At 65.2% G+C, this 57,671-nt stretch carries 47 protein-coding genes and 2 pseudogenes (1 of these 49 running past the window's edge); 19 read left to right on the forward strand and 30 right to left on the reverse strand.

What is annotated here, in order from left to right; genetic code table 11:
- The first annotated feature begins 71 nt into the window (after positions 1-71).
- Both istA and istB read left to right on the forward strand, forming a co-directional pair.
- On the forward strand, positions 72-1,313 hold the full coding sequence (istA, locus tag ACHQ4I_RS16885) for an IS21 family transposase (protein WP_420771243.1): 1,242 nt from the start codon (positions 72-74) through the stop codon (positions 1,311-1,313).
- Positions 1,313-2,107 carry an IS21-like element helper ATPase IstB gene (gene istB / locus ACHQ4I_RS16890; protein WP_420771240.1) on the forward strand — a complete coding sequence of 265 codons (795 nt, stop codon included), beginning with the start codon at positions 1,313-1,315 and terminating at the stop codon, positions 2,105-2,107. The genes istA and istB overlap by 1 nt, the downstream gene beginning before the upstream one ends.
- Here the strand turns inward: istB and ACHQ4I_RS16895 are convergent.
- From ACHQ4I_RS16895 to ACHQ4I_RS16925, 7 genes are all read right to left on the reverse strand, one after another.
- The gene (locus ACHQ4I_RS16895) at positions 2,058-2,822 is read right to left on the reverse strand and encodes a hypothetical protein (RefSeq protein ID WP_420772731.1); all 765 of its coding nucleotides are present in this window, start codon (positions 2,820-2,822) and stop codon (positions 2,058-2,060) included. The genes istB and ACHQ4I_RS16895 overlap by 50 nt on opposite strands.
- Positions 2,819-3,766 (reverse strand): hypothetical protein, encoded by a 948-nt coding sequence (locus ACHQ4I_RS16900; protein WP_420772732.1) that lies wholly within the window; start codon positions 3,764-3,766, stop codon positions 2,819-2,821. The genes ACHQ4I_RS16895 and ACHQ4I_RS16900 overlap by 4 nt, the downstream gene beginning before the upstream one ends.
- A 55-nt stretch (positions 3,767-3,821) precedes the next feature.
- Positions 3,822-4,967: a hypothetical protein gene (locus ACHQ4I_RS16905; RefSeq protein ID WP_420772733.1), complete on the reverse strand. Its 1,146-nt coding sequence runs from the start codon at positions 4,965-4,967 to the stop codon at positions 3,822-3,824.
- The gene (locus ACHQ4I_RS16910) at positions 4,964-5,506 is read right to left on the reverse strand and encodes a hypothetical protein (protein ID WP_420772734.1); all 543 of its coding nucleotides are present in this window, start codon (positions 5,504-5,506) and stop codon (positions 4,964-4,966) included. Before ACHQ4I_RS16910 ends, ACHQ4I_RS16905 begins: the two co-directional genes overlap by 4 nt.
- Positions 5,503-6,177, reverse strand: a complete 675-nt coding sequence (locus tag ACHQ4I_RS16915; protein ID WP_420772735.1) for a hypothetical protein — start codon at positions 6,175-6,177, stop codon at positions 5,503-5,505. The genes ACHQ4I_RS16910 and ACHQ4I_RS16915 overlap by 4 nt, the downstream gene beginning before the upstream one ends.
- A 71-nt stretch (positions 6,178-6,248) precedes the next feature.
- On the reverse strand, positions 6,249-7,130 hold the full coding sequence (locus tag ACHQ4I_RS16920; protein WP_420772736.1) for a hypothetical protein: 882 nt from the start codon (positions 7,128-7,130) through the stop codon (positions 6,249-6,251).
- 253 nt (positions 7,131-7,383) lie between these two features.
- Positions 7,384-7,965 (reverse strand): hypothetical protein, encoded by a 582-nt coding sequence (locus ACHQ4I_RS16925; RefSeq protein WP_420772737.1) that lies wholly within the window; start codon positions 7,963-7,965, stop codon positions 7,384-7,386.
- Positions 7,966-8,298: 333 nt separating this feature from the next.
- Between ACHQ4I_RS16925 and ACHQ4I_RS16930 the strand changes: the two genes are divergently transcribed.
- Positions 8,299-9,198: a GNAT family N-acetyltransferase gene (locus tag ACHQ4I_RS16930; protein ID WP_420772738.1), complete on the forward strand. Its 900-nt coding sequence runs from the start codon at positions 8,299-8,301 to the stop codon at positions 9,196-9,198.
- Between the two features lie 58 nt (positions 9,199-9,256).
- On the opposite strand, the gene ACHQ4I_RS16935 is transcribed toward ACHQ4I_RS16930, so the two are convergent.
- From ACHQ4I_RS16935 to ACHQ4I_RS17005, 15 genes are all read right to left on the reverse strand, one after another.
- Positions 9,257-10,372 carry a C40 family peptidase gene (locus tag ACHQ4I_RS16935; protein WP_420772739.1) on the reverse strand — a complete coding sequence of 372 codons (1,116 nt, stop codon included), beginning with the start codon at positions 10,370-10,372 and terminating at the stop codon, positions 9,257-9,259.
- Positions 10,373-10,379: 7 nt separating this feature from the next.
- Entirely contained in the window at positions 10,380-12,107 is a 1,728-nt protein-coding gene (locus ACHQ4I_RS16940) for a hypothetical protein (RefSeq protein WP_420772740.1), read from the reverse strand.
- On the reverse strand, positions 12,104-13,570 hold the full coding sequence (locus tag ACHQ4I_RS16945) for an SCO6880 family protein (RefSeq protein ID WP_420772741.1): 1,467 nt from the start codon (positions 13,568-13,570) through the stop codon (positions 12,104-12,106). Before ACHQ4I_RS16945 ends, ACHQ4I_RS16940 begins: the two co-directional genes overlap by 4 nt.
- Positions 13,567-15,030 carry a hypothetical protein gene (locus ACHQ4I_RS16950; protein ID WP_420772742.1) on the reverse strand — a complete coding sequence of 488 codons (1,464 nt, stop codon included), beginning with the start codon at positions 15,028-15,030 and terminating at the stop codon, positions 13,567-13,569. Before ACHQ4I_RS16950 ends, ACHQ4I_RS16945 begins: the two co-directional genes overlap by 4 nt.
- Complete coding sequence (locus ACHQ4I_RS16955; RefSeq protein WP_420772743.1) at positions 15,027-15,833, reverse strand: DUF8175 domain-containg protein; 807 nt, start codon at positions 15,831-15,833, stop codon at positions 15,027-15,029. Before ACHQ4I_RS16955 ends, ACHQ4I_RS16950 begins: the two co-directional genes overlap by 4 nt.
- Before the next feature lie 15 nt (positions 15,834-15,848).
- Entirely contained in the window at positions 15,849-16,493 is a 645-nt protein-coding gene (locus tag ACHQ4I_RS16960) for a DUF8175 domain-containg protein (protein ID WP_420772744.1), read from the reverse strand.
- Between the two features lie 19 nt (positions 16,494-16,512).
- Entirely contained in the window at positions 16,513-16,746 is a 234-nt protein-coding gene (locus ACHQ4I_RS16965; protein WP_420772745.1) for a hypothetical protein, read from the reverse strand.
- The gene (locus ACHQ4I_RS16970; protein WP_420772746.1) at positions 16,743-17,651 is read right to left on the reverse strand and encodes an alpha/beta fold hydrolase; all 909 of its coding nucleotides are present in this window, start codon (positions 17,649-17,651) and stop codon (positions 16,743-16,745) included. Before ACHQ4I_RS16970 ends, ACHQ4I_RS16965 begins: the two co-directional genes overlap by 4 nt.
- 142 nt (positions 17,652-17,793) lie before the next feature.
- Positions 17,794-18,093, reverse strand: a complete 300-nt coding sequence (locus ACHQ4I_RS16975; RefSeq protein WP_420772747.1) for a hypothetical protein — start codon at positions 18,091-18,093, stop codon at positions 17,794-17,796.
- The gene (locus ACHQ4I_RS16980) at positions 18,090-18,755 is read right to left on the reverse strand and encodes a CpaE/TadZ family protein (RefSeq protein ID WP_420772748.1); all 666 of its coding nucleotides are present in this window, start codon (positions 18,753-18,755) and stop codon (positions 18,090-18,092) included. The genes ACHQ4I_RS16975 and ACHQ4I_RS16980 overlap by 4 nt, the downstream gene beginning before the upstream one ends.
- On the reverse strand, positions 18,755-19,492 hold the full coding sequence (locus tag ACHQ4I_RS16985) for a DUF8176 domain-containing protein (protein WP_420772749.1): 738 nt from the start codon (positions 19,490-19,492) through the stop codon (positions 18,755-18,757). Before ACHQ4I_RS16985 ends, ACHQ4I_RS16980 begins: the two co-directional genes overlap by 1 nt.
- Before the next feature lie 126 nt (positions 19,493-19,618).
- Positions 19,619-21,187: a cutinase family protein gene (locus ACHQ4I_RS16990; RefSeq protein ID WP_420772750.1), complete on the reverse strand. Its 1,569-nt coding sequence runs from the start codon at positions 21,185-21,187 to the stop codon at positions 19,619-19,621.
- A 77-nt stretch (positions 21,188-21,264) separates the two neighbouring features.
- Positions 21,265-22,425, reverse strand: coding sequence for a lipase family protein (locus tag ACHQ4I_RS16995; protein ID WP_420772751.1), 1,161 nt, complete (start codon positions 22,423-22,425; stop codon positions 21,265-21,267).
- A complete protein-coding gene (locus ACHQ4I_RS17000) occupies positions 22,425-23,669 on the reverse strand; it encodes a cutinase family protein (protein WP_420772752.1) in 1,245 nt (414 codons plus the stop codon). Before ACHQ4I_RS17000 ends, ACHQ4I_RS16995 begins: the two co-directional genes overlap by 1 nt.
- Positions 23,666-24,481 (reverse strand): hypothetical protein, encoded by an 816-nt coding sequence (locus ACHQ4I_RS17005; protein ID WP_420772753.1) that lies wholly within the window; start codon positions 24,479-24,481, stop codon positions 23,666-23,668. Before ACHQ4I_RS17005 ends, ACHQ4I_RS17000 begins: the two co-directional genes overlap by 4 nt.
- A 786-nt stretch (positions 24,482-25,267) precedes the next feature.
- Between ACHQ4I_RS17005 and ACHQ4I_RS17010 the strand changes: the two genes are divergently transcribed.
- Together ACHQ4I_RS17010 and ACHQ4I_RS17015 are read left to right on the forward strand one after the other, a co-directional pair.
- Positions 25,268-26,017 carry an MmyB family transcriptional regulator gene (locus ACHQ4I_RS17010; protein ID WP_420772754.1) on the forward strand — a complete coding sequence of 250 codons (750 nt, stop codon included), beginning with the start codon at positions 25,268-25,270 and terminating at the stop codon, positions 26,015-26,017.
- A 577-nt stretch (positions 26,018-26,594) separates the two neighbouring features.
- Positions 26,595-26,747 carry a hypothetical protein gene (locus tag ACHQ4I_RS17015; protein WP_420772755.1) on the forward strand — a complete coding sequence of 51 codons (153 nt, stop codon included), beginning with the start codon at positions 26,595-26,597 and terminating at the stop codon, positions 26,745-26,747.
- A gap of 110 nt (positions 26,748-26,857) precedes the next feature.
- Here ACHQ4I_RS17015 and ACHQ4I_RS17020 read toward each other — a convergent pair whose 3' ends face one another.
- From ACHQ4I_RS17020 to ACHQ4I_RS17035, 4 genes and pseudogenes are all read right to left on the reverse strand, one after another.
- Complete coding sequence (locus ACHQ4I_RS17020; RefSeq protein ID WP_420772756.1) at positions 26,858-27,760, reverse strand: helix-turn-helix transcriptional regulator; 903 nt, start codon at positions 27,758-27,760, stop codon at positions 26,858-26,860.
- A 111-nt stretch (positions 27,761-27,871) separates the two neighbouring features.
- A complete protein-coding gene (locus ACHQ4I_RS17025; protein WP_420772757.1) occupies positions 27,872-29,443 on the reverse strand; it encodes a recombinase family protein in 1,572 nt (523 codons plus the stop codon).
- Between the two features lie 44 nt (positions 29,444-29,487).
- Positions 29,488-29,679, reverse strand: a pseudogene (locus tag ACHQ4I_RS17030) (transcriptional regulator); the annotation flags it as partial.
- Positions 29,680-29,774: 95 nt separating this feature from the next.
- Positions 29,775-30,338, reverse strand: a complete 564-nt coding sequence (locus ACHQ4I_RS17035; RefSeq protein WP_420772758.1) for a hemerythrin domain-containing protein — start codon at positions 30,336-30,338, stop codon at positions 29,775-29,777.
- Between the two features lie 159 nt (positions 30,339-30,497).
- Here ACHQ4I_RS17035 and ACHQ4I_RS17040 point away from each other — a divergent pair, with 159 nt between their 5' ends.
- The gene (locus ACHQ4I_RS17040; RefSeq protein ID WP_420772759.1) at positions 30,498-31,958 is read left to right on the forward strand and encodes an aminotransferase class I/II-fold pyridoxal phosphate-dependent enzyme; all 1,461 of its coding nucleotides are present in this window, start codon (positions 30,498-30,500) and stop codon (positions 31,956-31,958) included.
- Between the two features lie 18 nt (positions 31,959-31,976).
- On the opposite strand, the gene ACHQ4I_RS17045 is transcribed toward ACHQ4I_RS17040, so the two are convergent.
- Complete coding sequence (locus ACHQ4I_RS17045) at positions 31,977-33,458, reverse strand: bifunctional phosphatase PAP2/diacylglycerol kinase family protein (protein WP_420772760.1); 1,482 nt, start codon at positions 33,456-33,458, stop codon at positions 31,977-31,979.
- Between the two features lie 250 nt (positions 33,459-33,708).
- On the opposite strand from ACHQ4I_RS17045, the gene ACHQ4I_RS17050 reads away from it, so the two are divergent.
- Genes ACHQ4I_RS17050 through ACHQ4I_RS17060 form a run of 3 tightly spaced genes read left to right on the forward strand, consistent with a single transcriptional unit; the run spans position 33,709 to position 36,723 of the window.
- Entirely contained in the window at positions 33,709-35,193 is a 1,485-nt protein-coding gene (locus ACHQ4I_RS17050) for a flavin-containing monooxygenase (protein ID WP_420772761.1), read from the forward strand.
- Complete coding sequence (locus ACHQ4I_RS17055) at positions 35,190-36,086, forward strand: SDR family oxidoreductase (RefSeq protein WP_420772762.1); 897 nt, start codon at positions 35,190-35,192, stop codon at positions 36,084-36,086. Before ACHQ4I_RS17050 ends, ACHQ4I_RS17055 begins: the two co-directional genes overlap by 4 nt.
- A 13-nt stretch (positions 36,087-36,099) precedes the next feature.
- Positions 36,100-36,723, forward strand: coding sequence for a TetR/AcrR family transcriptional regulator (locus ACHQ4I_RS17060; protein WP_420772763.1), 624 nt, complete (start codon positions 36,100-36,102; stop codon positions 36,721-36,723).
- Between the two features lie 3 nt (positions 36,724-36,726).
- Here the strand turns inward: ACHQ4I_RS17060 and car are convergent, their stop codons facing one another.
- Entirely contained in the window at positions 36,727-40,206 is a 3,480-nt protein-coding gene (gene car, locus ACHQ4I_RS17065; RefSeq protein WP_420772764.1) for a carboxylic acid reductase, read from the reverse strand.
- 232 nt (positions 40,207-40,438) lie between these two features.
- Here car and ACHQ4I_RS17070 point away from each other — a divergent pair.
- Positions 40,439-40,597 (forward strand): annotated as a pseudogene (locus tag ACHQ4I_RS17070) (peptide deformylase); the annotation flags it as partial.
- Positions 40,598-40,686: 89 nt separating this feature from the next.
- Here ACHQ4I_RS17070 and ACHQ4I_RS17075 read toward each other — a convergent pair.
- Positions 40,687-41,973 carry a hypothetical protein gene (locus ACHQ4I_RS17075; protein WP_420772765.1) on the reverse strand — a complete coding sequence of 429 codons (1,287 nt, stop codon included), beginning with the start codon at positions 41,971-41,973 and terminating at the stop codon, positions 40,687-40,689.
- Positions 41,974-42,175: 202 nt separating this feature from the next.
- Between ACHQ4I_RS17075 and ACHQ4I_RS17080 the strand changes: the two genes are divergently transcribed.
- From ACHQ4I_RS17080 to ACHQ4I_RS17120, 9 genes are all read left to right on the forward strand, one after another.
- Positions 42,176-45,205, forward strand: a complete 3,030-nt coding sequence (locus tag ACHQ4I_RS17080; protein ID WP_420772766.1) for a CHAT domain-containing protein — start codon at positions 42,176-42,178, stop codon at positions 45,203-45,205.
- Positions 45,206-45,305: 100 nt separating this feature from the next.
- On the forward strand, positions 45,306-45,893 hold the full coding sequence (locus tag ACHQ4I_RS17085) for an RNA polymerase sigma factor (protein ID WP_420772767.1): 588 nt from the start codon (positions 45,306-45,308) through the stop codon (positions 45,891-45,893).
- 15 nt (positions 45,894-45,908) lie between these two features.
- Complete coding sequence (locus tag ACHQ4I_RS17090; protein WP_420772768.1) at positions 45,909-46,469, forward strand: hypothetical protein; 561 nt, start codon at positions 45,909-45,911, stop codon at positions 46,467-46,469.
- 258 nt (positions 46,470-46,727) lie between these two features.
- Positions 46,728-50,234 carry an NACHT domain-containing protein gene (locus ACHQ4I_RS17095; RefSeq protein ID WP_420772769.1) on the forward strand — a complete coding sequence of 1,169 codons (3,507 nt, stop codon included), beginning with the start codon at positions 46,728-46,730 and terminating at the stop codon, positions 50,232-50,234.
- A 43-nt stretch (positions 50,235-50,277) separates the two neighbouring features.
- Positions 50,278-51,156, forward strand: a complete 879-nt coding sequence (locus tag ACHQ4I_RS17100; protein ID WP_420772770.1) for a hypothetical protein — start codon at positions 50,278-50,280, stop codon at positions 51,154-51,156.
- Positions 51,157-51,380: 224 nt separating this feature from the next.
- A complete protein-coding gene (locus ACHQ4I_RS17105) occupies positions 51,381-52,832 on the forward strand; it encodes an MFS transporter (RefSeq protein WP_420772771.1) in 1,452 nt (483 codons plus the stop codon).
- Positions 52,833-52,987: 155 nt separating this feature from the next.
- Entirely contained in the window at positions 52,988-54,076 is a 1,089-nt protein-coding gene (locus tag ACHQ4I_RS17110) for an LLM class flavin-dependent oxidoreductase (RefSeq protein ID WP_420772772.1), read from the forward strand.
- Complete coding sequence (locus ACHQ4I_RS17115; protein WP_420772773.1) at positions 54,073-55,488, forward strand: NtaA/DmoA family FMN-dependent monooxygenase; 1,416 nt, start codon at positions 54,073-54,075, stop codon at positions 55,486-55,488. Before ACHQ4I_RS17110 ends, ACHQ4I_RS17115 begins: the two co-directional genes overlap by 4 nt.
- 155 nt (positions 55,489-55,643) lie before the next feature.
- Positions 55,644-57,239: a GMC family oxidoreductase gene (locus ACHQ4I_RS17120; RefSeq protein WP_420772774.1), complete on the forward strand. Its 1,596-nt coding sequence runs from the start codon at positions 55,644-55,646 to the stop codon at positions 57,237-57,239.
- 220 nt (positions 57,240-57,459) lie between these two features.
- On the opposite strand, the gene ACHQ4I_RS17125 is transcribed toward ACHQ4I_RS17120, so the two are convergent.
- Positions 57,460-57,671, reverse strand: partial view of a DoxX family protein gene (locus tag ACHQ4I_RS17125; RefSeq protein WP_420772775.1) — the 3' portion only. It continues 136 nt past the right edge of the window; only the last 212 of its 348 coding nucleotides appear in the window; the start codon falls outside the window, past its right edge; it ends in the stop codon at positions 57,460-57,462.

A 57,671-nucleotide genomic window follows, 5' to 3' on the forward strand; every position in this document is an offset into this window, starting at 1 on the left:
TGTCGCTTCCGCCTGAAGACTGACCCTCTGATTCCGGGTGAATGCTGACCCACCCTGTGAACGATCATGAGGTGCTGAACGTGGAGGACTGGGCGGAGATCCGACGGTTGCATCGCGCTGAGGGGATGGCGATTCGCGCGATCGCTCGTCGGATGAAGGTTTCGAAGAACACGGTGAAGAAGGCGCTCGGTTCCCATGAGCCGCCGCGGTATCAGCGCAAGCCGAAGGGGTCGGCGGTCGATGAGTTCGAGCCGCAGATTCGGGCGGTGCTCGCCGAGTTCCCGGATATGCCGACGACGGTGATCATGGAACGTGTTGGCTGGCAACGCGGCAAGACGGTGTTCTTCGAGCGAGTGCAGCAGCTGCGGCCGTTGTTCAAGCCGGTGGACCCGGCCTCGCGCACTGAGTATCAGCCCGGCGAGCTTGCTCAGTGCGATTTGTGGTTTCCGCCGGTCGATGTTCCGTTGGGGTTCGGCCATGTCGGTCGTCCGCCGGTGTTGGTGATGGTCAGCGGCTATTCGCGGGTCATGGCGGCGACGATGATCCCGACCCGGCAAAGCCCTGATCTGCTGGCCGGGCATTGGGCGTTGATCTCGGATTGGGGGCGTGTTCCGCGAGCTCTGGTCTGGGACAACGAGTCCGCGGTCGGGCAATGGCGCGGCGGCAAACCGCAGCTGACCGAGACGATGAACGCGTTCCGGGGAACGTTGGGCATCAAGGTGATTCAGTGCCGGCCAGGCGATCCGGAGGCCAAGGGGCTGGTCGAGCGAGCGAACGGATATCTGGAGACCTCGTTCCTGCCCGGCCGTGTGTTCACCAGCCCGGCTGATTTCAACACCCAGCTGGGTGAATGGTTGGTCAAGGCCAACCACCGTCACCATCGGCGGTTGGAGTGTCGCCCGGTTGATCGCTGGGATGCCGACCGGCGCTCGATGCTCGAGCTGCCGCCGGTGGATCCGGTGGTCGGATGGAGGCTCACGACCAGGCTGCCTCGCGATCATTACGTCCGGTTGGACTCCAACGACTACTCCGTTCATCCGGTCGCGATCGGCCGGCGAGTGGAAGTCCGCGCCGACCTGACCGAGGTGGTGATCACCCTGGCCGGCGCCGAACTTGCTCGCCATCAACGGTGTTGGGCCGATCACCAATCCATCACCGATCCCGATCATGCGGCCGCAGCCGCAGATCTGCGCCGATCCCGGCGCCTGGTCGCGGTTCCCGCGATCGACACCGATGTCGAGCATCGAAACCTGTCCGACTATGACCGCATGTTCGACCTCGACGAGGCGAGCAGCAGCGAGGAAATCGCCTGATGGCCACCAAGACCGCCAATGGTTCACGCAACGTAACCTCCGAAATCGCTTATCTCGCAAGAGCACTCAAGGCACCGACACTCGGCAGCGCGGTTGAGCGACTGGCCGAACGCGCCCGCTCGGAAAACTGGAGCCACGAAGAGTTCCTGGCCGCCTGCCTGCAACGAGAAGTTTCCGCCCGCGAATCCCACGGCGGTGAAGGACGCATCCGCAGTGCTCGATTTCCGTCGCGAAAATCGTTGGAGGAGTTCGATTTCGACCATCAGCGTTCGCTCAAACGCGACACCATCACCCACCTCGGGACCTTGGATTTCATTACCGCCAAGGAGAATGTCGTCTTCCTCGGTCCACCTGGCACCGGCAAAACGCATCTGTCGATCGGGCTCGGGATCCGCGCCTGCCAAGCAGGTCACCGCGTCGCGTTCGCCACCGCTGCCGAGTGGGTCTCCCGGCTGGCCGAGTCTCATCACGCCGGAAAACTGCAGGCAGAGCTGATCAAGCTCGGCCGGATTCCGCTGATCATCGTTGACGAAGTGGGCTATATCCCGTTCGAATCCGAGGCCGCGAACCTGTTCTTCCAGCTCGTCTCGTCCCGTTACGAACGAGCTTCGCTGATCGTCACCAGCAACAAACCCTTCGGCCGCTGGGGCGAGGTCTTCGGCGACGACGTCGTCGCCGCCGCAATGATCGACCGCCTCGTCCACCACGCCGAAGTCATCTCAATGAAGGGAGACAGCTACCGACTCAAAGACCGAGACCTCGGCCGCGTCCCAGCGGCCAAGACCAACGACTAACCAAACCAGCAGGGGTGGGTCCGGATTCAACCGGAACGACCGGGTCACGATTCAACCGGAGTTGACAGTCGTCGAGCAACTGCGGCAGTGAGGCGTACTCCAGCCATCGCGTTGTCAGGGAGTCGTCAGTGTCATAGCCGCGCATCCGCGCTCGAACGCGCTGTTGCAGGCTCGTATGGTCACTGGACCACAGCTGGTCGCGTTCGCTGCTGGTGATCTCGAGGGCGTGAGCAAGGGCACCTATGTGGTTGCGCAGCACGGTCATTCGCGCGTCGAAGAACGACTGTTGGTCGGGGTCGGCGGCACCGTGGGTGTAGGCGGCTCGGACCGCAGCCATATCCTCGAGCTGGCCCATCTGCCACGCCAACCGAGCGAGCAGGTGCGCGCGGTCGGGCGCGGTGGCTTCGGGGATCACCTGGTTGCTGCGCCATCGCAGCCCGTTGGCGCCGCGGGCCTGGACGTGATCGATCGCGTGTGGGGGTATCCCGATCGCCGAGGCCTGTTCACGCATCAACTGCCGCGACCGAGTCAGATGCCACAACTGCTTGCGCCACGCCGCCGCGATGGCCGGATCCAACCGGTTCGCGCCGTGGCGGGTGCGGTCCTCGGCGTTCTTGATCTCCACGGTGTAGTTCTGGATCGCTTGCAGCATCCGCACCCGAACCGCTGGGATCGCCAGGCTCGCAACCGAACTCGACCACGGTCGGTCACTCACAACGACCACCCACTCAGGTCGATGCCGTGCTCACCCGTCACCGACGCCGGCTCCGGCGGCGCATCGCTCGCCTCGCCCGGCTCCTCAGTGAGCGTGTCGGTGCCCAGGCCCGCGTTCTCGATCGCCGCCTCGATCACGGTGCCATCGCCTGCCTGCGTGACGGCCGCATCAGCGGCCCGGCTAGGGCCTGCGGTGGTCGTGGTGTCGAGTGTGGTCTCGGCGAGCGCGATCAGCTCTTGCGGGCCCGGTGGCAGCTGCCCTGCCGCTGCGGTGTCGGTGCTGGTGATACCCGCTGCCTGCAGGACATCGATCGGCAGGGATTCGGCGATCAGATTCGACAGGCTCGCCCGGCTGCGCCATTGCTCGGTCAATGCCTCGTCATCGAGGACGTGGGCTCGTGCGGTGGCCGCACCGATACGGGCAGCGTCAGGCCACAAGTGTTCGCGTTCGGCCGCGGTGAGCTCCAGGGCGTGCGCGAGCGCGCCGATGTGCTCGTGGAGGGCCTTCATGCTCAGTTGGAACCACGTCTGTGGTTCCCCGGTGGGGTCGCTGTATCGGTGGGTGTAGGCGGCGTGGACTGCGGCCATCTCCTCGAGACGGCCGACCTGGATTGATAGTCCGGCCAGCAGTTGCGCGCGGTCGACGACCTCGGCGGTGGGCATCGTCTGATCGGGGTGCCACCGGAGACCGTTGGTGCCGCGCTCGCGAACGTGCTCGATCAGCTGCGGCGGCACCCCGACCGCAGAGGCTTCACCAGCCACGATCTCGCGGGCCTCGGTGAGATGCGCCAGCTGGTGCTGCCATCCCTGCGCCAGGCCCAGATCCAGACGGTCCCAACCGAATCGGCCGCGATCAGCGGTGTTGCGGATATCGACACTCAGGTTCTGGATCGCGCTCAGCAACCCTTGCTGGACGACGGGAAGCGCCCGGGCTGGTTCTGCCATCACGACCACCCACCCCGATCTGCGAGATAGCGGCAACTCCTCGACCATGCGGCGCTCATCGCTCGAGCCCCACGTCCACACCGAGCACCAACCCTGTCGGCTCTGGTCCCAGGTCGGCGTCGATCCCGATACCGACTTCGCCGGTCAGTCCGGCGTCCCCGATCGCGGTGCCGATGCCGATCCCGACATCGAGACCAGCCCCGTCGTCGGGGTCGACCACACCGCCGAGGAAGTGTTCGGCGTAGACACCGGCGGTCAGTTCCTCGGTCAGCCCGGCGACCGCATCCAGCATCGGCTCCGCATACCGGGTGCGGGTCTCGACCTGGATCTCATCGATGTCCACGGTCTCGACGTCGATGTAGGCCACGGCATCATCGATGCTGGTGTCGTAGGGAACCAACGTCGCCCCCGGCTGCCCGGTGTGCGGGTCGACGTCAACGATTTCGGCTTCAACGTCGGTGTAGACCTGCGGATCCAGGCCGGTGTCGTCGGTGAACCGCTCGGCATACGCGGCAGCGTGCGCGCTGTGCTCCTCGGACAGATCCGCGGTGTGATGGGTGGCGGCGAACCCGGCCGCGGCGTGCATCGCTGCGGCGACGTCGTCGCCGCTCGTGGTGGACAATGTCTCGCTGAAACCAGCAGCGCGGCGGCGGATGTCGATCAGCAGCCTCTTGTACTTCACGTCCAGGTCGTACAAGTCCTTCGCGTATTTCGACCGGTCCCGGTACCCGTCTATTTGCAGCTGGTGGATCTCGCCTTTGCGTGTCTGCTCGGCCGCGCTCTCGCTGTCGCGGCGTGCCAGGTCGGCGTCGCCACGCCGGATGTGCTCACTCTTGACCTCGATTTCGGCCTCGTTCAAGGCTTCGCCCCATCGCGCACGGTCGTCGTAGCCGTCCAGTTGACGCTGGTGCACGGCTTGTTTGCGGGTCTGATCGTTGAGCTTGGCTTGTTCGTCGAGTTCGAACAGCCGCTGTCCTTGTGTGTGGCGGTCGGCGTAGCCCTGTATTTTCGCCCAGTGCAGTTGCCGGTCGCGCAACTCACGCGCGCCGGCGTCCTCCATTCGCTGCAGATGCTCGTCCACCGAGCGGGACTCGGCGCCGCGGCGTTGCATGGCGTTGCCGACCATCGCGCCGGTCTGGAACGCCTGGATGAACCCCTGCCGAACCGCTTGACCGCCCTCTTCGACGGGATCCCCACTCATCCGATCACCTCCACGGCCGAGACCAGCCACGGACTCGACAGGCCCGAGCGGGTGGCGTGCGCGTAGACCGCGAACCCCATCGCGGGGCTGGCGTCACTGGCGTGCAGATCGACCGCGAGGACGCGACTCATCGAGGTCGCGGTGTCGGGCGGATGGTCATCACGGGTGGTTCGCGCGGTGGCCGTCACGGTCACTAGCTGGGTGCGCCATTGCTGCCAGCGCGCCGCCGTGATCGGCGTGAGCACCGTCGCCGCCGATTCGGCGACGGCGGCGAACTCCGGTTCCAGCAACGGTTTCGCGCTGTGGAACGCGACGCGTTGATCGACCTGGATCTCGGGCCGATAGGTGAAAACCGCCGAGATGGTGGCGCTCAGCACAGCCGCGCCCGAGCACGGATCGACCGTGGTGTAGGGCGCGGCGAATGTGGTTGCGGTGCACGCTGTCTCGGTGTCGATGGCTGGTTCGTGGGCGCATCCGGCACCCAGCAGGGTGCTCGTTGCCGCTGCCACGACCAGCGCGCAGAGTCGCATGGCGCTCATGTCGGGATCCGGTGCTGGATCAGGGTGCCCAGATCGATGTGACGCCAGTCCACGGGGCTGGTGCCGGTGGACTGTTCATGGGCGGGGTTGTGGTCCGGGTCGGTGATCAGGTCCAGCACGAGTCCGGCGGTGAACGCCGCCTGCCGCAGGTTCTCGAAGAGATCGATACGGCTGCGCGCCAGGATCAGGTGCAGTGTCGCGACCGGGGCGCCCCAGTCGTGGCGGGCTTGCCAAATCGCCTGGCGCGCAGCGGATTCGATCGCGTCTGCTTCGGATTCGATCACCGTGGGTGGTGTGAGGGCGTCGAAGCGTTGCCGCCAGATCACTCCCCCGTCGGCGCGACACAGCGTGAACTGCTCGCTCGTCGCGGCCGACCACAACAACAGGTGTGGTCCGCGTGTCCCGCGTTCGGCCAATCTGGTGTGGGCTTCCTCTCGTGCCGGTTCGTTCTCGCGCAACCGCGTGTAATCGATCCCCGCTTTGGTTCGCAGCGCGGCAGTGAATTCAGCGAACAGTTCCGGACTGTTGAATCGGTGTTCGACTGCGGCACGGTCGAGCTGTCGGTAACTGGTGTAACCGCGCAGCTCACGCGCCAAGACCCGTACCACCGACCGCGGGATCAGGGTGAGTGTGTGTGCGTCGGTGGGGGTCACAGTCGGTGTGACTGTCATTGGTGACTGCCTTTCTCGTTGGCTCAAGGTGTCCGGTTCGATTGCGGCGCAGGGGTATCCACCCCCGGCGGTCATGGGTCCGGGTCCGCAATGGGCGACGCCTGCGTCGCTGTGTCGTGTGCGGTGTCCCAGGAGAGGTCCTCGCCCTGCCAGGTACAGTTCGAGGTGCCCAGGAGCGCGGCATCAATGGCTTCACTGATCCCGGTGTCGCGGTCTCGCCCCGGACCGGAGGCGCTGCCCGTGGCATCGGTCGCGGCGCCATTGCGCCAGGCTTTTTCGGCGGCAACGATCAGCTGACGGGGGCTCGGTGGCAGTTGGTGTGTGGCGGCGTCGCCGAAGCTGATCCCCGCCATATCCAGCGCTTCAACACGCACGTGGGCGTCGCTCAACGCGGCTGTCTTCGTGTGCGTTCTCCACCGTTTGAGCAGTTGCGATGCCCCCAGTTCGCGGGTTGACCCCAGCACCGATCCCCATGCATCAGTGTCGGTGAACCACCATCCCGTGACCTCGGTCTCAGTCACATCAAGGGCAATAGCGACCATCGCGACCCTGGTCCACTGCAACCGCAGGTGCTCGCGGAATCGGTCCGCCAGGTCGTCGGGGACAGCACCGAAACGATCCACGCACACCATGTGAGTGGCGATCATGTCGTAGAGCACCTCGACCTGCTCACGCAGGCCCGCCAACAACTGCTCGCGATCCACCGCCGCGGCCGAAGGCAACGACTCACCGCCGCTCCAACGTGTTCCCGTATTCCCGGCGTTCTTGGCGAGCGTGATCCAGGTATCGGGCACCCCGAGCGCGTGAGCTTGTTCCTCGACCAGCTGTGATGCCACCGACAGCCCACGTAAGTTGTTGCGCCACATCCGCAGCTCACCACCGCTGGGCCCCTCCGCGAGCTGAGCCAGATCGGCGGTGACGTTCTGGATTATTTTCAGCATCCCCAGCTGCACCGCGTCAGTCGCGCCGCCATCCGATACTGGGCCAGTCATAGTCGCGGACCCGAATTGGCTGGCAGACGCCATGTTCCAGAGGCGCTATCGGCGATCTGGCTGTGCCGCGATCTCTGGCGCGGATGCGCGTCGACGTCGTACCGGGCTTGTTCGATAGATCCCTGGGCGACTGTAGCTTTCGCGTCCCACCCCGCCGATCGATCGGCCAGTTCGCCGCATCCGGCGGATTGTCGGGCCCGCCCCTTGGGCGGGTTCACAGATCCACTCCCGCATCGGGCGCCTGGATGGATGGTTGCGCGGATTCTGTTGGGGCAGTGCCGATGTCAGATTCTGGTTCCACGTCCGGATCGGTGATCAGCGCGGCGTCGACGATGTCTGCGATCGATGTTGCGGTGCGGGTTTCGGTATCCTGCGCCGCTGCGAGCACTTCGTTCACCGTCTCGCGGACCTCAGACCCCGGCGGCGCAATATGGCCCGTCACGTCTTCTTCCATCGTCACCGCGACCGGGCCGTACCACCCGCTCGGGTGGTCATAGCCCAACCGCGCGAGCACCTGGTCGGCCAGCGGGTTCGGATGCAGGTCTGAGCTGGTGAAGTCGTCGGCGAACCAGGCCCGCACCCGCCCCATGCCCTGAGTGGCCAGGTCGGGCACATGCGCGCCAATAGCCGCCCGCAACCCCTGATCGCGCTCACGCGAGCCGTAGATGGCCGCGCCGCCCGGCTGTAGCACCACGAAATCGGCATGCCAGCTCATCGACACACCTTCTCCACGCTGAAGGGATTGCTCTTCGAGACCCGCGGCGCTGTCACCGGCGGGCGGTTGTGGTGTTGTCATCCGACTACTCCCGTCTCTTCCTTCGTTGTCAGGCAGAGCTGCTGCGCGGCATGGCCGCTGGTCTTTGTCGTCATCCATGGCGTTGTCCCGCGTCGTTGTTCACCGAGAACTCGTCGGCAGTGGTGGTGGTTGTAGGTTCTCGTTTTTGTTTGCGGCTCGGCCCTGGTGAACTGGGCGGAGCATGGTGCTTCTCAACGTTTTTGCCTCGCTGAATTCGCACGGAATTTGCGTCTTCCTTCGTGGTGGTCGACTTTCGCGCGCTCGACAAGATGGCGCTGGGTCGTTAATTGTCGAGGCAGTCTTGGGTTTGGTCCGCAGTGGAAGGATGGGGCGGTGGGCGTAGCCATGCGGGGATATGTGGGCGGGTCGGATCTGCGGGCGATGCAGGAGCTGACACAGCGGACGTGGACACCTGCCAGTGCTCAACACATCGGAGATCTGGCTTGGGGCCGATTCATGTGCACCGCTGACCGTGCAGACTGGCCGATCGTGCTGTGGGAGGACGGCACCCGAGTTGTGGCGTGGGGCTGGGCCGAGTTCCCGGACGATCTGAGGCTGCAAGTCGATCCGGCGTACCCCGAACTGGTCGACGAGGTCCTCACGTGGTTCGACGCGGTAGCCGACGGATCTCCACGTGAGCTCAAGGTCCTGGACAACCAGGTGGACCTGCATCAAGCGCTGGTGAGCCACGGGTACCGACTCCGGAATGACCCAGCCTTTTTCACCTACCACGCCCGGTCTCTGCTGGACCTTCCCCCGCCGGAACTGCCGAGGGGTTTCGTTGCACGTGCTGTGCGGGGACTGGAGGATCTCGGCAATCGCGTTGCCGTACATCGGAATGCGTGGGACTCCACCCGCGTGACCGAGCAGTCCTATCGCAATCTGATGAACGCGTGGCCCTACCGGTCTGAACTGGACTGGGTCATCGAGGCACCGAATGGTGAGTTCGTCGCCAACTGCCACATCTGGTACGACGATGGCAACCGGGTAGGTCTGATCGAACCCGTTGGTACGGCACCGATGTTCCGCCGCCAGGGTCTTTCTCGCGCAGTATGCCTGGCCGCACTGGAGGCTCTGCGTGAGGCCGGTGCCGTCATGGCTGTGGTCTCGCCGAGAGGTGATGAGGCGTATCCGATTCCGCAGAAACTCTACCGCAGCATGGGATTTCAACCGTATGCTCGCACCCGCACTTATGCGAAGACCGAACCCGTGCGGAGGGTAGATTCTCCGTAGGATTTTCACCGATCTTGCGTAAACGCAAGATCGACGCAAGATGACTGATAAGACGCAATCAGTCATGAGAACCTACAGCGGGCGGAGCCTTGTAACGGCGCACGTCCATGCGTTCGCCGCCCCAGACAGCGAGTGGGGTGAGAGTGACGGATTGCCCGGTCTGCGGGCTGTGCAGCAGCAGATCTTGACCTTTTTCGTTGCGGCCCGCATAGATACCGACATGATGGGAATCCGTGGTGCCGGGTTCGGTGAAGAACACCAGATCTCCCGGTTCCTTTCTGTCGAACGGCACCGGCTGCGCCGAGGGATGATCCTGCTGGGCCTGGGTGTAGTGCGGTAGCCGGATCTGTCCGCCGGAGGCTTGATAGATCGCGTACAAGGTCAGCCCCGAGCAGTCGAATCCGCCACCAGTCGGCCCGTCCTGATCGCCGCCACCCCACACATACGGAGTACCGATCCAGCGCATCGCCGCAGCGATGACGGCTTGCCCGAAAGGCCCTGCCGAACTCAGCGGTGCACCCGAACCGCCCGCGCCGCACCCCATCGGCAGCTGCCCTGCCTGCGGGGCGGGCATCGAGTCCGGGTCGATGTCGGCGAACATCGCATACAGCTGGCGGGCGAGGTCGAGTTGCCCGGCGTAGGCAGCCGGCGCGGATTGCTCGATCGCTTGGGCCAGCTGTTGCGGGCTCATCTGGGCGGCGCCAGCGACTTTCGTGGATTGGTCGTAGAACCAGTTGATCTGGTAGGTCGGGTTCATCAGTTGCGCGATACCGACTGATCCCCAGATGCTGACGCGCATCTGGTGCGGGCCGACCGAGTCGTGATCGTGGCCGACGCCGTCGTTGCTGTATCGAAGTGATTCCGGCACCGAGGAATTCGCCAGATTCCGGAACGTGCTTTCGGTCGCCGCGGCGGCCAACTCGGCGAGGATCACCGATTCGGGCATCTGCCGCTGTTTGCCGATCGCCACACCAGTGCGGGCCAGCTGCAACTGGGCCTCGTTCAGCCCGGCCACCCTCGCCCCCGTCGACCCACTCACCCCACCCGCGGTGTTGGGTGCCAGCGTCGCCGCACACGATGTGCCGGGGTCGGAGCCGACGAAGATCAGTAGCATCAAGATCAGGGCGACCGGTAGCGACAACACCGTCGCTACCAGGGTTTTCGAGGTATCCACGGTTCACCTATCCCGCCTCCTTTGTGATGGTTCCGAGGTCGTCGAAGCGACGGTTGGTGTTGTGCACTCCCTTTTCACGCTCGGTGGGGGTGAACACCATCCGGAACGGGATGCCCGGTTCTCCCGATTCACCGGTTTTCAGTAAGAAGCAGCCCGTGCCCGGTGGGGTTTCGCGGACAGTGCTGTCGAGGCCGTCGTCGCTGGGTGGCCGTGGTGCCGCCCAGGAGGTGACCAAGAGTTTCTCGGTTTCGGTGATGCCGACCGCGGACCGGATGCGGTTGATCTCCTCCGGCCCGACCGGGCCGATGATTTTCGCGCGTGCTCGTTCGAAGAAGCCGAGCGCTTTGGCCTGCGCGGCAACCGAATCGAAGGCGGTGAGGTCTTTGATGGTGTGGCTGCACAGGATCAATCCCGCACCCAATGGCCTGTTGAGCCGGGTCAGGGCGTCGACGCGGTCGACCATGAATTCCCCAACTCCGAGGACACGCCAGATTTCGTCCATGACGACCTCGTAGGTGCGTTTACGGGCCAACCCGGCATCAGCGAGGGCGTGAGCGGCGGCGACTGCGCCGAAACCTTGTGACCAGCACACCATCAGCACCGCGGCCAGTAGCTTGGTGTCGCCTTCGGGGATCCGGGAGACATCCACGCAGATCGCGGGGCTGTCGAGGTCCAAGGCTGTGCTGGTGTGGCCATCGAAAATCGATCCGACCGGGCCTTCGACCAGCGCCCGCAGCGAGCGGCGCAACGTTTTCGTGTTGGCCCGGTAGCTCGCGGCGTCGTCTTCCTCGGCGAAGTGCCGTAACTGCTCCCCGCCGCCGGAGATCACTTCCAGCAGGTTCGAAAGCAGCGGTGGGTGTTCGGGCGTGAATCCGCCAGTGTCGCTATAGAGTTCGCGTAATCCGGCCGCGATGAGGGTTTCCTCGTAGTCGGCGACACGCGCGCCGCGCACGAGTTCGATCAGCCCGGCGACGATGTTGACCTGACCGGCCTCTACCCGCGCGGCGACTTGACGACGCTGGTCCGGGTCGGGCAATAGGTCGATGACCGCGCCGAGTGCGCCGACGTCGAGGGGATTGAGGTGTCCATATCCGTAGCCGACGTCGATGACCTGCCCGCCCAGGCGTTCCACCAGGTCGCGGTAGTCGGGTTTGGTGTCACCCATACACAGCACGGTTTCTCCGGCGGCGACCGCGCCGGTCACCATTCGCCGGATCAACGACGATTTCCCGAAACCGTTGAGCGCCAGCACGAATGCGATCGGCGCGGTGATGTAGCCCTTCAGAAACCACGACATGACGTCGAAATGGACCGGCCCGCCGGTGATGTAGTGGCTGCCGACCGGTGTGCCGACCGTGGGGGCGCTGGCACCGATCGCGAATGGCCACAACCCGGCGACCTGCACGGTGGTCGAACGCCATTCCGGCATCGATGGCACCACCGAGGCGCGTCCACCGCCAACACCGACGTAACCGCGGTCGGTCAGCCGGGCCAACGATCGTTGGAAGCCACCATCACGGTCGAGGTCCTCGACACGGCGGCCCGCGTTGGCCCGGCGGTGATCATCGCTCGATATCGCCAACCGCGCACGTGCTCCGCGCCACCCCGCCTGCGCCGCAGCCGCTTCGACCTGGGCGCGCGCTTGCGGTGTCAGGACCTGGATTCCTGCCACCCTCATCGTCTTCGGAACCCGACGACGCTTCGCGGTGCTCTTGGCGTTCTCGACCGCGCTCATGCCACGCGCTTGGAGATCGAGGTGTGCTCGGGCAGGATCAGTCCGATCCCCAACGAGGCGGCGAACGTCGCGGCTTGGGAGCCGTAGCAGCGGCGCACCCCGAGCCGGGACGCATCCGACATGCCCTGGACCGAGGCCTCGATACCGGGCAGGTCCGCGTCGAGGTGGTCGCTGACCGTGATGAGCACGCCAAACCTCGTCAGGCCCGCACCGCGGGCTTGTTCTTGGCGCGCGGCGTTGGTGTTGCCGACCCGCAATGACGCCGACGCCGAAGCCATTCCGCGTTCGGTCTGCTCCGCGGCGAGCGCGTCACGGAAATCGGAGTCGACCAACTTGGTGGCCTCGGCGGCCGAGTGCAGCCTGTATACGATCGCGACGCGTTTACGCGGCACGTCCGCGCGAGGACGCAGCAGCTCTTCCAACCCGGACTCGAGGACCGCGCCGCGTGGGGCGACGTCCATTTCCCAGGTGACCGACCGGCCACCGTCGTGTAGGTAGTGGTCCCAGCGGTCGGTGTGTGCGACCGGGCCTGCGGTGTCCCACGATTGGGTGGTCGCGATCGCCGCGCCCGCGGATTCGACGTCGCGCTGCGCCGCCAGGTCGTAGCGGGTACGCACAAGGCCGATCACTTCCCACGCCTGCAACGGCGTCGCGGGCAACCCGGCGCGAGCCAGATGCGACAAGACCCCTTGTAGGCGTTGCCCGATCTCGCGGGCTTGTTCGGCGTCGTCACGACGAATGCGGCCCTTGCCGATCGCACGGTAGGTCAGCGCGATGCGTGCCTCGATCCGCACCCCCACACCGCCGATATCGGCGGCCTCCCGCATCACCGCTTTCGCGAACTCCGGTGCGTCCGAACGCACTAGCCGCGCAATCTCGCGGCGCTGCCGAAGGCGAGTCTCGATCACGTTCTCCAGGACCGCGGTCACGGCGACTACTTCCCCGCCCCGGCTCTGTGTGGCCAGGAACTGCCCGTAGCCCTCGACCCAGGTATCGATTTGGGCTTGGTCGACCAGTTCTTTTCCTCGTGGGATCACCCGCAGGACGACGGTGTAGTGGTCGGTGCGGCGGATGTGGATCATCGCGAACCGTTTCCCACCGGAGGTCTCGTACTCGCTCAATCGCGAATCTGCCAGCAGCCCAGGCAATCTCGCTGTACCCGGGATCCTCGAGAACCGCCCGGCCCGATACACCAGCTCGCCGCGGGCACGTGCCATCGCGAACTGGGTCCGCAGCACCATCAGTTCCCACCCGGTGCGTCCGTTGCGGGTCACCACCAGCGGGACGAACACCACGGCTGAACCGGCGATCAACAGCCCCGCCGAGGCCAGTGAGCGGGTGAGCATGAACCCCACCATCACGGTGATCACCAGGGCGAGCCCGAACATCGAAACACCCCAGGTGAGCCCAAAGAATCCAGCGCTTCGGGGGCGTTCCCACCGCCCGTACATCCGCGTCGTCACCGCCGCACCTCCCCCGGCACCGGCGCATCCGGATCGACCCCGCCGCCGCTGGCGTCGCTCACCGCGGAATCGACCGCCGAAATCCCCTGCTGCGCTGCCTGTTTCACGGCCTGCGCCGCCAAGATCGCCGCACCAGCCGGACCCGCGGCCGCCGCCGCACCGCCACCACCTGCACCTGCCGCGCCGCCGCCGGCTTGCTGCGCTCCGGCCACCTTCGCACCCGATGATTTCGTGGGCGCGCTCGCACCACCGGCACTGGCACGCGAACCCGTCCCCGGCGAGGCTCCGCCCCCGCCCGAGCTTCCGCCCCCGCCAACACCACCTGCTCCGCCACCGGGCATGGGGCGTCCGCCGCCACCACCACCGGGTGGCGATGGCTGCGCTCCGCCACCCGGCGCGGAATCGTTCTCACTGACCTTGCGGGCTCCGCCCCGACTACCACCGCTCGAGGCCATCGCCGCGCCGAGCCCGGCACCAGCCAACGCCGCCGCGGCACCTCCACCGCCACCCAGCGTCGCCACCGCTGGCGCGATCAACCGCATCAGCGCGGGCAGCACGATCGGCACCATCAACAGCAGAAGCAACCCCAACAGGACAAGTTGCGAATCCTGTTGTTGCCCAACGCTTTTTGTTCCGGCTGCGGTGAACGCGATCGCGTATACTAGTGCGCCGACCGGTTTCCACAACACGAACGCCAGCGCCCAGGTGAGCATCTTCTTGTATGCCTGCGAACCCGGCCCGGTACCTGCGGCAGCGGCCGCGATGGGGATCGCCGCGACAACCAGGATCAGCAACGCCTGCCGCACGACGAGCATGACCAGTTGCGCGAGCATGCTGATGATCCCGAAGATGCCGAGGATCAGCAGTAGACCCGAGCCCAGAAACGAATTGTGTCGCAGGTCGAACCCCGCCAACCGGGACACCACACCCGCCGCGTCGGCACCAGCAGCGTCGTTGACCACCCAGGTCGAGAACCTGTCGCCCGCACGAGTCCCGGTGGTGATGACGACGGCGAACATCATGCTCGCGAAGACTGCTTTGCCGAAGACCATGAACGATTCCTGCGCTTCGCCTGCGACGCCGCCGCGTTTGGCCAATGCCAGCCGGGCAGCCGCGAACATGATCCCGGCGGTCATCAACAGCACTTGCAGGCCGCTGGTGTAGTCGCGGATCGACCCGAGTAGCGGCCCCGGCTCACCAGTACTCGTCGCCAGTTGGGGTGAGGGCAGATCGAGCCACCACGTCATCGCCATCCGCAATCCGGCGCCGAAGCTTTCTATCAATTTGTCGACGATGTCATCGAAGACTGATTTCGCCGTGTCGCTGGCCGCCTGTGCCCCGAGCTGACATGCCTCTTTAGGGCCACCGGGGATATCGCACAGCCCCGGTAGCTGCGGCTGAGCACGCCAGACGTTTCCGCTGTTCAATGAAGCGCCCATATAGGTCGTCGCGGCGGTCATCGCATCGCCTTCCAGAACCCGAAATCGGCGAGCGATGCGGTGGGAACACCTGGTGCCCACAGTGTTTCGATGTCATCGGGTACGCGGACACGCCAGTCGCCGTCGGTCCATGTCATCGGCCAAGTCGAGTACGCCGACCCTCCAATGGCTTTGACCGCAACCTGAACGACTGCAAAGTCCGGCCGATATCCCGACAGGATCCGGAAACCCTCCGGGACAACGACGTAGCCAGCCACGTCAGGCGTGTTTGTGCGGGACCGCGCGAACCGGTCGATCAATGCTCGGCCGCCACCGAAAAAGCGCTCGGTGACCACCTGCTGCCACACGCCGTCGGGGGCGGCCAGTGCTCGGGCGAGTGCGTCGTATGCGGCAAGTCCGGCGCCTTGGGGTGTGTTGGCGAATCCGAAGGCCACACCGGCGGTGATTCCGGTCGGGCCGTCGCTGCCGGAGAACGGCAGTGCTGCACCGCCCCATCCGCGTTGCCACTGCATCCGTGCTGGCGGTGCGGTCAGATAGTCGAGGCGACCAGGGTCTGGTCGTGTCGTCGGGTCTTGTTCCAGTGCAATGCCTTCGTCACGGTCGGGTACCTCGAGGCGGTTGCCGAACATGTCGATCGTCGGCGGACGCGACGCCCCGGAAGGAGCCGGTGCGGCCTGTTTCGGCGATGTCGGTCCGAGTGGGCTGCCGCTCGGTTGCGGTGGGTTCGGGGTGTTGTCGGGGCCGGTGACGGCCAACACGAAGGCTGCAGCGACGACGACGGCGATGCCGACGAGCAGGATGATCAGCAAGCGACGAGATGCCATGACTCGCTTCCGTTCTCACTGCCCTGGTAGGGCGACCATGTCCGCTGGTGTGGTGTCCACCGCGGTCACTGTGGGTGTGGTTGGTTCGTCTGGGATGAGCAATCGCCAGTCGCTGGACTGCCACAGGACCGTCGCGGTGTTGCGGGTCAGCGAGGCATCCGACTGCCGCGTATAGATCGCGATATCTGCCGCATCCGGGGTGTAGCGGGTGATGGTGTAGCCCAGGACTTTCGGCGCACCGCTAGTGATCACGCTGGTGATCGAGATCTGTGTGCGGGTCACTGCCCACGCGTCGCGGCCGGGACCGGGTACGAGCATCTGCTGTCCGACCAGCGGCCACTGGCTGTCGGTGGCGAGCGACATGCGCACGCTCGCATGGATCGCAGCAAGGCCAGCACCGGCCGGTGCGTGGTCGAAACCTGTCGCGACCGAGCCGTTCACAGCTCTCGGACCTTGGTCACCGACCGGTAATTCCACGCCTTGGAATGGCGTCCAACGCAGCCCCGTCGGGGGCGAATGCACATCGACCTGCGGTTGCGCGCCGGGCGAGGAGGTCTCGGCGCGGTCGTTGCCGCACCCGGTCAACACGGCCACGCCGAGCGCCACAGCCGAGGCCAGCACGAGGACTGTGGTGGCCTTATCTCCGTTCGGGGTGTGCATGTTCGCCTTCCAATCCAGTTCAGTTGGTCGGGACGATCGCGGCGGCGAGGCCGCTGGCGCAGCCGAGCAGCGTCGCACCGAGCAAGGTGCCGACGAGGCCTTCGACGCTTTCCTCGCGATAGATCCGGATCGCGAGGAGCCCTCCGAGCCAGATGGCGCGCCCGATGCACAGCAGCAGCACGATCCAGGCCAGGTACCCCAGCAGTTGAGTGATCGGGGTGATCACCCCTTCGGGGAGTTGCTTGGCGCTCACAGCCCCGCCCCTCGCGCCGAAATCCCGGAATTCTCGTCTCGGTAGGCGACTTCCAGTGCCTGCAAGATCGCCGCACCCGCGGTCTCGGGGTCGGCGTGGGGCAGGGAATGTCCTGCGCCGGGGATCATTTCGTAGTCGGCCCAGATCGCATCGGCCAGCCGCAGTGACTGATTGGACGGAACCACCCGGTCACGCTCGGCGGACAGGACGAACGACGGGATCGAACGCATCGCGACCGCTGTCGCGGGTTCGAGAACATGCTCGTGGTAGCCGTGCAGGATGTCGGCCAGCACCCGCGGATCACCCCGGCGGTCCCCGGCGATCAGTGGCGCCTTGGAGCCCAGTTGCTTGCTCCGACTGCGGAACCGGCGTTCCAGCATGGCGTGTCCGGCGGCGGCGACACTATCGAGCCGACCGTGCCGCAGCCCCCGCAACCGTGCCGGGATCCGCAGGAAATACTGTGGCAGAGAAGGAAATTCGGGGAACTCGCAAGCGCCGTTGAACAGCACCAAACCTGACAACGCGGCGGCGCGTTCGGGATGGTGCTTGACGTAGGCGTGGGCTACCAGGCTGCCCGCGGAGTGCGCGGCCAGGATCACCGCACCGGAGGCATGGGCCAGGACGACATCGAGGTCGTAGGCGAGCTGTTGCAGGGTGGTCCGTGCTGAGCGGGTCGGCCATTCCGAGGCGCCGTGACCACGTTGGTCGTAGACGATCTGGCTGATGCCGCCGTCGAGGCGCTGGTCCAGATGCTCGATCAGCGGGGTCCAGTAGCTCGAGTCGGTCAGCAGTCCATGGATGTAGACGATCGTGGCCGGTGCGTCGGCGCGACCGAGCCTTCTGACCGACAGACGGACGCCGTCGGCCGCGGCAACAGTCAGAGGGCAGTCCTGGGGATAAGTCATCACGTGAGTCCTCGAAACGAATCGAAAGATTTGAAAGGAGTCCCTGGTCGCGCACTGCGGCCTGCGGCGTTGTAACGGCCCAGCGCGAGCGCCCCGGGGAGTGTGGAAACCTGTGGAAGAAACCGAATCTGGCGCATCCCGATCACCCCCCGCCGCCAGTGACGACAGCTTGCATGATCGCTCCGGCGCTGGTAGCGATCACGCCACCGACGAGCGCGCCGAGCACGATCTTGGGAGATTCGAGGGCCCCGCCGTGGAAGCGTTCCCACCCAAACTTTCCGCCCGCGTAGATCAGTGCGGCGATCCCGGCGAGCATCACGATCCAGGACAGATAGTTGACAATGTTGATCAGCTGCGCGGAGCCGGGCGGCGCTTTGGGGGTGATCGGGATTTGGTCGGCGAGCACGCTGATCGCGGCGCCCATCAGATAGGTGGCGGTCATGATTCAGTCACCGAATCAGGCAGTGCCGCAGATGTTTTCCCGCGCGCGGCCAGATAGGTGATGATCGCGGTTCCTGCGCGGTGGACGTCACTGGGGACGGCCTGGGTAATCGGTACTCGCCGTCGCGGCGGTGGATCGAAGGGCAGGTATTCGGCCAGCTCGCTGAGCTCGCGGGCGACGAGGTCGTCGTGCCAGCCGATCGCATACACGTGCTCGACCAGCTCAGCGACGACGCCGCGGTAGCGCCGCACCGACCGGGGCACCCGGCCAGGTCGCACCGCGGTCAGCACCAGCCCGATCACCACAACCCCGTCCGGGGCGAGACCGGCGTGCCATTCCCGCAGCCGCTCGGCCGCCGCGGTCAACCCTGGCAGGCACAACCGAGCTGCGATCACGACGCGCTGAGTGGTGCGGGCCGAGGCGGGCCAGGCCAGACCGGTGTCGGCGGCCGGTGCCCACCAGCGCGCCAACGTGGAGGTACCCGCTCCGCCGTGGGCACCGAGCACCGCGAACAGCGGCGGGTGTGGACCGGTCACCGGGAGCGGGGCGGAACGAATCGGAGCGCGCCGCTGCGGCGGCGGCGCGATCACGGTGCCGCGATCCACCTGAGAGCCGGATTCATGATCGACGCTGAGCTGTAACCGCAGCGCGGGCGCGCTCATCACGTCCCCTGCTTCTGAATATTGGTGATGGCCCCCGCGCTATCGGTGACACGCACGTTGATCACCTGCAGATAGTCGATGCGCTGGCCGTCCCGCCGCAGCTCCACCACATGCACCGCCGCAGTTGTCTCTGCGATCGGGGTGATCGCGACACAGTGGCGGGTGCCTTGCGGGATGGAAGCAATACCGGCGGCCAGCGGCTCGGGCAGAATCCCGGCCTCCGGCGCCAGGAACCGCATCGCGGCCTCAGCGCTGGCCTGGGTGTAGTACGCGTATTCGAATCCAGCGATCGCCCGCGTCATGGGATCGATGCCGTCAGCGGTGACTGTCACCACCGTTCCTGTCAGGCCCTCGCATGCGGATCTGGCCGCAGTCGGCATCGTCGATGGTGGTGGCGCGGCGGTCATCGTCGGGGCCGCGGTCTGCGGACGCTCATTTCTGGCCGCGACGGCTCCCGCGATAACCAGGCTCGCGGCGACGACAGCCGCTACGCCGATGACGGCCCACGCTTTTGGTGGAAGTCCGCGCCCTCGGCCGGGTTCAGCGTCGTTGGGCTCAAAGCCGTCCGTGTTCGAGGGTGGATTGCCGTTGAGCCAGGCCCATTCGTCGTCGGTCTCGCGATCGGATGGTCTTGCACGCGTGCCGGTGACAGGCAGTTCCACCGCGTGGTTGTTCTCGAGCCACCCCCACCCGTGCACGTCGTCGGTGCGGGTGTCGGTGCCGGACTCTGTTGCCATGTGGGGTGTCACCTCCTCGGGTGGTCGTGTCGGCTGGGTCGGGCCCTTCGGGGGAAGTCGCCTGGGGACGATTTACGGATCAGCTCTGAAGTAGGTGCGAGCTGCTCACGTCTTCCCCCGAAGGGGTCAGGGGGCGGGCGTTGCGCCGCGCGGGGTCGTGGTCGTCGATGAGCTGGTCGGTTGCGCAGTGGTTGTCGGCAGCGTTCGCGTGGCAGTAGTTGTGGTCGAGGTCGTTACGGCGCTGGTCGGTGGTGCCGGTGTCGCGGTCGGGGTGACGGCGGCGAGGTCGCGGGCGGCGGCGGCGAACCAGGCCGCGGCGGCCGCCACGGGTGATTGCCCGGTCGGGGTCGCCGGCGTGTTGGTGTAGGAGCCGTGGCGGCCGGAGCTGTCGCTGTATTCGGTCCAGCTGGACAGGTCATAGAGCTGGGTGTTATCGGTGACGTTGGCGGTGATCGCGTCGAATGCCTGGTTCACCAACCGAATTCCGGTTTGCGGGGGAACGAGCTCGACCACGGCGGCGGCGAGTTTGGTGCCGAGGGTCGCGATCGCCGCGAGCGGGTCGCCCATCCCGACAGTGGCGAGTTCGGCAATCGTGTCCGGGGTGAAGACCTTGCGCGCCACGGTGGTGACCGCGTTCAACGCGATCGTGCCGACCCGAAATAGCGCGGCGATCACTTGGTCGGGGCCGGGTATCGGTGCACTCGGATCCGAGGCTTCGGCCAGGCGCTGGCTGATGGACTTGGCGGGGTCGTAGGACAGTTGGTCCAGGCTGTTGCCTTGGATGTCCTCGTTGACCACGCCGACGGCGGTCTTGTAGACCGTGGCCGCGAGAGCTTGGGCGATCGTGGAGATCGCGGTGACCGGGTCACGCAGATCCGACTGAGCGGCGATATTGCTGACCGTCGTCGCCAACGGTCCTTCGGCAGGGGTCGCGCAGGTGGCATCACCCGCCGCGCAGAAGTCGGCGACCCGTCCACTCAGCGCACCGAAACTTACTGGCGTAGAGGTGGTTCGGCCGATCCCGGAGCCGCCCGGACTCGTATCGGTGAAAGCGATCTTCGACACTGCTGTCCCGATGGTGCCGGGCGCGGCGGCCGGGGTGGTGGCACCCGCCGTGCCAGGCAGCACCGGGGTGTTCGCGGTGCGGGCGGGGTTGGCCAGCAGCGCGATACCGGCGATCTGGTCCGAACCGATCGCGCTCGACCCATTCCCGACCCGTTGGGCGAACGCGGCCACAGCGGGAGCTCCTTGGGTGTAGCCGGCGGCGGCGATCTTCGTAACCGGGCAACGACGCACGATCTCGGCGGCTGTGTCCTCAAGTCGCGTCGCGGCGGTGGCGATGGCCTGCTCGTAGGGCTCTGCGGTGCCGTCGTCGCGGCTGCCGTAGGGAATGTAGGCGCGTTGCACCAAACCCTGCGCGGCGCTGAGCATCGGCGCGAACAGCCCTCCGAGCGCGCCGGTATCGATGGTCGAGGCGGTATCCGGTGAGCCCTCATCGGGTCCTTGAACACCGAGCGCATACAGCACCGGACAGGTCCGATCCAGCGGCGCGTCGATACTCGACGGCTGAGCCGACGCGGACCCGCCCGCCACGATGGTCGCGACGACCGCGCACGCCGCGACAATCGTCGACAGTGCGCGGTCCGACGCTGACGTTCCTGCCGCATATGTGCCGCGGATTGTGCTGATACGCACGGTGTCTTCTCCTTTCAGTTGCCAGATCCGGTACGCCATGCCGTGTTTCGGTCGGCCGGGTCTCCCGGGGAACGGGCTTATGGCTCCGGTGTGGCCGGGGACTTCGTCGTCGCCGCCGTCCACCCTGCGGGCCGCGCACCGCCCGGAGGGATGCGTTGCAGGTAGCCCGCCAAGCGGGCGATGGCCTCACCGGCTCCGTCGATGGCGGCTTGCAGGTGATCGACCCGGTATTCACGCCAGTTCAGATCAACGCCGAGCCCGCGGTATTCACTGAACAGTCGCCGCGCGGACTCGACGGGAATGAGGCTGTCCTCAGTTCCGTGATAGAGGTGGACCGGGACCTGCGGTGCCTGCTGTCCGCAGCATTCGCGGGCCAGTACGTACCGCCACAAGGGGTCGTTCCACGGGTCCGCGCGCTCGCACCAGCGGCCCAACGGTTCGCGGTATCGGACGACAATGTCTGTGGCGGTGAGGTTTTCGGCGTTCGCGACGGCCACGTGGCCTTCGGTGGTGAGGACGTGCAACATCGGCAGATGCGCATACCCACGTGCCAACCCGACCAGCCCGGCCAGCCCCAGCCCAGACCAGGGTCCTCCGTCGATCTCGGCAACCAATTCACCCAGATCCGCAGCGACCGCGCCCGCGGCGATTCCGCGCAGGTCCAGCTCGCTCGCGTATCCGTGGTGGATTTCTCCTGCCCACAACGCGTTTCGTCCGCCGTCTGCGTAGCCCCACAGCGCGATCGGCGCGGTGTCGTAGTTCAGGTCCGGCAAGCGGCGTGCCGCGCGCGTGAGGTCGAGGACGGTTTGCCCGGCCGTGCGACCCGCCAGGAAGGTGTGTGGTCCGAGCCCCGTTATCCCGAGCCCGCGTCCGTCGGCGACCACGACGGTCCAACCGCGATCCAGGGCTGTTGCGATGTATTCCGCTTCGGGTTCGGTCCCGTCCTGCAATAGCTGTGAGGGTGCGCACCGGCCGCCGAGGCCGCGGAACGCTGGGCAGTATCCGAGGATTGCGCCAGTGCCCGCGTAGGCAACGGTGTCAGGGACGATGATGATGCCCGAGGCTGGGACCAGCTCACCGAAGGAATCACTCGATACGTAGACGATCTGCCAGGCTTGGGCGGCGGAATCCAGTTGTGGGATAACGGTTTCGCGTATCCGCAAGACCTCGCCCCGCTGGCTGCCCGCCTCGATCGGTGTCGCGGTGTAGAACTCGTCGTCGGTCAACGGATCGGTCATCATCGGCTCCCGATGTCATGTGCGAGTGCGATCAACCACGCAGTGCCGGAGGTCAATTGACCGGTCGCGGCGTAGCCGTTGTGACGGGCGACCGTGTCGGCGTAATGCAGCCATACAGCTGGATTCGACAGCGCCGCGTTGTCACCGAGCAGCTGCCCCCACGCCGCCGCGAGCTGCCCGACCAGCTTGGGCAGCAACCCCAGCGGGTTGCCGACAATGGTGGCGGTGATCTCGTTCCAGCGGGCGGCCGCCGCATCGGTGTCTTGCCGAGTCGGTGCCGCGATCCGTGGGTCGGCCGCATCGACCAGCCGGGCTGACAAAGATTCTTGCGGGGCGTAGTCGACGTTGCCGCCGCCGACCTGGATGTCGTTGTTGATGACGGTGATCCAGGTGTCACCGAGGGCCGCGGACAACAGTGAGTTGATCGATGCGACCGCGGAGATCGGGTCTGCCAGGTTCGCTTGGGCGGCGATCTGTGCGCCGACTCGTAGCAGCGCCGCCTGATCCGGTGCCGAGCACGCCAGATCACCATCGACACAGACGTCGGCGACGCGGCCTTCGAGCGCGCCGTAACCCGCGCCGGTGCTCGCGATTCCGCTACCACCGGCCGCGCTACTGATTATCTGGACACTCGACACGGCCGCGCCGCTGGTCCCCGGTGCCGGATCGGGAACGGTTTGCCCTGGTCGACCGGGAAAGGTTGGGTTACCCTCGCCGCGGATCGGATTGGAATACAGTGCGATCGCGGCGATCTTGTCCGCGGGCACTGAACCAACCCCTGCCCCTACTTCCTGGGCGAACTGCGCTAAGGCTTGTGCACCTTGGGAATAGGCGACAGCGGCGATCAACGTGCCAGGGCACTGCTCGATCACTTGTGCTGCCGCGGTGGCGAGTTGGTTGTGCGCGTCGGCGACCGACGCCGCGTATGGGTCTGGTCCCCCGCCGGGCACGATTCCGCCGAATCCGGCGCCGTAGGAGATGTAGCTGTGTTGCACCAGTCCCGGCGCGGCAGCGGCGACCGGTGCGAGCATGGTGCCGAGTACTCCGGTGTCGGCCAAGGGGTTCGCGGTCGGTGAGGACTGTCCGGTCCCTTGGACCCCGAGGATGTAGAGGGCCGGGCAGCCTGGCCCGATCGGCACCGCCTGGGCACTTCCGGCGTTGGCCGTGGTAGTCAGGGCCGCTGCGGCCGACACCGCGAGCGCGGTTATCGTGGCGCGGGCGCGTCGAATCGTGGAAGTCCTCACGGCTGCCCCACTCCCACCCCGGCACCGAACCCGGCACCGATGGTGCCGGCGACGACCGCACCCACCGCGGCGACTGGGACTCCGGCGATCGCGGCACCTGCTGCGGCACCGATCGCGGCACCGATCGCCGTTCCGGCGACACCGGAGGTGACGGTCCCGATGACCGGGACCTCGATCACCGTTCCCAGTGCGGCCCCGGCGATTCCGCCGATGGTGCCACCGACCAGACCACCTACGACTGCTCCCGCCGCTGCGGCCGGAGCACCGGTGACTGCGCCACCGGCCGCGCCGCCGAGCAACGCGCCCGCCGTGGTCGCGCCGCTGACGCGGTCGGAGCGGCCGGGCGGGAGCCCGATCGAGTCCAGCCCTTGGGCGAGTTGGGCTTCGGCACCGGCGGCGGTGTCGTTGATGCCGTCGCGGATCTCTGGCGGCAGCCAATCCGGTGACGGGGCTTCGAATTGCCCGATGCGGATCGTGTTCGGAGGTGGTTCGATCGGCGCGACCGGCGGCACCGGTTCGGGCAGATGCAGCTCCCCGAGATCGACCGGTGGGGCCGGAGCAGGCGAGGGTACCGGTCGGCTGGGCGCTTCGTTGCGCACTTCGGGCGGTTGCTCGTAATACGCCTGCGGTGCAGGTTCGTGTGCGGGTGCAGGTGGTGGCGCAGGTGCTGTTGTGCCTGGCTGTTCAGGGCTGGTGATCCCGGGCTGGTCCGCGATCGGATCGGCCGTGGTTGCCGCCGACGCGACACCGCCACAGACCAGGACCATCGCGACCGGAATCGCACTGGCCAGCGCAATCCTGTTGTCGCGCACTACTCGACCAGTCTTGCCGACAACAGAATGCGAGTGGGCCGGAGTGCGGCCGTCGCCCGATGCTACGCGATATGTTTTGTTTCGGTATTTGGGCATGCCAAATAACCCTTCTTCGCGAATGCGAGATAAGGAGAGTCGGAGAATGCGCTATGCGCGGCCCCGCCGGGCCTCCTAACATGATTTACGCAGATAGGAGGCCCTCTTCAGGGGCAAGCTATCAGAGGAAAGGCACGATCAGCGACAGTGCCTGCGCCGCGACTGACAAGCCATTGGACAACACCGACAAGCCGATGTTCACCCACGATAGAACGACAAAAGGATCCACGGATCTTCCCTTCGATGCGGTTGAGATTGCCTCTCTATCAAAACCGCGAAGTCCGTTGCGAATCTAGACTTTTTACCAACAAGATCATCCTATACAACAGCATTGTTCATTTCCGCGATTGCCTCATCAGCGAAAACCCCGACATTTAACAATGCTGTTGTCAAAGAGATTTCTCGGCGCTTCGGCCGAAAACCGTGGTTTGCGACCTGTTCTCAGCACTCACTCCGCCTCGGAAAGGCTAATTTTTCGCTACCGTGTGGCGAGATGAACATTGCTGCCACAGAACAGAAGTGATAGGAAGGAAGGTTCGTCTCGGGGGCAACATCTCAGAATATCCGACTGCACCCCCGCGGCGGAAGACACCAAAGGGAGGGGATGCCCGTATGAGTAGCCAAAATCAAGGCCGCGGTCCAGACCGCCACCTACGCAGACGCCGCAGGCCCAGATCACAGGTGGCACAGATGCCGGACTTCTTCGAGTGGGCATGGGAGTTGCGCACACGTAGAGGACTCAGCCGCGACAGAGCCGCTCCGCTCATCGGATTCAGCGCGTCCTACCTCACACAGATCGAATCCAAGCGGTACCTACCAGAACGCGAAGTCGTCGACGGACTCGTCACCGGCTACGAGCTCAACGACATGCAGGCCCGCCACCTGTACGAACTTTGGGAACCCGCAGTCGATCTCGCACCACTGGACGAACTCCGAGCCCGTCTCATCACATCCGGGCAACTCGAGCTCCTCGACTACCACGAACACAACAACGTCTTGGCTGTCTACATCGACTACACCTGGCACGTCCTGGCCGCCAACCCGTCGGCAGTGCGTGCCTTTCCCGGACTCAACGCGGCCGGAGGCAGCATCCTGAGCTGGTATTTTGATCCCGCTGCCCGCGATGTCATCGTCGAATGGGAACGGGGAGCAGCCCATATCGTCGCCACCGCCAAGGCCGTTCTCGGCCGACACCGCAACTCCCCCAGGGCATTACAACTGCTCGAACAGCTCCGAAAGAGCAGACAGTTCAATCAGCTCTGGCGCGACAACATCGACATCACCTACGGCCGCGCACCCACAGACCTGTTCCACTGGCGAGATCCCACCACCGGTGAACCGTTCTCACTCGCCGTCCAGACCAGCGACCATTTCGGCACCCAGGACATCTTCCTGTCCTGCGGCTTCCGCCGGCCCTACTCCGGACCACCACTCCCCTAGATCCCGAAACCGTTGGGCACAGACACTTTTCAACTCCAACATGCCGAGTTCCTATCCCAGACGGACCCCCTGTCAGAGCACGGCGCAGGCGGCCAACCGGACCGCCTACACCTTCTGCACCCTCGACCACCACATGGACGTCTATCACCCTATACACCGTGCGGCATGTCACACAGACACGCCGACATGCGCCGCCGACACCATACAAACCAGCACAGCGAACGAGCCCCGCTGCTGCCTCCCCGTGAACCCGATCAGGTTCCCCTCCCAGCGACCATCCCGCCCTCGAGCGGCAACCTGAGATCAACGTTGCAGCAACAGAACCGGAACATATCGGAGTTGAGACTGGCGAATTCATCTCGAATCCGCTTTTATTGGTAACGGGGATGATTCACGGATCGGCTGGTGAATCGAGGTCGTTAAATGGCGACAGCCACAATCAGCGACAGCGACGCTTGTCGAACATCACAGCGCAACCTATCCTCCCCACCACCGAACTGCAGAGCCGAAACACGATGCGTCAGTGAGACAGTCGTCGCTACCGGCACGAGTCGGATGCCTCAGCAGCGAGCATCCGTTGACTGACACTGCTGAGAATGGCCGCGAGTGGACCGCCGAGGAACTCGCGTACCTCGACCAGATCCAAGAACAACTCGCCGGCCCCCTCACCGAACGACAGCTCGCCATTCTGCGCCGCTGGTGGCATGGAGGCTACGCGCCAGACCAATGAGCAAACCCTGCAGACTGTTTCGACTCTGCCAGAACGAGAATCGCACAACCCCAGCGGATCACAACGTCGACACCGTCCGGTTCACGCCAACTCGCCCAACGACCGGCGCGCTACCCCGCGGCGGCATGGTAGGTCTCGCGGTGCTCGATCCAAGGACGCTGCCGCTCTTGCTCACTCATCGCCAACAACTCACGCAACTTCGCCCACGCCACCTCATCGGTCGGGGTATAGATTTGCATCCACGCATGCGGCAAAGCGGGCAGTGACATGCTCGTCAAGAACATCTCCAACTCCCCCACCGCGAGGTTCCGGATCTGTTTGGTACGACTGGCGGGAACCGCGACATCATTGCGAGCCCATAGCGCGGCGAAATTCTCACTCTCCGAACACAATTCGGAGATGAAATCCTCCCAACTGGGATCACCAAGGTTCTTCGCGTACGAACCACGCAGGTAACCCACCATGCGACGCAAGTCATCCCAATTGTGGTGATAGGTATTGCAGCACTCTGGAGTCAGGAACACACGGCGGGCCACGTTACGCTCGCCCAGTAGGAATCCCGGGCACAACGCCTCATAGGACTTGTTGTGCGCCAACACATCGTAGCGAGGACTCAGCACCACACCCGGCAATGGTTCCAGATGATCCAGAATCACCTGAAGCTCCTCCGGCAGGGCGGTTCCCGCATGTGCAGTGGGCACCGTCGGCACATCAGCAAGGCGATACAAATGCGCCTTCTCCGCCGCATCCAACGACAACGTCCGCGCCACCGAATTCAACACCTGCACACTGACATTGATATTCCGCCCCTGTTCAAGCCACGTGTACCATGTCACCCCTATTCCCGCCAGTTGTGCGACCTCCTCCCGACGTAGGCCAGGAGTGCGCCTACGCGGTCCAGGAGGTAGCCCCACGTCCTCCGGCGAGATCCTGGCGCGACGGGACTTCAGGAAGGCCCCCAGCTCTGAACGCCGAGCTTTACGTACTGCCTGAACATCAACTACACCGGCCATGCTCAGATGCTCCCATACCGCACTAGCGGTATCCAGGTGTCACCAGTACCAGTATCGGCGGCCGAGTTACGATGCTCCCACGACAGGAAGTCCCGAAACCACCGACGTCAGTCAAGCGACAAGGCGTTCGATCTTGATCGTATCGGCACCGGCACCGGCACCGAATCCCCGACGCTTTCCGGCTGCAGACAGCAGCGTCACACTGACCAACGAGCGGATGATGTCCCGCTTCGCCTCCAGCGGGGTCACTTCAGGATCGTGCCACCGTGCGCGTGCGTCCACCCCAGCAGCCGCGGCCACATGTGGCATCGGCAGCGCAGCCTGAGCACGTCGCTCCGCAGCCTCGATCAATGGGACCTTCTTCGCTTTGTACAACCCAATATCCCTGGGAGACAAGTCCGCATCGATGGCCTCGCTCAACCACTTCTCGTACGCGTCTCGCAGCTCCCGTGCCTCCGCCAGCGCTGCGACCGCGTCATCGTCTGTACGGGCCAATGAACCCAGCAACTCCGGATCCTCGAGTCGCCGCAAGACCACCTCTTCGACGAACGCATCAACCAGGTCAGCCTTCCGCGCCACACAGCCGTTTCGCTTACACACATACAAGCGGCCGCGGTCCGGACAATTTCGATGCACAACTGTTCCGGCGCACTTCCAGCACCAAGGGATCCCGGACAACAACCACTTGGGCGCGCTCCCTCGGAATGATCCTCGCCGCGGATCCTTGAGGATGAGTTTCAACCGCTCATGCTCTTCAACCGAGATCAGACCGTCCCAGGCTGCCTTGACCGTCAGTCGGTTCCCCTTCTCATCCACATGCACGCGCAACCCCGCCGCCGCTTCGCTGAGCAGGACGCGCTTGACCATGTCGCCGTCCCACTTTGTCCGCCATGCCTTCGGACACGGACACGTCTGCCTGTCGACCTTCTGCACGACCCGCCGACCATCCTTCACCGAGCACCGATTGCACGGGAAGGACTTGTCGTGACTGGGAATCAGCACACCCTCGCTAGTCAGCCAGCGCCCTATTCTATAGGTCTTTTCAAGGTCCAAAGCGCGCCTTGCCATTTCACGAAATATCGGACCATTCGTAGGGCACGGGACACGTCCCACCGACTTACCTCGCCGATACACAATTTGGAGACCGAAACCTTCGGGCCCGTGCGCCTTACCATCAGCAAAATTCTGCGACAAAGCCCGCATAGAGTCGATCCGGTTCCGTTCAGGCGCATGCTCATCCTCAACAGCATCCTGCGCGACGCGCTTACGATCATCGGGATCGTTCATGTCGTATAGAACGCCCCCGTAGTACCAATACACGCCGAACTCCGCACAGAGCTCACGCAACTCGGCCATATCGCTGATCTTTCGGTTAGCACGCGACGAGGACCAATTGACCAGCACACCCCCTGGGGCATCGCCGCACTTAACGCGGCGAGCTATCGCCTCCAGTTCCTGACGCAACTCCTCACGTCCCGGACGACTCTTGCGAGAATGCCGAGTCACCCCCACCGCTCCCTCGTCGATCACCTTGCACACGTTCCAACCGAACCGCGCACACTCGGCTCGCCCCCAGGCGATCTGCTCCTTCGGGGAACGCTCGTTCTTGTGCTTCCCCGCCTTGGAGACGCGAGCTTGGATGACGGCCACCAAACCGGGAAAATCCTTGGGACTCAGAGGCATATCCCCAGGCTAGGCAATAGATACATCTTTCCGCACTACACGCAGGTGTACCAAGTTATCCCTATCCCAGCCAGTTGCGCGACTTCCTCGCGTCGCAGCCCGGGGGTGCGGCGGCGGGGTCCCGGGGGCAGGCCGACGTCCTCGGGGGTGATCCGCGCGCGCCGGGACTTCAGGAAGGCGCCGAGTTCGGCGCGGCGCGCCTTGCGTACCGCGCGGACATCCACAACATCGGTCATCCTGTGATGATCCACGAAACCGCTAGCGGTATCCAGGTGCTGCCAGTACTAGTTTCAGGCCGCGCAAGCGCCATGGCGGTCTTGGCTCGGGTTTGTCAGCGGCCGTTTGCGTGGCGCCAATCCCGGACGGCGTCGCGGACCCGATCGAATAGTGCCAGCGGCGGACTCGTCACGAGGTTCGCCAGTCCGGTCTCGCCCGCATGCGGGTGCGGGCGGGTCGGCGCGACCTTCTCGGCGGCATGCAGCATGCCGGCCCAGCGTTCGAGCTGATTCACCGAGAACTGCCTGCGCAGGAACGGGAATTCCTCGGTCTCCTCGTTCGCGGCGTGTGCGGTGAACGTGGCGGCGAAATCGGATAGCTTCGCGTCGAAGTCGGGGTGGTCGACGCCGAGATCGTACAGTTCGGCCAGTGCGCGCTTGACCGCGTTCTCCTCCACCAGTCTGGGCCTGATGATTTCATCGGCGCCGAATGCCGAGCGCCGCGCCACCGCATGGACGACTTCTTCTTCGGCGGTTTCGTGCACCGCCAGCAGCCGCACCATCTCGGTGAACAGTTCCCGCTTATCGTCCTGCCCGGATTTCAGCTTGTCGAGTAGGTGCCGGATCTGCTCATGCTGGGTGGTCAGCAGGTCGATCGCGTTCTCATCCAGGTTTCCCATCGTGCACCTCGTTTCTGCGCAGACGGCGGTGTATTTCATATCCTCCTCCGTGGACCGACCAGCGCGCCACGTTCCGGTCGAAGAACTGGCCGACGGCGGTCGGCGCCGAAGCGCGATAGCAAACCGTTTGCTCTCGGCGCCCCTGGGTAGGTCGGCAATATGGATCATGCACGAGCTCCGTTGCTCGACGCGCTGGCCGAATACCATGACCTGGGCCGATACGGCTTCACCCCGCCGGGTCACCGGCAGGGACGCGGTGCCGACGACCGCGTCCGGCGAATCCTGGGCGCCGACAGCTTCCGTTCGGATGTACTCGCCAATAGCGGACTCGACGATCGCAAGGCCAGCGGTGGCTATCTGGTGCAGGCCGAGGAGTTGATGGCCGACGCCGTCGGAGCCGACTACGCCTTCTTCTCGACGTGCGGCAGCTCGCTGTCGGTCAAGGCGGCCATGATGGCGGTCGCGGGCGGCTCACCGGGCCTGCTGGTCGCGCGCGACAGCCACAAGTCGATCACCGCCGGGCTGATCTTCGCCGGGGTGCTGCCCCGCTGGATCACACCGCGCTGGGACGCCGACCAGCACCTGTCGCATCCGCCCTCGCCCGAGCGGATCCGCGCGACCTGGGAGCGCCATCCGGATGCGGCAGGGGCATTGATCGTCAGCCCGAGCCCGTATGGGACGTGCGCCGATATCCGGCGTATCGCCGAGGTCTGTCACGAGCGCGGCAAACCGCTCATCGTCGACGAGGCGTGGGGTGCGCATCTGCCGTTCCACGACGAATTGCCCACGTGGGCAATGGATGCCGGTGCGGATGTCTGCGTGGTCAGCGTGCACAAAATGGGTGCCGGATTCGAGCAGGGCTCGGTATTCCACCACCAGGGCGACCTCGTCGATCGAGAACGCCTTTCCGCGTGCGCGGATCTGCTGATGACCACCAGCCCGAACGTCATGGTCTACGCGGCGTTGGACGGCTGGCGACGCCAGATGGTCGAGCACGGGAAGGAATTGCTCGGCGCCGCATTGAAATTGGCCGGGCAAGTGCGGGCGGATATCGAACGGATTCCGGGACTGCACGTACTGGATGACGAACTGCTCGGCGCGGAGGCCTCCCATGACCTGGACCGCATGCAGGTCCTCATCGACGTCAGCGAACTCGGATTGAGCGGTTATCAGTGCGCCGACTGGCTGCGGGCGAACGCGCGGATCGATGTCGGACTCAGTGATCACCGCAGGATTTCGGCGACACTGTCCGTGGCCGATGACGAGTCCACCACCAGACGGCTGCTCGACGCCCTGCTGTCGCTGAGCGCGGCGGCACCGAAAATGCCTGCGCCGGAAGAGATTCGGCTCCCCGATCCGCAGGATCTCGAACTCGAGACCATTACGCTTCCCCGCGACGCGTTCTTCGGCCCCGTCGAGACGATCGCGATGGAAGCCGCCGCTGGACGGATCGTCGCCGAGCAGCTCACGCCCTACCCGCCCGGCATACCGGTCGCTCTGCCCGGGGAACGTCTCAATGCCGCTGTGATCGACTATCTGGTCACCGGGGTTCGCGCCGGGATGCTGGTGCCCGACGCCGCCGACAACTCGATGCGGACGGTCCGCGTGGTCGCCGATTGATTCGCCGCGCCCGGTTGGTCAACAGGGATCGGCCGGTCGGAACAAGGTCAGTGTCGCCGGTCGGCTGGTGAAGGTGAAGGCCGTGCCGTGGTCGTCGACCTCGCCGTCTACGGCCACGGCGACCGGACTCTCGACTCGCACCGTCAACTGTTCGGCACGACGGTGTACGTAGGTCGCAGAGCGGTCGAGGGTACCCGTGAGCGTGGCCCAGATCAGGCGAGTTCGTGAGAAGGGCAGGTCCGCGCGCAGACACCGCACGTCGAGGGTGCCTTGGTGCAGCGCGGGCCGCGACATCGGGATCTGGTGGGCGGGCCGGTAGTGGCCGTTGCCGACGAACAGCATCCAGATGGCGGTGTCGACTCCGTCGATGGTCGCGTGCAGCGGCTGGGTCCGAAACAGTACGCGCACCATGGCGATTCCCGCGGCGGGCCATTTGCCGAGGCGCGGCTGCCAGCGTTCCCTGGTCCGGACGAAATCCGGATATCCGCCGAGGCTGGCGGTATTGACGAAGGTGCGGGGCGCGAGTCCGTCGAATCGCACCTCGGCCGTGTCGGTCTGGACCGCTTCGCCCGATTCCAGTGCGGTCAGGGTGTTTTCCGGCCGATCCACGCCGGTATCGCGGGCGAAGTGGTTGAGAGTGCCGCCCGCGAACACGGCCAGCGGGAGCCGGTGGTCGACTGCGGCCGCCGCGACGGCCGATACCGTTCCGTCGCCGCCGAATACGCCGAGTGCGATGACATCATCGCGGCGCGCTCGGTCGTCGAGCTGCGCGGCGAGATCGTCGGTCACCTCCAAAATCTGTGCGGCGGGCAGCTTTTCGCGCAGTAGCCGCAGTTCTTCGGCACCGGTGCCGCCGGATTGTGTGTTGGTCACCAATAGCAGCCCGGAACCGTTGGGCACCGGGGTGATTCGTCGACGCGGCCCGAGTTCGGCGGGTTCATCCTCGCGCCGCGCCCACCAGCGCCGGGTGCCCAGGGCTATCGCACTGCCCAATGCCGCCCCCGCGAGCACATCCGAAGGCCAATGCACGCCGATGTGTACGCGCGAATACCCGACCGCCACCGCTATCGGCGCGATAGCGACTGCCGTGGCCGGAGATTCGAGTGCGACACCGGTTGCGAAGGCCGCGGCGGAGGCAGAGTGTCCAGAGGGGAACGAGGAGGACACCAGCGGCGTCACCAGCCGCCGCACGAACGGCACCGACTCATCGGGCGGCCTGCGGCGCGGAAACAGCGGCTTCGCAATACCATTAGCCACCGAGCTGGACAGTGCGACCGAGACGAGCCCGCGCACGGCCGCCCGTCGCGGTCCCCGACCATCGACCAGCGCCAGCACGGCCGCCACCACCAGCCACAGCCGGCTGTAGTCAGCACTCCTACTCAATGTCCGCAGGAATCGGTCGGCGGGCGTCTGCCGCACCCGGGCACTGCGCGCCACGAGCCACGCGTCCGCGCGCCCCGCGAGCCTCCGTCGCGGGGCCTTCGGTGTCCGCTGTCGCATGCTCCCAGGCTATCGACACTCGCGTCGTCTGCCACCGCGCCGAGAGCCTGGGCTCCCGCCTCGAAGGAGGGCCACGACGCTGCTGAGCACGCGATCGACACCGATCAACGGCTCGGCCGACCAGGTTGAGCAGCGTAGATGCCCTTTTTCTGGCACGCCTTGACACCTGGGCAGAGCAAAGGAATCATCTGATTCCAATGGAATCAACTGATTCCTATAGGCGTGGGACCGCGTGGGGCTAGGAGTACGGATGGATCAGCCGACAGCGCAGCCGCAGGACGACCATGTGCCGATCGTGGTCATCGGCGCCGGGTTCGCGGGGATCGGGTTGGCGGTGAAGCTGCGTGCGGCCGGATTCCGTGACTTCGTGATTCTCGAGCGCGGCGCCGATCTCGGCGGTACCTGGAGCGCCAATACCTATCCGGGTTGCGCCTGCGATGTCCCCTCGATGCTGTACTCGTATTCGTTCGCGCCGAATCCGAATTGGTCGCGGCGCTACGGCACGCAGCCGGAGATCCTCGACTATCTGCGCGGTGTCGCCGAGAGATTCGAGGTGCCGCAGCATATTCGGTACGACAGCGAGGTGCTCGACGCGATATGGGATGAGACCGCCGGACTGTGGCGCATCCGCACCGGGCAGGGATCGCTCACCGCCGACGTGCTGGTCTCGGCGATCGGGCCGTTCAGCGAGGCACAGATCCCCCACCTGCCCGGCATCGCGAATTTCACCGGCACCCAATTCCATTCCCTGCACTGGGATCACGACCACGACCTGACCGGCGAGCGGGTCGCGGTGATCGGGACCGGCGCTTCCGCGGTGCAGTTCATTCCCGAGATCCAACCCCGCGTGGGACATCTGACGGTCTTCCAGCGGTCGGCGCCGTGGATCGTGCCCCGCATGGATTGGGCGACCACCGCTGTCGAGCGCACGCTATTGCGCCGGATGCCGTTGCTGGGCAGGACGATTCGTGCCGCCTACTTCACCGGTATCGAGGGATTCGGTCTGGTCGGGTTCGTGGACAAGCGGTTCCGCCACCCGTTCGAGGCATTGGGCCGGTTGCAGCTGCGTCGGCAGGTTCCCGATCCGCGACTGCGCCGAAAGCTGACGCCCGACTACATGATCGGCTGCAAACGCGCGATCTTCTCCGATGCCTACTATCCGGCACTGACCCAGCCCAATGTCGAGGTGGAGACCTCCGGCATCGCCGAGGTCCGGGCGCGATCGATCATCACCCGCGACGGCGCCGAACACGAGGTGGATACGATTATCTGGGGCACCGGATTCGGCGTGCCGCCGCGGATATTCGAGGCGATCCATGACACCGGCGGGCGCACCCTCGCACAGCTGTATCGGCAACGTCCGCAAAGCTATCTCGGCACCACAGTCACCGGATTCCCGAACTTCTTCACCACCCTCGGCCCGTTCGGCGCGGCCGGAAACCAGTCCGCCATCTTCATGATCGAGGCGCAGATCCGCTATATCGTGGATGCGGTAAAGAACATGCGCGACAACGGTCTTCGCCGCATCGAGGTGCGACCGCAGGCGCAGCGGGCCTTCGTCGAGGAGATGGAACAGCGCAGTCGGGACACGGTATGGGTGACCGGCGGCTGCCGCAGCTACTACCAAACCGCCGACGGCAATCACAATGCCGGGCTGTATCCGAACTGGAGTTTCGAATACGCCCGCCGCACCAACCGATTCGACGTCGACGCCTACCTCACCGAGGCATCATGAACCTGTTGCGATTTTTGCCGGCCGACGCCGCCTTCGACGTGACCGATAAGGTGGTGGTGATCACCGGCGCCGGCCGCGGCATCGGTGCGGAACTGGCGCAAATCCTGCACCGCCGCCGCGCACGGGTCGTCATGCTCGACCTGGACGAGGACAAAGTCCGCACTGCCGCATCGCGACTGGGGTCGCGTGCGATCCCGCTGCGCGCCGATGTCGCCGACCGGGACAGCATGGTCGCGGCCATCGCGGCGGTTCGTGAGCGTTTCGGCCGCATAGATCTGGTCGTCGCCAATGCCGGTATCACCCCGACGCCCGCCACGCTGCGCACGATGGACCCGGCCGACTTCGACCGCGTCATCGGCGTCAACCTGACCGGTGTCTTCAATACCGTCCGCCCGGCGCTCGACGATATCGTCGCCACCCGCGGACATGTCGTGGTGGTCTCCTCCTGCGCCGCGTTCGCGCCCGGTATGGGCGGTTCGCCGTACATGATCAGCAAGGCCGGTGTCGAACAGCTCGGACGAGCGCTGCGGGTCGAACTCGCCGCCTCCGGGGCCAGCGCCGGGGTCGCCTATTTCGGCATCGTCGATACCGCCATGACCCACCACACCCTCGATGACGACGAATTCGGCCGCGCCGCCGATGCCATGCTCCCCTGGCCGCTCAACCAGCGCATCAGCGCCGCCGAGGCCGCGCTGGCGGTCGCCGATGGCATCGCCCGCCGTGCCCCGCGCACCATCGCACCGCGCGTCTGGGAGCCCTACTCCCTGCTGCGCGGCGCGATCAACGTGCTGATGGACCAGTACCTCAGCACCGATGAACAGCTCCGGGATCTGCTCCGAAAGCTGGAACAACGCGCGGGCACACGGCCGCGGAGTGAGTCGACACGCCCGTGACATGATCGAACCCGTGAGTTCGTCAGCCACCACTTGGCGCGGCAGCACCATGGCCAGCCGCTCCGCCGAACGCCGCGAGCAGTTGGTCCGGGCCGGATACGCGCTGCTCGGCGGCGAGGGCGCGGCGGCGACCACCATGCGGGCGGTCTGCCGCGAGGCGGGGTTGAGCCTGCGCTACTTCTACGAGAACTTCCCCGATCGCGAAGCGCTGCTCGTCGCGGTCTACGACCAGACGGCGCACGGGTTGCTCGACGCCGTCACGACCCGGCTCGGCGACGCACCGGACGACGAAACCGCCCGCGCCCGAGCGGCTTTCGACGCGGCAGCACAGTACTTCCAGGACGACCCGCGCCGAGGACGGATCATGTTCCGTGAAACCCTCGCCGATGACACCCTACGGGCCCGCGGCGCCGACGCGCTCCCGGCCTTCGTCACACTCGTCGCCGCGCAACTCGCACCGCGGCAGGCCGCGCGGCTGACCGCCAGCTCGGGCCGAATTCCCCTGCCGGTCAGCGCGATATCCGGTGCGCTGCTCGCGCTGTTCCTCGATTGGCTCGACGGCGATATCGAAACCAACCGCGACGAGGTGGTCGACTACGCGACCCGCCTCACCATCACCATTCTCGAGCTCACCTGAGCCCTACAGCAGGCCGCGCAGCCGCAGATCGGCGACGTACTTCCCGATAAGGGCGGGTGTCAGATGCGGAATATCGTGCTCGGGGCCGATATTCGCGGCTCGGACCGCCGCGGTGAAACCCCCGGCTGGGATGGCGGAGCCGCGGATCGGGCGGGCGGGCCGGCGGTAGGCGTGCAGCAGCGGTAGCACCGAGGCCTGGCGCTGCTTCTCGGGCAGGGCGCGCAGGGCGGTTTCGAACCGGGTGAACCACTCCCGATAGTCGTCGATCCGCCGGATGGGGTGGCCGGATTCGATGAGCCAGTCCACGAATTCGTCCAGGGAGATGCCGTCATCGTGCGGGTTGAGGACGTCGAAGGTTTGGAAACCGTTGCGCGCCTCGGCGCCGAGGGTGGTGATCGCCGCGGCGGTGAAGTCGGCGGGCAGGCCGTCGTAGTGTGCGCGTTGACGTTTGCCGTCGGCATCGGTCTCGTAGAACGAGTACGGGGCGATGCCCGTCGCGACCAGGCTCAGCAGCAGCCGGGTGAACATGTCCGGAACATTGAGCTGGCCGCCGAATCGACTGTGGGCCAGGATCATATCGGATCGGAAGACCGCGACGGGCAGCCCGCACAGCTCGTGCGCTTCCCGCAGCAGCACCTCACCTGCCCATTTGCTGTTGCCGTAGCCGTTGGCGTAGCTGTCGTCGATGGCACGCGCAGGGCTGATTTCGCGGATATCGCCGTCTTCCTCGAAGGCGGAGGGGTGAATCTGGGCCGCTACCGCGACGGTGGACAGATAGGTGACGGGCTTGATCCGCGTGGTGATGGCCAGACGGATGAGTTCGGCGGTGCCAACGACATTGGGGCCGAAGAGCTGGTCGTAGGGCAGCACGTGATTGACCAGCGCGGCCGGATGCACGATCAGATCGACGGTGTCGGCCAGCCGATGCCAGGTCGCGTCGTTCAGGCCGAGATTCGGCTCGCCGATATCGCCGGGCAAGACTTCCAGGCGGCGAGCGGCCAGATCCCGGTAGCGCCGGATCAGTTCGGGGTCACCGCTGTCGAAGGCCTCGTCGAGCCGTGCGCGGGCCGCCGCGGCGTCTCTGCCGCGAATGATGCAGATCAGCGTGCCGCCGGTCGCGTCGAGTCGTTCCAGCCACTCCAGGCACAGGAAGCGGCCGAGGTAGCCATTGGCGCCGGTCAGCAGGACGGTCTCCGGCGCGGCGGTTCGCGGGAGAGTCGTTGCGGCGGTGAGCGTTTGCGCGTCGATGAACTTGTCCAATGTCAGTTCATCCGCACGCGCGAGATCGGCCTGGGTGTGCACCGAGGCGAAGGTGGGCCGGATCGCCCCGGAGCCCCGCGCCGATTCGACATAGTCCGCCAATTCCCGCAACCCGTTGGCCGGGCTGACGATAACGCCCACCGGCACCTCGACATCGAAGATATCGCGCAGCAGATTCGAAAATGACAGCGCGGACAGGGAATCGCCGCCCAGATCGGTGAAATGCGCATCGGGCCGCAGATCGGCTGTCGCACAGCCGAGTACCGCCCGGGCGGCATGGCTCACGGTCTCCAGTACCGGCCGATCGGCGGCCTGGTGGCGCAGCGCGAGCAGCTCATTCGCCTGCCCCTCGGCCAGTTCGGCGTAAAGCTGCTGCAGCCGGTCGCCGTAGCGCTCGATCAGCTTGGGACGCAACAACTTGCCGATACCGGAGAGCAGACCGTTCTCGGCGGTGAAGGGTTCGGTCTCGATCAGGAAATCGCGCGGGATCTCATAGGAGTTGAGCTCGGCCTCCTTGGCGATGCGTTGCAGCGAATCACTCAGTACCGCTTTGGGATCGGCGCTGCGCAGCACCTCCTCGGTCGGCACGACCACGGCGAGCAGATAGGCGCGCTCACTGCTGCCGTATACGAAGATCTGCTCGAGCAGCGGACTGCTGGCATAGACGGCCTCCAGGTGCGCGACGGCGACGAATTCACCCTGGGACAGCTTCAGCACATTGTTGCGGCGGTCGACGTAGACGAGCTGATCGGGCCCGAGCTCGGCCACGATGTCACCGGTCTTGTAGAAGCCGTCCGCGTCGAAGATCTCCGCGGTGACCTCGGGACGTTTGTAATAGCCGGGGATCATGGTGGCGGTCTTCAACAGCAGTTCGCCGCGCGGATATGGCTGGTCGGTGCCGAAATACCCCAGCTCGGGCACGTCGACCAGCTTGTAGTCGATGACCGGTGGACGGCGGATCAGGTTATCGATCAGCACACCGCCGCCCGCCTCGGTCGAGCCGTAACCGTTGTGCAGGTCCAGGTCGATGACCGATTCCATGAATGCCTTCATCTCGGCGGCCAGCGGTGCGCTGCCGACGATCGCGGTCATGAACCGGCCGCCCAGGAAGTCCTCGCGCAGTTCGGCTTTCACCGTGCGATCGAGTTCGGCGCGGTCGACATCCGGTTCGGAGCGCCGCTCCATTTCGCTCTGATAGCGCTGAAAGACCATGTCGCAAACGCGCGGTACGAAGAACAACTCGGTCGGGCGAACCAGGGCGATATCCTCGAACAGCGTCGAGATATCGCTCTTGGCTGCGAAATACGCGGTGCCGCCACGGGCCAGCACCCCGTACAGCGACATCCGCCCGGCCACGTGGCTCATCGGCATATAGTTCAGGTTGACCACGGCCAGTTCGGGCTGGGCCAACCACATCGCGGTCACCAACCGGCCGGTGTACATGGCGCCCTTGGGGGTTCCGGTGCTTCCGGAGGTGTAGATCAGCAGTGTGAGCGCGTCATCGTCGGAAACGAACAGCGGCGCGGGCGGCAAGGTGCGCCCGCGTTCGAGTATCGAGTCCAGCGACTCCACCACTATCGGAGTGCTCGCGAGGCGGCGGCGGGCCGACTCGACCGCTTCGCGCTCATCGTCGTCCTCGGGGTGATAGTCGAAGACGACCAGCCGTTGCGGCGTCGGCCCCGTGAGCACGCATTCGATTGCGGCATCGAGGTTTTCGGGGGTCGCGGCGAGGATACGTGGCGCGGTCTCGGCGACGATCGCCGACAACTGCGCGGGCGACGCACTCGCCTGCAACGGCACGGCGACCGCGCCGAGATACAGACAGGCCAGGTCGAGGGCGGTGTAGTCGGCGCTGGTGAAACCGAGCATCGCGACGAAATCACCGGCGCGCAGCGGGTTTTCGGGGTCGTGATGCCAGGCGGCGGCGATCGTGCCGACCCGCGCCCATAGCTCCCCGTAGGTAATCGTGGTGAACTCGGGCAGCAGTCGCGGGGTTCGGCGGCCGGAATCGTCAGTGGTCGGTTCGGAAACGCGATGTCCGAGCGCGGGGCGATCCGCATAGCCGGTCATCACCAGCTCCGCGATCCGGGATGGACCGAGTCCCGGTTCTCGGACGGCCGCGAAGATCTCCGGATCCGGTCTGGCGTCGCGTATATCCTGATGGGCGGTGTACAGGTCGGTGATGCGACCGACCAGACGTTCCATCCGCGAATCACTCAGCATGGGCCAGCCTCCCTCGGTGGTTTCCAACCCTCGGTTGTTCCGTGCACATAGACGACGCCTATATCCACTAACGTTAGCTTGCCTAAATATTCCAGGTCCGACCCGACTTGGGCAATGGCCTGGTCAGATCATCGCGCCGTCGGGCGCCTTGCGATCCTGAGACCATGACGATCCCGCTCCCCGATCTGGCCGAGACCCTGCTCCACGGTCCACTCTCCATTGTTACCGCGCCGTGCTGCGCGCACCTGCCGAGCGGTACGACGGGCAGCTGACCGACGCGCAGTTGAACCGATTGGTGCTCGCGATGCGGGAGGCGATGCATGCCGCGCCGGGTGCGGGACTCGCCGCGCCACAGGTCGGGATACCGCTGCGGCTGGCCGTGCTGGAGGATCCGGCCGAGGTGACCGATGAGGTGCGGATGGACCGAAAAGCAAGAGGTCCGCTCCCAATGGGAGCGGACCTCTTGCTTGGTGGGAGGGCTCAAGCCGCCGCTGGCAGTTCCTCGGCAGCATCCTCCTCGGGTACCTCCCGCAGCAGGGTCTTGCCTGCGCGGGCATCCACCATCGTGACCTCCACGGTGATTACCTCGCCGACCTCGACGTGTCCGTTATTGAGGTCGTGGCGCAGATCGTCGGTCATATCCTTCGCCAACAGCATGGCCGGGCGGTCGGCGACCGGGAGCCGGACCAGGATGAACCCGCCCTTGTGATCGGCTTGTTCCGGCACGGCGCGGGTGACTTCACCGTCCCCGCTCCACCCGAGCTCGGCGAAGCGGGCGGTGGACGCCTGCCGCACCGCGCCGTTCAGCCGCAGCGCGACCTGGCGCCGGTGTTCGTCGATCCGGACCACGCTGATCGCGAGCTCGGTACCCGGTTGCGGGAGTTCACCATTGAACTGCGCGGCCGGGACGAGACCATTGATGCCGCGATCCACGTGCACGAAAGCACCAACACCGGCAACCACATTGGTGACCCGTTGATGCAGCGGCGTACCGGGCGGGAAGCGCCGGGCAAGCAGTGGCCACGGGTTGATTTCGCCACCGGTCAACGTGTAGCGCATTTCCTTGCGCAATGGATCGACCACGAACGCCCCATCCAGACGCGTGCCAACCGGGAACCGGCGGGACATGTCCTTGATCAACCGGGCGTAGTCGACGTCGTCGTTGCCCATCACACCGCGGCGGCCACTGTCGTCCTGCACCACCACGTAGTCGGGCATGGCCACGATGACCCGGGCGGGCACCGAGGTCATGCTGCCGCCGTCCGGCATCGGCATCGGCATCAGTGCCATCTCCTCCGCGGGCTGCTCGCGCATTGTCTTCAGTTGCAGCGCAAGCTCTTCACGCAGGCGTTTCATGGCCTTGTAGCTTTCGCCGTACTCGGTGAACCGGTAGATGCCGCGGACGTCGGTCGGGACATCCTCCGGGTCCTGCGTCAGCACCACGACCCGCTTCCCCAGCACCACGGCCCAGCCGAATTCGAGCACCACACTGGTCGAGCGGGCGGTGAAGTCCACTACCACCAATTCAGCCTGCTGGATGCCGTTCCATACGGTCTCCCACACGCCCTGCGAGCCATAGATTTCGTCGCCACGCACCGGCTCCATGCCGCAGTCGTCCCGGACGATGGGGACGCACTCATCGGCGTAGAACTCGTCGAAGTTGAAATCTCCGGCGCCGACCTTCTTCGTGCCGAACGGCATTGCGAAGAACACCTTCCCCTTCTCCGGGCCCATCGTGCGAGTCAGCTTGAACATGTTTGTTGCCACTTCGTCTCCTTTTGCTGGTTTGCAACCCGTCGGCCCGTTCTCCGGGCTGACAATCAGTTAGACGGACTGTGGGGCCATCCGGATTGCTGGAGTCACCGCGCGGAGGGGAGTCGAGACGGACGGTTCAACATCACCGAGAGATGATGCGCTGCATCGGAAGACACTGCTCGATTCCGGCCGCCACGCCCTGCACACCGGCAACTTGGAAAGCTGGCTGCGGCGCAGGGGATCCGACGCCGCCGATCTTTTCCTCGCCGCCGCGCACACCGACCCCACGCTGGCCATCGCACTGAGCGAACGCCCAGAAATCGGCCGTGCATTGAAGTTGCGGGCGGCCGAGGCGTGGCGCAACGACGACCCGGACGCGGTGCGATTGACCGTGGAATGGATGGGCTTCGGCTCGCCGGCTTCGCTCACCAGCGACATTCCCGGCGAATTCGCCAGGATGATAAAGCAACTCGATCCGCGAAAGCGAGTTACGGCCTACGAGCAAGTCATCGATGGATTGCGTTATTACGCCATGCAAGGCACGAACGACGGTCACTGGATCGGTTGGGTCAGCCTGCTGCGCAATGCGGGTCTTGCCGAACGTCAGGCACGCCGTCCCAACGCCGCGGTGACGTTCCTCGACGAGGCGTGGCGCAACCGCCGCCTGCTTCCAAAAGGCACTGAACAGACCGCAAAGGCGCTGACGGCGTTGGCCGTTCGATATTCCGAGGCGATCGGATGGCTGCCAACGGAGAACTACATCACAATGTCGTTCGACGAGCAATCGAGGCGCATGCGCGTAGGCTGTGACGCCCTGGACCAGCACCCCGATACGCTCGAATCGATACAAACACGGATCAGAGTTGCGATCCAGCGTTCGAATATGTGGTACGTGCGCAGGAAGCGCGGCTATGCCGGTTACCTCACCTATGCCGAGCAGACCCGAAAATTGCTGACAGATGCGGAAACCGATGTCTGGCGACGACTTCTCGGGCTCGATATCGGTTGTGTCGCAATGGATTATCGAACGTTGCCGACCGAGCTCGGCGCCGCGATGGTCGAGCTGCTGATCGCCCTCGGTCGGGCGGCGTCACTGCTCGCCGAACCCGAACTCACGGAGCGAACCAGCCGAGACGTCTTACTGCTCAGCGAATTCGCCCATCACCGCTTCGACGCGCACCTCAACCTGGCCAGAGATCGGCCCACATTGGACGAACGACTGCGCGTCGACCAGGATGTCCTGCGCGACGTCGAGGCGGGCGACCTCGACACCCTCAACGATCATCAACGCACTCGTGTCTACCGTCGGCTCCGCGCCGAATGCATCGAACTGGCACGGATCTTGTATCGGGAGAAGAAGCCGACGGCCGCCTGGTTCTGGACCCGACAGGCGCAAACTTGGGCGCCGAAGCAGGATTCGAATGGTTTACCGCAAATCCAGCGGGCGACAACTCAGGACGACGTCGAACAGCTGGAACCGACCCCGGCCGAATCCAATTCTGTGTGGTTCGACACCGTCATGAACCATATCCGAGGCGAGAACGTCATCGGGCTGATCCTGCAACTGCGATCAGGTGAATCGGACCGCACGGACGCCGAGGTCGCGGCCGCCTTGGCTGCCGCAGAACGGTGGTGGCCGAGAAAGCGACGCCGCGACCCGGATCGACGCATTGTCGTCGAAGCAGCGTCCGCCGCAGAACTCCGTCTCGCAGCATTGCATCTCGCGACCGAGTTCCTGGACTACGCACCCTATCTCGGCGCGCAGATCGATCTCGAGCTGTCCAAGTCCGCCGAGTTGACTTGGGAGCAACGGGTCGATTGGCTACGGCGCGGTATCAGCCGCGCCGAAAGCGCAGGGCGCACGGCGTTCAGTTTGAATTGCTGGCTACAGCTCATGGGGCTGGCCTTGCAGCGCACCGACCAATCGTTGATCGACCAAGCGGTCGCGGGCATTCACCGGATCATCGGCCGGGAGCTCGCCGCGGTAACCGGCGCGGCGGACTTCATCGATATCGCCGAGCAGCTGTTGCGCCAATCCGCCAGGGCCGCAGGCCAACTCGCCGACCACGGGCATCCTAATCAGGCCTTTCGATTGGCCGGTGCGGCTGCCGGGGCCTTGCGCAGACTGATCGAAGAAGATCCCGAGGTCGCCGAAGAACTCGAGTTGGTCGAACAGCGTGCCTTGTACAAGACGCCGCCGCATGACGATGCGCTGTTCACGTTGATGCAGCGGCGCGTGCTGGCCGGCTCGCGGGGTTCGATGGACTCCGACCCGGTCGCTCTACCAGATCTCGACGAGGGCCGGTCGTCACTGGTGCAACTGCTGAACGCGCGCGACGCCGGGTGCTGGGCGTTGGGCCGCACGAACGGCGAATTCTGGTCCGTGCGGCTCGATCTCGATGCGGACGGCCTGCGCGAACTGCGGGAGACCGTGTGGCATCAGCTCGGACCACGCAAGTCGCGCGCGCCCATCCTCGCCGACTTGCACCGGCTGGTGATCGCGCCGATCGGACCGCACCTCGGGCAGGACGACGTGACCTTCGTATTACACGGCGCCTTCTCGGGCCTGCCATTGCACGCGGCGTACGACGGCTCGACCTACCTGATCGAGCGGATTCGGGTGAGCTACCTGCCCACCGTCGGCACCGACCTCGATACAGCGCTGCGGCCCGATGCCCTGGTGGGCGGTTGGGATCCCGGGATCGAGGCCGGCACCGAAGCCACCGAAGTGGAGCAATACCTGACCCGACTGGGACTGGACGTCACGCGGCCGAAGAAGGCAATCGAGGGGAAGCGGGCTCTACTCGACGCGGAGAACCATTGGGGCATAGTGCACATCGCCGCACATGGCGACTTCTGTCCCTGGCCGATGTCGTTGCGGTCTCGCCTGCGGCTTTCGACTCGGGTGTCGCTGGATGCCGGCGACTGGCTGCGATCGTCGTGCCGTGCGGCCTTCGTCTTCATGAACGCCTGCGATGTCGGGATGCCTGCTCTGCATGCTGGCGACCTGAATGGATTTCCGCTGGCGGTGCGGGCCCGCGGCGCGGTAGCGAGCATCGCCGCGCTCGCCCCGGTGCGCAGCGGCGCCGCGCGCAGATTCGCGGAGCTCTACTACACACACTGGTCGCTCGGTGACAGCCTGTCGGCGTTCCAGGCCGCGTGCCGCGAAGTCATCGCCTCCGGTGAGTCGGTTTCCGGCTGGGCGCCATATCTGCATACCGGATCACCGGTCCGACTGCCCTGAAGTCACCGCGATTCTGGCAATCCGCGACGGCACCGAATCCGTCTACCTAGACGAGCCCATGCAATGCCGATAACCAACCCAACCGCCGAGGAGTTTCATCATGGATCATCGGGTCGAAGGACCTGCCGGCAGCCGAGACCCGGCTCAGCGGTTCAGCCGATTGACCAATATGAGCGTCGAGGACGCGGCAGTGATCGTCTACTCCGAGGCCCTGCGACTAAACCGTGGTGATCGCGCCGCCGCCGAGGTAATAAGCCAGGAGACCTGGGTCAGGATCATCGATCGCGTCCAGTCCGGGGCGCAGAGCGACACGATCACATACCCGAACGCATGGCTGCGCCGAGTAGTCCACCGGGTCCATATCGACGAAGGGCGTAAATCCAACTCCGCCAAAGCCCGTCCGGCAATACCGCTCAAACCGCTCAGTGCGGTACCGAACGGAGCCGCACCCGCCGATCCAGGACGAGGACCCGACGAGCTCACTGCCGCAACGGATCTCGGCCGACGGCTGCGCCGTGCCATCACCGAACTGCCGCTCGAACAACGTCAGGTCGTCGAGCTGGTGTTGCACGGACATTCGTTTGCCGAACTCGCCGAACTGCTCGGCATACCCCTCGGAACCGCGAAGACGCGGTTCCGCGCAGCTGCCACGAACCTGCGGGCCGTCCCAGGCCTCGCGGTCGAATGAGAGGAGGATCGTCTCATGGGAAGCCCCTTCGATCCGGTGTACGAGACCGACGACTGGATCGCCACCCTGCTCGATACCATCGAGGACTTGGACGGCGACGACGACCAATACCTACCCACCGAGGCGGAACTGGAGCACGCCAAGCGACTCGCGGTGCGCGAGTTCGACCGGGCCGCCGGGCGTGAGCAGAACGCGCCTGCCGAACCCGACGCGATGACGGTTATCGCCGAGACCGTGGTCGACGAGATCGAGAGTTGGCTTGCGGAAGTCGCGTCCGACGAGGTGCGTGCCCGTGGACCGCGCTCGGCGCCCACCGTCGAACGGACAATGCCAGAACTGGCCGACCTCGGTTATGCGCCGGAGGTGGAGATCGACGCCGACATCGATTGCGACACGGGAACATCCGATATCTCGGTCCAATTGACGGCGATCGCAGCCAAGCCCGCCGGGCTACTGGTGCGGGTCATCGACAAGGCGGGCGTCGCGCATACGGCCCAGGTCAACCGCTACGGGCTGGCGATCATCCGAAACGCCGCCCTCGGCGCGTTCCACCTACTGTGGGAAAGGCGCGTCTGATCGCCACGGCCCCGTCGGATCGCAGCTGCCGTGGGTGGCTGCGATCCGACGTAACCGGCGCTGTGGCCACGCAGACAGCTCCCGCCATCCGCGGCTACATTCGAATAGCAAACCTGTTAGGAGACAGCGCATTACCCAACTGGGTCGGTAATCTGATGTTCCGACCGATACGAGTACCCGCCGAAGGCCGCCATGAACGCTCCGCGCAAACTCGCAGTTGCCACACTTCGTATCGCTATCGTCGCGGTTCACCGACACATGGCGACCACACTCACGGCAGAACCCAGGTCCTGGCTGCAGAATCTGCTGCCCGGCAGCACCGATACCTTCACACTTGACGAGCTGGAGCGCCAGTTCGAGAGCGTAACCGGTCGCCTGGTCAACGAACTCGAACTTGTTCATACCAACTGGCCCGAGCCAGTCGGCACCGATCGCTTCAACGACGCGCTGGCCGCCGTCGCCGAAGCGATCGACAAGATGGCGGGGACCGTTGACGCACGCACGGACCTAACGAAGACACCGGTAAGCGACGTCGTCCATCGGATCGAGAAGAATCTTGCCGAGAGCCCAAGCCTCCTCGGCGCCGATCAGTCTGTTCTGCTGCTGGTCGAAGCGGCCGTGACAGTGTGCGTCCACGCACTACTCGCGTGGGTGACGGCAATTCCCATCGACTCGACCGATTCTGCGTGGGCGACCCTGGCCGGCACCACCCGCCTGATAGAAAGCACCCGGGATGCGTTCAAGGCCGTTCGGCTCGAGGGACTACTCGCACGCGGCCCGCATCGTATTGCCGCCATCCAGCGGCGGGATCTCCTGCAATCATTGAAGTATATGCACCTGTTCGGACTTCCTGTCGAAGCCCGCTATCAGACGGTGCCAATTTCGGTCTCCCATATCGAGGCCCGTTTTCTCGGCAAACAAAATGAGAGAAACGATAAACGCGCACCGACGGTGTCGCTGGAGAAGCTGCTCATTTCCCCTGGGCGTCCGCCATCGGCCACTAAGACGGGATTCCGGTTCATTATCACCGGGAAGGCCGGCTACGGAAAAACCACTGCGATACAGTGGATCGCCTATCGGGCATCCTCGAAAAACCTCGCCATTGCCTCGGACGGCAGCAGACAAATCCTGCCCCTGTTCGTCCATCTTCGCGATGCCACCACCACACGGTACGCGCCGGGCGATCGAGCGTTGTTGTATGGAGCACAATTACGCGAGGACGTGCCGTCGGACTGGTTGGACAACAGTCGTAACGACTTCACACCCCTTATCCTCTTGGACGGCTGGGACGAGATTTCCCAAGAGGGTATTCAGGGTGCCACCGCTTGGGTCCAGTCGCTGGCACACCGGTTTCCAAGAGCGCATATCATCATCACATCCCGCCCAGAAGGTATGCCGACCGCCGATCTCCTCAATCAGCTGGGTTTCGAGGAACTGCGCATTCAGCCGCTGCGACCACCGGATGCCATCGCGCTCATCCAACGGTGGTTCCGAGGCCTGGCCGAACAACTGGATGGCAGCGAAGACCTCACACTGAACGAAATCGACCGGGCCGAGAAAGATCTGCTACACGATCTCAACTCACCGACGATCCGCGATATGGCCGATACACCACTGCTCACAGCAATGCTCTGTTGCCTTTACGCGACGCCGACGAACCGCTCGCCGACGCGAAAAGGTTGGTTGTACGCCCAGGTAGTATCGGCCCTACTCGACCGCCGAGAGCGGCAGCGCCGAATTCGGGCCTCGGTGTGGCAGACACTCGATGCGGGACCCAAAGAACGCCTACTCGGCAGCATCGCACGAGCAATGGCGATCACGCAGAGCACAAGCATCGCGATCTCACCCGGGGCCGACCCCCGAGCGCTGAGCATTGATCAGATCGTCGTGGAAGCGCTGCCCGATGTGGAACGCTCGCGCGCCGAAACCGCCGAGTGGACCAAAGCGGTGCTGGATAGAAGCATTCTGTTGCAGCGGGTATCGCCCTACGAAGCGGAATTCGTGCACCGCAGCATCCAAGACTATTTGGTGGCCCGAACTCTGCGGGCACGCGGTGAGATCCAGTTGTTACTGCGACTCGCCGCGGAAGGGCAGTGGGCACTTTTACCGTTCGCCTGCTACCAAGCAGACCAGCCGACTGCCGACATTATCGTGGCATGGCTGCTCGAATGGGTACGTACAGCCAACGTGGATGCCGATACCGATCGACAACTGCGACTGCTGGTCGTCGAGTGTGTAGGTGCGGCGACGGTATGGCTTTCGGACACTGTCCGTTTGGGTGCCGATGAGGTTGTGCGAGAGTTGTTTCCGCCGCGTGACCTCACCGAAGTCAAGACACTCACCGTGCTCGGCAATGCGGCGGTGCCCTACCTGGCGAGCAAACTCACCGTCGGCCTGTCGGCACGCCGCATGGCGATCGAAACCCTATGCCGGATCGGCTCACCCGAGGCCATGGAACAATTGACCCACTACGCACAGGCGGGTATCGCGGCGGAGGCGACGGCGATCGGTGCGGGCATCGAACGGTTCAATCCCCCCGCGCTTTACGCGGAGCTGGTGCTATCCCGCTTCACGCCCGGGTTCAATATCACGGCTCGAAGTGACGCCGTCCTGGCCGCACTTCGCCTGGCCGGCCGCGTCAATTCGCTACGCATCGAAGGCTTTCCGCTGTCACCACAATCCATAGACAGCATCCGGCAGATCCCGCACCTGCGACAATTGGATATCGCGGATTGCCCGTACGTCGGCCCGCTCGACTGGACCACCTCGATGGACTCGCTCAAATCTATCTCCATTCGCAACAGCCGCGGAGTGTTCAGATTGACGGCAGAACGGGATATGCTGATGCCGCATCAGCGAAGAGACTCTCTCGGCTCGCCAGGGCTCTGGGCGTTGCATCTGGATAGTATCGACGTCGGCACCGTGAACTGGACCACGCTGCTGGCGAATAAGACCAGCCTTCGAGTGCTCTCGCTGACGAACTTGCAAGGTGACACGACGACGATACCCGAGTCCGCGGTTACCGCCCTCCGCAACCTGAAATCGGTAACCATCTCCGGAAGCATCCGGTTCCAATCTCTCGAATTTGTCCGCAGAGCCGGCAATCTATGCCGGCTAGAGCTGGGATACGCACTGTCACGACAGGATCTCGCGAATATCGCATACTGCGCTCCCTTGCGCGTCGCCCATCTGCGGATTATGCCGAATGTCGCGTTGCAAGACGACGGCAGCGATCGAAATGCCCTCTACGTCCAGGATATCGAGGACACCCTCGCTATGGTGCATGAGCTCCGGCTCACCGGGGCGCCGAGCGAACTGATTGCCCTGCTCGGCCGTTTCACGCAGTTGCATGCGCTGCAACTCGCAGACACCCGACTGGAATTCGAGGATACGGTTACACTGCCCGCGAGCCTCACCGAACTAACGTTCCGAAATTGCACCTTCGGGAAGGTCGCTGAGCCGATCTGGTCTGCGTCCAACCTGCAGCGGGTCGCTTGGGTGGGCGGTTCGCTCGAACACCTGGGCCGCATACCGCCCAGCCCGTGGATGCGCCAGCTCGAGATCTTCGACAACGGATCGCTGTCGACACTGTCCGGTTTGGAGTGGATACCGTCGAACTGCAAGGTGGTAGTCGGCGGCCTACGAAACGATCTGGATCAGGTGCCGATCAAGGCCCTCGCTGATAGATGCGTCCTATATTTCGAGACCGACGATGCGTCCTACTCCTTCAATGACGGCTATTGGATCGACTACGGAGGAGTATGAGCATCGGCAAACACTCGGGATTCGCGCTGTTCGAGGCGACCAGATGCTGAGCGATGCCAAGATCGTCTGTGTGCTCATCGCCTCCCCCGGCGACGTGCCAGACGATCGAGACATGGTCGAAAGCGTTGTCCGCGAATGGAATGCGACATATTCGATCCGCGAACGGATAGCGCTGCTCCCCCTTCGCTGGGAGGTCAACGCCGTCTCCGATCTCCACCTCGACACACAGACTGCGATCAACGAACAGCTCGTTGAGCACGCAGACATCGTCATCGCACTGTTCCACTCCCGACTCGGCACACCGACGCCCCGAGCCCTCTCCGGCACAGTGGAGGAACTGGATCGAGCATTGGCCCGAGGCGTGCGCGTGCATGGCTACTTCAACAGCGGCCCGCTGCCAGGAGCCGACCAGATCGATGTCGGCCAACTCCAGGCCCTGCTCGCGTTCAAAGAGGAATGGAGGCGGCGTGGACTGTGCGCCGACTATGCAACACTCGATGCGCTCGCCGTTCAGATACGCAGAGCGGTCGCTGATGACATAGCTCGACTCCGCGGTTGGACCCCCGACCGCAACAGAGACGAAGGAACAGCCGTGACGGCGCGGTACTCGGTCGAGGCAACAGATTTCGCGGGCACAAGGAGCTACATCGAGGTATGCAATTCCACCGACAGGTCAATGCGTAACGTCTCGTTCAGCCTCGATACCGATGACGACGGTGTGCCACCGCTGCACCGATTCAAGGAAATGGACGCTATCGATATTGCACCACACAACACAATTCTGCTTCCGGTGTACAGCTGCATTGGCATGTCCCAACGGTGGCGCCTGACAGTTCGATGGCTCGATGGCAGCGCACGGCTCGAATCCACGCTTCTCGTGAAGGTAGACCCGCCCCACGAAATAAGCCGCCACCTCCTATGATTCGCTTCCTCAACTCTTTGGTCGCGAATCACCTGGAGCTCGGCGCGCCGCGATTCGAGGAAGCGGTCCAATTCGTTCCGCCGCGCCACACCCGAGGCGCGGTCGTGCACCACACTCGTCATACTGCGATCGGGGCCGCGGGGCCGGTCGTTATCCAGGTGTTGCCAGTACCAGTGTTATTGGACTCCTGTTACTGGTGTCGGATCGGTTGCAAGCTCTAGGACATGACCCAGACCTTGCAGCCGAGTTCCGCCGCGGCCACTTCGGCCGTTGCGGGTCCGGCGGTTCAGCCTGCCGCGTTCAGTGCGCGGCGGACCATCGCGGTGCTCGCGGTGTTGCTCACCGGACAGTTCATGGCGGTGCTCGACGCGTCGATCGTCAATGTCGCCATTCCTTCTATTCGTACCTCGTTGCGTACCAGCGGATCCGCGTTGCAGTTGATCGTGGCCGGATATGTGATCGCCTACGCCGTACTGCTCGTCACGGGTGCGCGGTTGGGTGATCGGTTCACCCAGCGTCGCGCCTTCATTACCGGACTCACGGTATTCACCGTTGCCTCGCTGGCCTGCGGCCTGGCGTGGAATGAGCTGTCGCTCATCGTATTCCGATTCGTGCAGGGTGCGGGTGCCGCCGCGATGATTCCGCAGATCATGACCATGATCCAACGGAACTTCACCGGCAATGCACGGGCGAAGGCGCTCAGCGCGTACTCCGCGATCATCTCCGGCGGCATGGTCGTGGGGCAGGTCGCGGGTGGATTGATCGTCAACGCCGACCTTTTCGGTAGCAGTTGGCGTGGTGTCTTCCTGGTGAACGTGCCGATCGGCGCGGTGCTGCTGTTGATCGCACCACGCGTATTGCCCTCGGCTACCGCGCGATTCGATCGGAAGCTGGACCTGGCGGGTCTGATGATGCTCACCGTGTCGGTGCTGCTGCTTGTGCTGCCCATGGTGTTGGGGCATGAGCAGAACTGGCCGCTGTGGACGTGGATCGCCTTGGGCGCCAGTGTGATCGGTTTCGGATTGTTCGTGGTGATCGAGCGGGCGGTCGCGGCACGCGACGGTGAACCGCTCTTCGCCCAGCGCGTGCTGAAGTCGCCGGGACTGGCGCTGACCGCGGGCACGCTGTTCACGATCATGGCCACCTTCGGCGGCTGGATGTTCGTGATGGCGATACACCTGCAGAGCACCCTCGGCTACACCGCCTTGCACGCGGGCCTGCTGTTCATTCCGATGGGCACGACCTTCGCACTGACCAGCCTGAACTGGGAGCGCATCCCACATCGCTTCCACACCACCATGATTCCGCTCGGCCTGGTACTCGCCGCGATCACGATGGTGGTGCTCGGCATGATGCTGCGCGACGGCGCCGACTTCGGCCCGCTGGCGCTGGTCGTCTTCGGCATCCAGGGCATCGGCAACGGCCTGGCCTTCAGCCCGCTGATGACCCGCACCCTGGCCCGGATTCCCATGGCCCTCGCGGCCGATGCCAGCGGCATTCTGGTCACCAGCGTGCAACTCGGCATCGTGGTCGGCATCGCCTGCTTCGGATCGGTGTTCCTCGGCCTCGCGGGTAGTACGGCACTGTCGGCGGCACATGCTCTGGGCGGCACGGCGATCGCCGAAGGTGTGACGGTTCTGGTGGCCGCAGCGCTGTCCGCTCGCGCGGCGCGGTAACCGCGGCACGAGATCCCGGGTTCGCTATGTGGGCGGCGAACCCGGGATCGCTGGCGGTTACCAGGAGGCTGGTCGGATTCGGAGGCCGGGCCGGATTCGGATCAGCGCGACGCAAATGATGGCGGCGCCGAGCAAGTTTGACGATCGTCATACCTATGAGCAGGAGCGGAAACGCCTTCGCGGTGGGCATCGAACTGGACGGCGAGGGGTACCACCCGGCCGCGTGGCGGCGGGCCGCACATGCGCCCGATGCCTTCCTCAGCGGCGATACGCTGCGCAAACGCGTCGGTGCGGCCGAGAATGCGGGCTTTACGCTGGCGACGTTCGACGATTCGATCCTGCCGCCCGTGGGGCATCCGGCGGCGCGCATTGACGGAGTGACCAGGGCATCATTCGTCGCGGCGACGACCAGCACCATCGGCCTGGTGGCGACGGTGGCGACCACCTACGCCGAACCGTTCCACACCTCCTCGCAGTTGGCCACGCTCGACTACGCCTCGCGCGGGCGCGGCGGCTGGATCGCGACGACGATCGCCGATCCGGCGGCCGCCACCACCTGGGGTCGGCCCGCGCGCACCGCTGAACCGGAACTCGCACGCGAACAACGGGATTCGATCGAGGTCGCACGCCGACTGTGGGACTCGTGGGAAGACGACGCGGTCGTGCGCGACTATGCGGCGAGCAGATTCCTCGATCGAGACAAGTTGCACTACATCGACTTCGAAGCCGAGACCTTCTCGGTGAAGGGGCCGGCGATCGTGCCGCGGCCGCCACAGGGGCAGGTGGTCGTCTTCGCCTATGGCACAGGCGAATCCGGGGGTGCCGACGTAATCCTCATCGCAGGTGGCGATCTCGCACAAACCCTCGCCGCCGCCGACCGTGCGCGGGCCACCGGTGCGCTGGTCTTCGCCGAACTCGATGTCGCCTTGGACATCTCGACTGCGACGGCCGCTGAACGCCGCACCGAGCTCGACAAGTATGCGGTTGCGAATCCCACTGAGCGCCTGACGTTCTCGGGCTCGCCCACCGAACTCGTCCGCCTCATAACCGAACTCGCACACCACGTCGACGGCGTGCGCCTGCATCCGGCCGTTATCGACGAAGACCTCCCGGCGCTGGCGCGCTACGTCCTGCCGGCGCTCTTCCGATCCGGTGTAACCCACCGCCCGGTGCCGGGTTCGACCCTGCGCGCCAATCTCGGCCTGGCGCGGCCGATCAATCGATACGCGAAGGATCAGCAATGAGTACTGCATCGCACAGCGATTCCATCAGGGGTGGCGGCCGGGCGACGGGTGGGTCCGATGTTCGGTTCCCCGACGCACAGGTTCATTTCGGCGTCTTCTTCCAGGGCGTCAACCACTCCACCATCTGGTCGGATCCGAGCAGCGGCTCCCAGATCGACTTCGAGACGTTCCGCCGCATCATCGGCACGGCCGAGCGCGGCCTCTTCGACGCGTTCTTCCTCGGTGAGGGCCTGCGCCTGCGCGAGCAGAACGGTCAACTGCTCGACACCGATATCGCGGGCCGACCCGATGCCATCGCCCAGCTGGCGGCGCTGGCCGGGATCACCCGCCACATCGGTCTGGTCGCCACCCAGAACACCACATATAACGAACCCGCCGATCTCGCCCGCCGACTCGCGGGACTGGACCTGCTCTCGGGTGGCCGCGCGGGCTGGAACGCCGTCACCACCGACAATGCCTGGACCGGTGCGAATTTCCGACGCGGCGGCTTCCTCGACCACGCGCAGCGCTATGAGCGCGCGGGGGAATTCATCCGAACGGCCCGCGAGATCTGGGATGCGTGGGCCGACCATGCGATCGCGACCTCGCGCGACGCCACCGCCTGGGCCGCACCGGATTCGGTACGGACGGTGACCCGCGATAGCGAGCACTTCCAGGTTTCCATCACACCGACCCTGCCGCGCAGCGCCCAGGGCCATCCGGTGATCTTCCAGGCCGGTGATTCGCCCGCGGGCCGCGATTTCGCGGCGGCCAATGCCGATGTCATCTTCTCCAGACACGGAACGCATTTCGATGCCGCGCTGGCATTCGCGAACGATATCCGCGAACGTCTGCGGCGGGCGGGGCGACCGGCCGATGACATCAAGATCCTGCCCGGCACCCAGATCGTATTGGCCGAGAAGGAATCCGAGGTCGAGGAGAAGGCACGCTGGGTATTGGAGGGCCAATTCACCGGTCAGACCGCGCTTTCCCTGGTCGGACAGGTGTGGGGTCGCGATCTGTCCGATCTGGATCCGGATGGCCCGCTGCCCGCGGACGATCCACAGCCCCGGGCGATTTCCGGCGAGCGCGGCGCGCAACGCGACGGCCAGGATCCGGTGGCGATCGCGCGGGAGTGGCGGGCGCTGGCCGAGGCCAAGAATCTTTCGCTGCGCCAGGTCGCCATCGAGACCTCGCAGCGGTCCGGCTTCGCCGGGACACCGGGCCAGGTCGCCGACGAGCTGACTCGGTGGGTGCGCCACGGCGCGACGCACGGGTTCAATATCTCGCCGTATCTGGTCCCCACCGGACTCGACGAGATCGTCGACTGGCTGATTCCAGAACTCCAGGAGCGCGGCTCGTACCGCACCGAGTACACCGGGACCACCCTGCGCGAGCACCTGGGCCTGCGACCACCTTTGACCAGGCGCTGATAGTCGGCTCGACCCCCTCCGCTAGAGAAGCGCGGGCGACGACGGCGGCGACCAGGTCCGATTCGCGAAAGATAGCCGGTTTGTCACCGAAATCTAACCTCAGACCGCGTCTTGCTCGTATGTTTGCCATACGCAGCGCAGATCGGAGTGGGACAGTGCAAGCAGGGGCTACCGCGGATTATGTGATCGTCGGCTCCGGGTCCGCGGGTGCGGTCCTGGCCAACCGGCTCAGCGCCGACCCGAATGTCACGGTGGTGGTGCTGGAGGCGGGGCCGCCGGATAAGAACAAGTACGCCCACATTCCCGCGGCGTTCGCGAAACTGTTTCGGTCGGAGGTGGATTGGGATTACCTCACCGAACCGCAGCCCGAGCTGAAGAATCGGCAGATCTACTGGCCGCGCGGCAAAATGTTCGGCGGCTCATCGTCGATGAACGCGATGATGTGGGTGCGCGGGTTCCGCGCCGATTACGACGAGTGGGCGCTGCTGGCCGGGGACGAGTGGGGGTTCGCGGCCGCGGTCGAGCAGTTCCGCAAGATCGAGAGCGTCGAGGACGCCCAATACCCGGATGAGGGCGCGACCGGGCCGCTGCATATCTCGCGGCAGCGCAGTCCACGTGCGCTGACGGCGGCCTACCTGGCGGCGGTCAAGGAGTCCGGGTTCCCGGTGGAGCCGCCGAACCGCCCGCAGCCGGAGGGGTTCAGCGAAACCATGGTGACCCAGCACGGTGGTAGGCGCTGGAGTACTTCCGATGGGTATCTCAAGCCCGCGATGGGCCGTCCGAACCTCATCGTGCAGGCCGAGGCGCTCGCCTCACGGGTCATCTTCGAGACCTCACCCACCGGGCGGCCGCGTGCGGCGGGTGTGGAGTACCGCCAGGGCGGCGTCACCCAGACGGTGGCCGCCCGGCGCGAGGTGGTGCTGTGCGGTGGCGCGATCAACAGCCCGCAGCTGCTCATGCTCTCCGGTATCGGCGACGAGGACGAGCTTGCGCGCCAGCACATACCGTTGGTGCACCACGCGCCCGAGGTGGGCGCCAACCTGCAGGACCACCTGGTGGCCGCGCTCGGCTACGGTGTCGAATCCGATTCGCTGTTCGATGCGGAGAAGCCGCGTCAACTGCTCGACTATCTGATCCGCCACCGCGGCATGCTCACCTCCAATGTCGGCGAGGCCTACGGGTTCATCCGCAGCCGCTCCGATCTCGAATTGCCCGATCTGGAGCTGATTTTCGCGCCGGCGCCGTTCTTCTACGAGGGCCTGGTGGATCCGACCGAGCACGGAGTCGTGCTGGCGACGGTGCTGCTGCGCCCGCACAGCCGGGGACGAATCTCGCTGGCATCGGGCGATCCGACCGCCAAACCGATCATCGACCCGCGCTATCTCTCCGACAGCGGCGGCGCGGACCGCGCCGCCATAATGTCGGGCCTGCGTGTCTGCACCGAAATCGCCGCCGCTCCGGCCATGAAATCGGTACTCGGCCCGCTGATCTATCCCCCCGAAGCGCCCGCGGAACTCGAGGCCGCGATGGAATTGACCCTGAACGGCTACTCCCACACCCTGTATCACCCGGTCGGCACCTGCCGAATGGGCACCGATGCGGGCAGTGTCGTCACGCCGCGATTGGAGGTGCGTGGGGTGCAAGGACTCCGCGTCGCAGACGCATCGGTGATGCCGCTGCTGATTCGCGGGCACACGCACGCGCCCAGCGTGTTCATCGGTGAGCAGGCGGCGCAGTTCATCCTGAGTTAGCGCGCCGCCGCGGAACTATTGAGCGACAAATGCCTGTTGCCAGGTCTCGGCACGGGGACGTGTCGTGCTGACAACGCATTCCATGCCCACGAGCCCGCCTGCGCCGGAATTGTGCCCGAAATGGCATGCAGTGCAATACCGCATCGCATGCAGACGTGCAGAAGGTGCTGCGCGGCACCGAATGTCGAAGCCGCGAGCTGGACTACGCACTCCCTGCTGATCAGGCGAAGGCGAAGAGGGCGAGGGAGGCTGCGGCCAGTAGCAAGTAGGGCAAGGGGTAGGTCAGGTGGGTGTACCACCTGGCTCGGAGGATGGCGATTTCCGCGCCCAGGAAGAACAGGACGAGACAGGTGGCGGCGGCCAGGGCCAGGGGCGGGAAGGCCAGGCCGATCAGGAGGCCGAGGGCGCCGAGAGCTTTGAGGGCGGCCAAGG

The organism is Nocardia nepalensis (genome assembly GCF_048910785.1).
GTDB classification, from domain to species: Bacteria; Actinomycetota; Actinomycetes; order Mycobacteriales; family Mycobacteriaceae; genus Nocardia; species Nocardia nepalensis.

Bases quoted from the DNA above. Each gene is read 5' to 3' on its own strand.
- ACHQ4I_RS17045 (WP_420772760.1), bottom strand. From the start codon at position 33,458: ATGCGACAGCGGACACCGAAGGCCCCGCGACGGAGGCTCGCGGGGCGC.
- ACHQ4I_RS17050 (WP_420772761.1), top strand. From the start codon at position 33,709: ATGGATCAGCCGACAGCGCAGCCGCAGGACGACCATGTGCCGATCGTG.
- ACHQ4I_RS17105 (WP_420772771.1), top strand. From the start codon at position 51,381: ATGACCCAGACCTTGCAGCCGAGTTCCGCCGCGGCCACTTCGGCCGTT.
- ACHQ4I_RS16905 (WP_420772733.1), bottom strand. From the start codon at position 4,967: ATGAGTGGGGATCCCGTCGAAGAGGGCGGTCAAGCGGTTCGGCAGGGG.
- car (WP_420772764.1), bottom strand. From the start codon at position 40,206: ATGCTGAGTGATTCGCGGATGGAACGTCTGGTCGGTCGCATCACCGAC.
- ACHQ4I_RS16985 (WP_420772749.1), bottom strand. From the start codon at position 19,492: ATGGCAACAGAGTCCGGCACCGACACCCGCACCGACGACGTGCACGGG.
- ACHQ4I_RS16915 (WP_420772735.1), bottom strand. From the start codon at position 6,177: ATGACAGTCACACCGACTGTGACCCCCACCGACGCACACACACTCACC.
- ACHQ4I_RS16925 (WP_420772737.1), bottom strand. From the start codon at position 7,965: ATGACAACACCACAACCGCCCGCCGGTGACAGCGCCGCGGGTCTCGAA.
- ACHQ4I_RS16995 (WP_420772751.1), bottom strand. From the start codon at position 22,425: ATGACCGATCCGTTGACCGACGACGAGTTCTACACCGCGACACCGATC.
- ACHQ4I_RS17085 (WP_420772767.1), top strand. From the start codon at position 45,306: ATGGATCATCGGGTCGAAGGACCTGCCGGCAGCCGAGACCCGGCTCAG.
- ACHQ4I_RS16975 (WP_420772747.1), bottom strand. From the start codon at position 18,093: ATGACCGCCACCTATCTGATGGGCGCCGCGATCAGCGTGCTCGCCGAC.
- ACHQ4I_RS17055 (WP_420772762.1), top strand. From the start codon at position 35,190: ATGAACCTGTTGCGATTTTTGCCGGCCGACGCCGCCTTCGACGTGACC.
- ACHQ4I_RS17095 (WP_420772769.1), top strand. From the start codon at position 46,728: ATGGCGACCACACTCACGGCAGAACCCAGGTCCTGGCTGCAGAATCTG.
- ACHQ4I_RS16910 (WP_420772734.1), bottom strand. From the start codon at position 5,506: ATGAGCGCCATGCGACTCTGCGCGCTGGTCGTGGCAGCGGCAACGAGC.
- istB (WP_420771240.1), top strand. From the start codon at position 1,313: ATGGCCACCAAGACCGCCAATGGTTCACGCAACGTAACCTCCGAAATC.
- ACHQ4I_RS16950 (WP_420772742.1), bottom strand. From the start codon at position 15,030: ATGACCGCCGCGACGACCTATATGGGCGCTTCATTGAACAGCGGAAAC.
- ACHQ4I_RS16980 (WP_420772748.1), bottom strand. From the start codon at position 18,755: ATGAGCGCGCCCGCGCTGCGGTTACAGCTCAGCGTCGATCATGAATCC.
- ACHQ4I_RS17010 (WP_420772754.1), top strand. From the start codon at position 25,268: ATGCCGGACTTCTTCGAGTGGGCATGGGAGTTGCGCACACGTAGAGGA.
- ACHQ4I_RS17040 (WP_420772759.1), top strand. From the start codon at position 30,498: ATGGATCATGCACGAGCTCCGTTGCTCGACGCGCTGGCCGAATACCAT.
- ACHQ4I_RS16900 (WP_420772732.1), bottom strand. From the start codon at position 3,766: ATGGCAGAACCAGCCCGGGCGCTTCCCGTCGTCCAGCAAGGGTTGCTG.
- ACHQ4I_RS17115 (WP_420772773.1), top strand. From the start codon at position 54,073: ATGAGTACTGCATCGCACAGCGATTCCATCAGGGGTGGCGGCCGGGCG.
- ACHQ4I_RS17020 (WP_420772756.1), bottom strand. From the start codon at position 27,760: ATGGCCGGTGTAGTTGATGTTCAGGCAGTACGTAAAGCTCGGCGTTCA.
- ACHQ4I_RS17110 (WP_420772772.1), top strand. From the start codon at position 52,988: ATGAGCAGGAGCGGAAACGCCTTCGCGGTGGGCATCGAACTGGACGGC.
- ACHQ4I_RS16970 (WP_420772746.1), bottom strand. From the start codon at position 17,651: ATGACTTATCCCCAGGACTGCCCTCTGACTGTTGCCGCGGCCGACGGC.
- ACHQ4I_RS17090 (WP_420772768.1), top strand. From the start codon at position 45,909: ATGGGAAGCCCCTTCGATCCGGTGTACGAGACCGACGACTGGATCGCC.
- ACHQ4I_RS17025 (WP_420772757.1), bottom strand. From the start codon at position 29,443: ATGCCTCTGAGTCCCAAGGATTTTCCCGGTTTGGTGGCCGTCATCCAA.
- ACHQ4I_RS16955 (WP_420772743.1), bottom strand. From the start codon at position 15,833: ATGGCATCTCGTCGCTTGCTGATCATCCTGCTCGTCGGCATCGCCGTC.
- ACHQ4I_RS17100 (WP_420772770.1), top strand. From the start codon at position 50,278: ATGCTGAGCGATGCCAAGATCGTCTGTGTGCTCATCGCCTCCCCCGGC.
- ACHQ4I_RS16960 (WP_420772744.1), bottom strand. From the start codon at position 16,493: ATGCACACCCCGAACGGAGATAAGGCCACCACAGTCCTCGTGCTGGCC.
- ACHQ4I_RS17035 (WP_420772758.1), bottom strand. From the start codon at position 30,338: ATGGGAAACCTGGATGAGAACGCGATCGACCTGCTGACCACCCAGCAT.
- ACHQ4I_RS16940 (WP_420772740.1), bottom strand. From the start codon at position 12,107: ATGAGCGCGGTCGAGAACGCCAAGAGCACCGCGAAGCGTCGTCGGGTT.